The sequence below is a fragment of the Intestinibacillus massiliensis genome (assembly GCF_900155735.1).
In the GTDB taxonomy this organism is placed as follows: domain Bacteria; phylum Bacillota; class Clostridia; order Oscillospirales; family Butyricicoccaceae; genus Intestinibacillus; species Intestinibacillus massiliensis.
Genome location: NZ_LT707054.1, coordinates 1 through 53,447 on the forward strand (window position 1 = coordinate 1; position 53,447 = coordinate 53,447).

The 53,447-nt window shown below is 60.0% G+C and carries 50 protein-coding genes and 2 pseudogenes; 18 read left to right on the plus strand and 34 right to left on the minus strand.

Features of this window, described 5'->3' with window-relative positions; translation table 11 throughout:
• The 5 genes and pseudogenes from CZ203_RS03880 to CZ203_RS03900 all read left to right on the plus strand — a co-directional run.
• A pseudogene (locus CZ203_RS03880) lies at positions 1-752 on the plus strand (iron-containing alcohol dehydrogenase); the annotation flags it as partial.
• An 18-nt stretch (positions 753-770) separates the two neighbouring features.
• Complete coding sequence (locus tag CZ203_RS03885; protein WP_087064866.1) at positions 771-1,325, plus strand: DapH/DapD/GlmU-related protein; 555 nt, start codon at positions 771-773, stop codon at positions 1,323-1,325.
• Positions 1,322-1,864: a flavodoxin family protein gene (locus CZ203_RS03890; protein WP_087064867.1), complete on the plus strand. Its 543-nt coding sequence runs from the start codon at positions 1,322-1,324 to the stop codon at positions 1,862-1,864. Before CZ203_RS03885 ends, CZ203_RS03890 begins: the two co-directional genes overlap by 4 nt.
• A gap of 14 nt (positions 1,865-1,878) precedes the next feature.
• The gene (locus tag CZ203_RS15340; protein WP_159456352.1) at positions 1,879-3,657 is read left to right on the plus strand and encodes a flavodoxin; all 1,779 of its coding nucleotides are present in this window, start codon (positions 1,879-1,881) and stop codon (positions 3,655-3,657) included.
• 218 nt (positions 3,658-3,875) lie between these two features.
• Positions 3,876-4,499 carry a recombinase family protein gene (locus CZ203_RS03900; RefSeq protein ID WP_087064869.1) on the plus strand — a complete coding sequence of 208 codons (624 nt, stop codon included), beginning with the start codon at positions 3,876-3,878 and terminating at the stop codon, positions 4,497-4,499.
• 34 nt (positions 4,500-4,533) lie between these two features.
• Here CZ203_RS03900 and CZ203_RS03905 read toward each other — a convergent pair whose 3' ends face one another.
• Positions 4,534-5,856 carry an ATP-binding protein gene (locus CZ203_RS03905; protein ID WP_207651260.1) on the minus strand — a complete coding sequence of 441 codons (1,323 nt, stop codon included), beginning with the start codon at positions 5,854-5,856 and terminating at the stop codon, positions 4,534-4,536.
• 174 nt (positions 5,857-6,030) lie between these two features.
• On the minus strand, positions 6,031-6,195 hold the full coding sequence (locus CZ203_RS14520) for a hypothetical protein (protein ID WP_159456353.1): 165 nt from the start codon (positions 6,193-6,195) through the stop codon (positions 6,031-6,033).
• 349 nt (positions 6,196-6,544) lie between these two features.
• Between CZ203_RS14520 and CZ203_RS03910 the strand changes: the two genes are divergently transcribed.
• The 9 genes and pseudogenes from CZ203_RS03910 to CZ203_RS14870 all read left to right on the plus strand — a co-directional run bounded on the left by CZ203_RS03910 (position 6,545) and on the right by CZ203_RS14870 (position 19,939).
• Positions 6,545-6,781, plus strand: a complete 237-nt coding sequence (locus tag CZ203_RS03910) for a hypothetical protein (protein WP_087064871.1) — start codon at positions 6,545-6,547, stop codon at positions 6,779-6,781.
• 5,048 nt (positions 6,782-11,829) lie between these two features.
• Positions 11,830-14,061, plus strand: coding sequence for an S-layer homology domain-containing protein (locus tag CZ203_RS14980; protein ID WP_207651261.1), 2,232 nt, complete (start codon positions 11,830-11,832; stop codon positions 14,059-14,061).
• A 485-nt stretch (positions 14,062-14,546) separates the two neighbouring features.
• Entirely contained in the window at positions 14,547-15,512 is a 966-nt protein-coding gene (locus CZ203_RS03925; protein ID WP_087064873.1) for a stalk domain-containing protein, read from the plus strand.
• A 256-nt stretch (positions 15,513-15,768) separates the two neighbouring features.
• On the plus strand, positions 15,769-16,068 hold the full coding sequence (locus CZ203_RS03930; RefSeq protein ID WP_087064874.1) for a hypothetical protein: 300 nt from the start codon (positions 15,769-15,771) through the stop codon (positions 16,066-16,068).
• Between the two features lie 455 nt (positions 16,069-16,523).
• Positions 16,524-16,841, plus strand: coding sequence for an ArsR/SmtB family transcription factor (locus CZ203_RS03935; protein WP_087064875.1), 318 nt, complete (start codon positions 16,524-16,526; stop codon positions 16,839-16,841).
• A gap of 76 nt (positions 16,842-16,917) precedes the next feature.
• Positions 16,918-17,919 (plus strand): permease, encoded by a 1,002-nt coding sequence (locus CZ203_RS03940; RefSeq protein ID WP_087064876.1) that lies wholly within the window; start codon positions 16,918-16,920, stop codon positions 17,917-17,919.
• 31 nt (positions 17,920-17,950) lie between these two features.
• Positions 17,951-18,301: a thioredoxin family protein gene (locus tag CZ203_RS03945; protein ID WP_087064877.1), complete on the plus strand. Its 351-nt coding sequence runs from the start codon at positions 17,951-17,953 to the stop codon at positions 18,299-18,301.
• 4 nt (positions 18,302-18,305) lie between these two features.
• Positions 18,306-18,718: pseudogene (locus tag CZ203_RS03950) on the plus strand (arsenate reductase ArsC).
• A gap of 1,047 nt (positions 18,719-19,765) precedes the next feature.
• Positions 19,766-19,939 carry a hypothetical protein gene (locus CZ203_RS14870; RefSeq protein ID WP_200809424.1) on the plus strand — a complete coding sequence of 58 codons (174 nt, stop codon included), beginning with the start codon at positions 19,766-19,768 and terminating at the stop codon, positions 19,937-19,939.
• Positions 19,940-19,961: 22 nt separating this feature from the next.
• Here the strand turns inward: CZ203_RS14870 and CZ203_RS03955 are convergent, their stop codons facing one another.
• Both CZ203_RS03955 and CZ203_RS03960 read right to left on the minus strand, forming a co-directional pair.
• Entirely contained in the window at positions 19,962-20,876 is a 915-nt protein-coding gene (locus CZ203_RS03955) for an NAD(P)/FAD-dependent oxidoreductase (protein WP_087064878.1), read from the minus strand.
• 1 nt (position 20,877) lies between these two features.
• Positions 20,878-21,504 (minus strand): formate/nitrite transporter family protein, encoded by a 627-nt coding sequence (locus tag CZ203_RS03960; protein WP_087064879.1) that lies wholly within the window; start codon positions 21,502-21,504, stop codon positions 20,878-20,880.
• 116 nt (positions 21,505-21,620) lie between these two features.
• Here CZ203_RS03960 and CZ203_RS03965 point away from each other — a divergent pair, with 116 nt between their 5' ends.
• Entirely contained in the window at positions 21,621-22,673 is a 1,053-nt protein-coding gene (locus tag CZ203_RS03965) for a DUF4397 domain-containing protein (protein ID WP_087064880.1), read from the plus strand.
• A 50-nt stretch (positions 22,674-22,723) separates the two neighbouring features.
• Here the strand turns inward: CZ203_RS03965 and CZ203_RS03970 are convergent, their stop codons facing one another.
• The 10 genes from CZ203_RS03970 to spoIVB form a co-directional block, all read right to left on the minus strand.
• Positions 22,724-23,371, minus strand: a complete 648-nt coding sequence (locus tag CZ203_RS03970) for a redox-sensing transcriptional repressor Rex (protein ID WP_087064881.1) — start codon at positions 23,369-23,371, stop codon at positions 22,724-22,726.
• A 41-nt stretch (positions 23,372-23,412) separates the two neighbouring features.
• Positions 23,413-24,573 carry an isocitrate/isopropylmalate family dehydrogenase gene (locus CZ203_RS03975; protein WP_087064882.1) on the minus strand — a complete coding sequence of 387 codons (1,161 nt, stop codon included), beginning with the start codon at positions 24,571-24,573 and terminating at the stop codon, positions 23,413-23,415.
• Between the two features lie 93 nt (positions 24,574-24,666).
• The gene (locus CZ203_RS03980) at positions 24,667-26,589 is read right to left on the minus strand and encodes an aconitate hydratase (RefSeq protein ID WP_087064883.1); all 1,923 of its coding nucleotides are present in this window, start codon (positions 26,587-26,589) and stop codon (positions 24,667-24,669) included.
• Between the two features lie 177 nt (positions 26,590-26,766).
• Entirely contained in the window at positions 26,767-27,819 is a 1,053-nt protein-coding gene (gene tsaD, locus CZ203_RS03985) for a tRNA (adenosine(37)-N6)-threonylcarbamoyltransferase complex transferase subunit TsaD (protein WP_087064884.1), read from the minus strand.
• Between the two features lie 83 nt (positions 27,820-27,902).
• Entirely contained in the window at positions 27,903-28,373 is a 471-nt protein-coding gene (locus tag CZ203_RS03990) for a GNAT family N-acetyltransferase (protein ID WP_087064885.1), read from the minus strand.
• 3 nt (positions 28,374-28,376) lie between these two features.
• The gene (gene rimI / locus CZ203_RS03995) at positions 28,377-28,823 is read right to left on the minus strand and encodes a ribosomal protein S18-alanine N-acetyltransferase (protein ID WP_087064886.1); all 447 of its coding nucleotides are present in this window, start codon (positions 28,821-28,823) and stop codon (positions 28,377-28,379) included.
• The gene (locus CZ203_RS04000; protein WP_087064887.1) at positions 28,820-29,257 is read right to left on the minus strand and encodes a low molecular weight protein arginine phosphatase; all 438 of its coding nucleotides are present in this window, start codon (positions 29,255-29,257) and stop codon (positions 28,820-28,822) included. The genes rimI and CZ203_RS04000 overlap by 4 nt, the downstream gene beginning before the upstream one ends.
• Positions 29,258-29,381: 124 nt before the next feature.
• On the minus strand, positions 29,382-32,018 hold the full coding sequence (polA, locus tag CZ203_RS04005; RefSeq protein ID WP_087064888.1) for a DNA polymerase I: 2,637 nt from the start codon (positions 32,016-32,018) through the stop codon (positions 29,382-29,384).
• Positions 32,019-32,154: 136 nt separating this feature from the next.
• Positions 32,155-32,928: a sporulation transcription factor Spo0A gene (gene spo0A, locus CZ203_RS04010; protein ID WP_087064889.1), complete on the minus strand. Its 774-nt coding sequence runs from the start codon at positions 32,926-32,928 to the stop codon at positions 32,155-32,157.
• Positions 32,929-33,119: 191 nt separating this feature from the next.
• A complete protein-coding gene (spoIVB, locus tag CZ203_RS04015) occupies positions 33,120-34,154 on the minus strand; it encodes a SpoIVB peptidase (protein ID WP_143436119.1) in 1,035 nt (344 codons plus the stop codon).
• Between the two features lie 276 nt (positions 34,155-34,430).
• Between spoIVB and CZ203_RS04020 the strand changes: the two genes are divergently transcribed.
• Positions 34,431-34,790, plus strand: coding sequence for an SLOG family protein (locus CZ203_RS04020; protein ID WP_087064891.1), 360 nt, complete (start codon positions 34,431-34,433; stop codon positions 34,788-34,790).
• A 68-nt stretch (positions 34,791-34,858) separates the two neighbouring features.
• Here the strand turns inward: CZ203_RS04020 and fba are convergent, their stop codons facing one another.
• Positions 34,859-35,791 carry a class II fructose-1,6-bisphosphate aldolase gene (fba, locus tag CZ203_RS04025; protein ID WP_087064892.1) on the minus strand — a complete coding sequence of 311 codons (933 nt, stop codon included), beginning with the start codon at positions 35,789-35,791 and terminating at the stop codon, positions 34,859-34,861.
• Between the two features lie 247 nt (positions 35,792-36,038).
• On the opposite strand from fba, the gene CZ203_RS04030 reads away from it, so the two are divergent.
• Positions 36,039-37,280: a 6-phosphofructokinase gene (locus CZ203_RS04030; RefSeq protein WP_087064893.1), complete on the plus strand. Its 1,242-nt coding sequence runs from the start codon at positions 36,039-36,041 to the stop codon at positions 37,278-37,280.
• A gap of 178 nt (positions 37,281-37,458) precedes the next feature.
• On the opposite strand, the gene CZ203_RS04035 is transcribed toward CZ203_RS04030, so the two are convergent.
• The 12 genes from CZ203_RS04035 to CZ203_RS04090 all read right to left on the minus strand — a co-directional run bounded on the left by CZ203_RS04035 (position 37,459) and on the right by CZ203_RS04090 (position 45,438).
• Entirely contained in the window at positions 37,459-37,935 is a 477-nt protein-coding gene (locus CZ203_RS04035) for an NAD(P)-binding domain-containing protein (protein WP_159456355.1), read from the minus strand.
• Between the two features lie 109 nt (positions 37,936-38,044).
• Positions 38,045-39,418: a thioether cross-link-forming SCIFF peptide maturase gene (gene scfB / locus CZ203_RS04040; protein WP_087064895.1), complete on the minus strand. Its 1,374-nt coding sequence runs from the start codon at positions 39,416-39,418 to the stop codon at positions 38,045-38,047.
• A 104-nt stretch (positions 39,419-39,522) separates the two neighbouring features.
• Complete coding sequence (gene scfA, locus CZ203_RS04045) at positions 39,523-39,666, minus strand: six-cysteine ranthipeptide SCIFF (protein WP_087064896.1); 144 nt, start codon at positions 39,664-39,666, stop codon at positions 39,523-39,525.
• 17 nt (positions 39,667-39,683) lie between these two features.
• The gene (locus CZ203_RS04050) at positions 39,684-40,088 is read right to left on the minus strand and encodes a TIGR04086 family membrane protein (RefSeq protein ID WP_087064897.1); all 405 of its coding nucleotides are present in this window, start codon (positions 40,086-40,088) and stop codon (positions 39,684-39,686) included.
• Between the two features lie 60 nt (positions 40,089-40,148).
• Positions 40,149-40,469 carry a preprotein translocase subunit YajC gene (gene yajC, locus CZ203_RS04055; protein WP_227107132.1) on the minus strand — a complete coding sequence of 107 codons (321 nt, stop codon included), beginning with the start codon at positions 40,467-40,469 and terminating at the stop codon, positions 40,149-40,151.
• A 113-nt stretch (positions 40,470-40,582) separates the two neighbouring features.
• Positions 40,583-41,647 (minus strand): type IV pilus twitching motility protein PilT, encoded by a 1,065-nt coding sequence (locus CZ203_RS04060; protein ID WP_087064898.1) that lies wholly within the window; start codon positions 41,645-41,647, stop codon positions 40,583-40,585.
• Between the two features lie 3 nt (positions 41,648-41,650).
• Positions 41,651-42,079 carry a hypothetical protein gene (locus CZ203_RS04065; RefSeq protein WP_087064899.1) on the minus strand — a complete coding sequence of 143 codons (429 nt, stop codon included), beginning with the start codon at positions 42,077-42,079 and terminating at the stop codon, positions 41,651-41,653.
• Positions 42,076-42,453, minus strand: coding sequence for a hypothetical protein (locus CZ203_RS04070; RefSeq protein ID WP_087064900.1), 378 nt, complete (start codon positions 42,451-42,453; stop codon positions 42,076-42,078). Before CZ203_RS04070 ends, CZ203_RS04065 begins: the two co-directional genes overlap by 4 nt.
• Positions 42,450-42,935 (minus strand): DUF4860 domain-containing protein, encoded by a 486-nt coding sequence (locus CZ203_RS04075; RefSeq protein ID WP_087064901.1) that lies wholly within the window; start codon positions 42,933-42,935, stop codon positions 42,450-42,452. Before CZ203_RS04075 ends, CZ203_RS04070 begins: the two co-directional genes overlap by 4 nt.
• Positions 42,936-43,259, minus strand: a complete 324-nt coding sequence (locus CZ203_RS04080; RefSeq protein WP_087064902.1) for a hypothetical protein — start codon at positions 43,257-43,259, stop codon at positions 42,936-42,938.
• Positions 43,260-43,272: 13 nt separating this feature from the next.
• Positions 43,273-44,319 (minus strand): type II secretion system F family protein, encoded by a 1,047-nt coding sequence (locus CZ203_RS04085; protein WP_087064903.1) that lies wholly within the window; start codon positions 44,317-44,319, stop codon positions 43,273-43,275.
• 129 nt (positions 44,320-44,448) lie between these two features.
• The gene (locus CZ203_RS04090; RefSeq protein WP_235847454.1) at positions 44,449-45,438 is read right to left on the minus strand and encodes a transglutaminase-like domain-containing protein; all 990 of its coding nucleotides are present in this window, start codon (positions 45,436-45,438) and stop codon (positions 44,449-44,451) included.
• A gap of 241 nt (positions 45,439-45,679) precedes the next feature.
• Here CZ203_RS04090 and CZ203_RS04095 point away from each other — a divergent pair, with 241 nt between their 5' ends.
• The gene (locus CZ203_RS04095; protein ID WP_087064904.1) at positions 45,680-46,927 is read left to right on the plus strand and encodes an AfsR/SARP family transcriptional regulator; all 1,248 of its coding nucleotides are present in this window, start codon (positions 45,680-45,682) and stop codon (positions 46,925-46,927) included.
• A 57-nt stretch (positions 46,928-46,984) separates the two neighbouring features.
• Here CZ203_RS04095 and CZ203_RS04100 read toward each other — a convergent pair whose 3' ends face one another.
• The 7 genes from CZ203_RS04100 to CZ203_RS04130 form a co-directional block, all read right to left on the minus strand.
• Positions 46,985-48,661 (minus strand): sensor histidine kinase, encoded by a 1,677-nt coding sequence (locus CZ203_RS04100; RefSeq protein WP_087064905.1) that lies wholly within the window; start codon positions 48,659-48,661, stop codon positions 46,985-46,987.
• On the minus strand, positions 48,658-49,338 hold the full coding sequence (locus CZ203_RS04105) for a winged helix-turn-helix domain-containing protein (RefSeq protein WP_087064906.1): 681 nt from the start codon (positions 49,336-49,338) through the stop codon (positions 48,658-48,660). Before CZ203_RS04105 ends, CZ203_RS04100 begins: the two co-directional genes overlap by 4 nt.
• Positions 49,339-49,345: 7 nt before the next feature.
• Positions 49,346-50,002, minus strand: a complete 657-nt coding sequence (gene phoU, locus CZ203_RS04110; protein ID WP_087064907.1) for a phosphate signaling complex protein PhoU — start codon at positions 50,000-50,002, stop codon at positions 49,346-49,348.
• A gap of 18 nt (positions 50,003-50,020) precedes the next feature.
• On the minus strand, positions 50,021-50,770 hold the full coding sequence (gene pstB, locus CZ203_RS04115) for a phosphate ABC transporter ATP-binding protein PstB (protein ID WP_087064908.1): 750 nt from the start codon (positions 50,768-50,770) through the stop codon (positions 50,021-50,023).
• A 17-nt stretch (positions 50,771-50,787) separates the two neighbouring features.
• Positions 50,788-51,669, minus strand: coding sequence for a phosphate ABC transporter permease PstA (pstA, locus tag CZ203_RS04120; protein WP_087064909.1), 882 nt, complete (start codon positions 51,667-51,669; stop codon positions 50,788-50,790).
• Positions 51,666-52,544, minus strand: coding sequence for a phosphate ABC transporter permease subunit PstC (pstC, locus tag CZ203_RS04125; protein ID WP_087064910.1), 879 nt, complete (start codon positions 52,542-52,544; stop codon positions 51,666-51,668). Before pstC ends, pstA begins: the two co-directional genes overlap by 4 nt.
• Before the next feature lie 68 nt (positions 52,545-52,612).
• The coding region (locus CZ203_RS04130; protein WP_087064911.1) for a substrate-binding domain-containing protein at positions 52,613-53,447 on the minus strand (835 nt) is incomplete at its 5' end.

Here is a 53,447-nt window from a genome sequence, read left to right on the forward strand (position 1 = left end):
CCCTGACCGCCGGTACCGGCTCGGAGATCAACTTCTGGGGCGTCATCTCCAACCCGGATACCCACGAAAAGATCGGCTTCGGCGGGCATCCCTCCCTAACCCCCGTGCTGGCCGTGGTGGATCCGGAACTGATGCGCACCGTACCGCCCAAATACACCGCATACCAGGGCTTTGACGCCTTGTTCCACAACACGGAAGTCATGATAAGCAAGGGCGTCAACCGCCTGAGCGAGACGCTGGCGCTCTCCGCCATCGAGAGCATCGCAGAGTATCTGCCTCGCGCCGTCCGTGACGGAAACGACCTGGAGGCCCGGGAGCATGTGGCCTACGGCAGCACCATCGCCGGCATGGCCATGCAGCTCACCAGCACCACCGCCCAGCATTCCATGGAGCATTCTATGAGCGCCTATCACCACGAGCTGCCCCACGGCGCCGGCCTCATCATGATTTCCAAAGCCTTTGCCGAGTTCTTCCTTGCGCGTCACGCCTGCGACGAACAGTTCGTCAAGATGGCGAAAGCCATGGGCGTCCCCAACGCCGGCCGGCCGGAGGACTTCATCACCGCCCTGGTGAAGCTCCAGGAGGGCTGCGGCGTGGCTGGTTTAAAGATGAGCGACTACGGCTTTACGCCGGAGGAGGCCATGACCCTGGCCAAGGGGGCCCGCTCCATGCAGGGCGGCCTGTTCGCCGCCAACCCTTGCGAGATGACCGACGAGGACTGCGCGGAAATCTTCCGGAAGTCCTACCGCTGATGCACGGGAGGATCTGCAATGAATCCCAATGATCAAATCCTGTCCGGCCTGAAAGATCCACAAGTTATGCGCGCTGCCAGCCAGCGGGCACTCCGTCTGACCATGGAACTGAATGGGGCTTACCACACCCCGGAGCGGGTGCGGGAGCTGTTTTCCCAGCTCATCGGGAAGCCGGTAGATGACAGCTTCTGCCTGTTCCCGCCCTTCTACACCGACTACGGGCGAAATATCACGGTGGGTAAGGACGTATTTATCAACACCGGCTGCCGCTTCCAGGATCAGGGCGATATCGTCCTGGGCGACGGCGCGCTGATCGGCCATAATGTGCTTCTGGCGACCCTGAACCACGACAAAAACCCGGCCAAGCGCCATATCCTCCACCCAGCGCCCATCACACTGGGCAAAAACGTCTGGATCGGGGCCAACGCCACCGTTGTCCCCGGCGTTACCATCGGGGATGGCGCCATCGTGGCTGCAGGAGCCGTCGTGACGAAGGATGTGCCGCCGTGCGTGATCGTGGGCGGCGTGCCCGCCCGCATCCTCAAACAAATCGGAACGGAGGAATCAGAATGAAAAAACAAGTCCTGGCCCTGTCCACCAGCCCCCGGCGGGGCGGCAATTCGGAACTGTTGGCCGATGCCTTTCTCCACGGGGCGGCCGCTGCGGGGCATGAAACGGAAAAAATCTGCCTCTACGATAAAAATATCCAGTTCTGCCGAGGGTGCCTGGCCTGCCAGAAAACACAACGCTGCGTCATCCACGACGATGTGGAGGGCATTCTGGAGAAGATGCGCCGTGCTGATGTGGTCGTCTTTGCCACCCCTATCTACTTTTACGAAATGAGCGGCCAGATGAAAACCCTGCTCGACCGCAGCAACCCCCTGTTCCCGGCGGAGTACGCTTTCCGGGACGTCTACCTGCTGGCGTCGGCGGCGGACGGGGATGAGAGCGCCATGAACGGCGCGGTGAAGGGCTTGGAAGGCTGGATTTCCTGCTTTGACCAGGCCAGGCTCACCGGTGTGATGCGGGGCGTGGGCGTGGACAGCCCCGGCGCGATCCGAGCCTGCCCCGCCATTCTGGAGCAAGCCGCCCAAATGGGGCGGAACGTATGAAAGGGAGGCTGCTTATGAGAACACGGTTTTTGTCCCTGGCGCTGGTATTCTGCACAATGGGCCTGCTGACGATGCCGGCCTGTGCCGCAGATCACCCGGCGCCCGCCGCCGCGCCGGATGCGGGGGCGTTTACCGACGTGCCCGAGGACGCCTGGTATGCAGAAGCGGTTCACTTTTGTACCGAACAAGGGATCATGGGCGGTACCACCGGTACGGCCTTTTCCCCCAACGGCTCCATGACCCGCTCCATGCTGGCCGCGGTGCTCTACCGCATGGCAGGAAGCCCCCCTGTGGCCGCTAACGTCAGCTTTGCAGACGCCGTCAGGGATGCGTGGTACCGTGACGCAGTCTCTTGGGCATCCGGCGCCGGCGTCTTGTCCGGCTATGGAAACGGCGTGTTCGGCGTGGAGGATCCGGTGACCCGGGAACAGATTGCGGCGGTCCTCTGGCGCTGCGCCGGGACGCCCGCGGCCGGCACGGCGGCGGTGGGCTTTGATGACGCGGCATTGCTCTCCGATTGGGCGCAGCCGGCCGTGGGCTGGGCGAAAGCCAGCGGTATCCTAAACGGGAAATCAGGCAACCGGTTTGATCCCCAGGCAGAGCTCACCCGCGGGGAGGCCGCCGTGCTCCTGTATCGCTATTTAAACCGCAACCAGGCGGATATGCCGCCTTCGAGCCGGCTTCTTACGATCTCCGTGGACGGCAAGGACTTCACGGCCGTGTTGGAAGAAAATGCCTTGGCCCGCGCCCTGGCGGAGCGGCTCCCCCTCACGGTAAGTATGGGCGAGTTAAACGGCAATGAGAAATATCACTACCTCCCGGAAAGCCTTCCCACCGACCCGGAGCGGCCGGGAACCATTCAGGCCGGCGACCTGATGCTGTATGGTTCGGACTGCCTGGTGCTGTTTTATAAGAGCTTCCCCAGTTCTTATTCCTATACCCGGCTGGGGCAGATTACCGACCCGGCCGGATTGGCCGAAGCCGTGGGCGGCGGGGCTGTGGAGGTGACCTTTCGGATGCAGGCACAGGGAAGCGTGCCAAATACCGATACGGGAAGCAAAATCCTGGTGGCCTATTTTTCCGCCACCGGCACGACCCGATCCGCGGCCGAATCCGCCGCCGATGCCCTAAACGCCGACCTCTATGAAATTGTTCCGGGAACCCCCTATACTGCCGATGATTTGGACTATAATAACAGTTCCAGCCGCGCCAACCGGGAACAATCCGATACTTTCGCCCGCCCTGCTATTTCCAGAGATGTGAATAAAATGGAGGGCTATGACGTTGTGTTCCTGGGCTATCCTATCTGGCACGGCCAGGCTCCCAGGATCATCTGCACGTTCTTGGAGCGTTACGATTTTACCGGCAAGACCATCGTGCCTTTCTGCACCTCCCACAGCAGCGGCATCGGCTCCAGCGATACCAACCTCCACGCCTTGGCGCCCGGCGCCGACTGGCGCGCCGGCAGACGGTTCCCCGGCGGAACCGGCCGGGAGGCTATCACAAGCTGGATCGGCGGCTTGGAGCTGCCACAGCCGCCCTCCGCTTCGACAGGCAACGGGAAATTCAACTTTGAGACAAAGGCCGTGCCCTTGACCGGAATGAAAAGCATGATTGGTATTAACGTGTGCACCGACCGATCATTTTTCCATAAGCAGGGCTGGAATGTAACACGGATAGGGCGTTGCTATGCTGACGGGATCTTTGTGAGCATAAACAGGCCAGGAAGCACCATATTTAACAGCCAGGACGTTCCAATGGAACGTCCTTTTTTATTTTACAGAGATAAATAAAATGGGCGACACCGTCAATGTTGCCCCCAAAAGCGAGGGCGGAATACTCCGCGAGGAGGTTCCGCCCTGCTGCACCTGTAGGTATTAACACGGGTATTGCCTGCGGCATTTGTTTTGGCAATTCCCCCGCCCGCTTTTCCCGGCGCTTCCCCTATTATCCTTTACAATAAGTTTAGGCGGCGAACGCCGTCGGATACTCATGGAAAGGAAGTAACCGAATGGAGCAATACGGTTATGTGCGCGTGTCAGGGAAAGACCAGAACCTTGACCGCCAAATCGACGCCATGCTGAAAGCAGGCGTCCCGCGCAGGCGGATCTGCACGGAGAAGAAAAGCGGGAAAGACTTTCAGCGCCCCACGTATCAGCGGCTGATCAAGCGCCTGAAACCCGGCGATCTGCTGATCATCAAATCCATTGACCGCCTGGGGCGTAACTATGACGAGATCATAGAACAGTGGCGGATGCTTACCAAGGAGCGCGGCGTGGATATACGGGTGCTGGATATGCCCCTACTGGACACCACCCACGCCAAGGATTTGCTGGGGACATTTATTGCGGATCTGGTGCTTCAAGTGCTCTCCTATTGCGCCCACGCCGAGCGCGAGAACATCCGCCAACGGCAGGCAGAGGGGATCGCCGCCGCCAAGGCGCGGGGCGTCCGTTTTGGCCGTGAGCGGAAAGAACTGCCCCCAGACTTCCCCGAGCTGTACGCCGCGTGGCGGCAGGGGGAGATCACAGGGGACGAGATCGCCGCCCGGTGCGGTATGGCTCTGGGCGTGCTGTACCGCAAGCTACGGGAGCTAGGCATACAGGTACAGGCCGCGCCCCGACCCAAGGGATAAAAAGCCGCATCCCCAGCATGTCGCCTTGAAACAGCTATGCATCGCCCGTCTCTTTCCCCGCCGTTTTGCCCGCGGGCAAATCCGCGCCGGCCAGCAGGTACAGCCGGAACATCCCGTCTTTCGCCTTGTAATGGAGGCTTGCCCCATGCTTGCGGGCATAGGCCGCGATACTGCGCGTGCCGAAGCCGTGCCCCGGCTGATCCGTCACCGGCAGGCCGTCCCGCCCGAAGCGCACCTGCCCGGAAAAAGTGTTGGCGATCTCGACAGCAAACTGCGGCTCCGTCACGGCGTTCAGCTCTATGCGGCGTGCCGCTCCCTCGGGCTGGCGGCGACAGGCAGTCAGTGCGTTTTCAATAGCGTTGGCAAACACCGTGGACAGCTCCACAATATCCACGGGCAAATCCTTCGGGATGTCCAGACGGGCGCTGACCGCGACCCCCTCCTGTTCCGCCTGTTCCAGATAGAGGCTCAAAATCGCGTCGAGGGTGGTGTTTTCACACCAGCGCCGCCGCCTGGTAGCCAGGATACTCTCGTCGTACTGCTGCACGAAGCGCAGGGCTTCCTCCGGCTTGCCATCTTGCAGCAGCGCGCCGATATTCTGCATATAAAAGCGGGTATCGTGCCGGATAGTGGCAAGCCGCGTCTCACCCGCGTGGATCGCCGTCGCCTGGCGCCGCAGGGCGTCCATCTGCGCTTCCAGCAGCCGCTGCTCCTCCCGCATGGCAGCTTCCCGTTTCGTTTTCTGAAACAGGACGAACACAACCCCATAGGCCGCCAACAGGATCACAAGAACGGCGGCGGTGAGCGCGATGCTCTCCAGATAATTCTTATGGGGGCGGAAAGTCAAGAGGTATAAGAATACCCCGTAGAACACCAATGGCATCAGGCACAGTAGCCCCCACCCCCGCCGCATCGAGGTAAGCGTGGCGAGGTAAGCCGGGCGGAAAAAGCGATACAGCACATAGAGCAGCGGCACAGTCAGAACAAGGCGGGAAATAATATCCGCCGATACCCCAAAGCCAAACACGCGCGTCAACAAAATTCCCGGAAGCGTGGCAACGCTGCAAGTGGTAATCGCCGTAAGCAGATTGAACAGCAGAGGTAGGCCTCGCTGCTTGGAAATCAGAAAAATCACCGCCAGCGCAAGGCCGTTCGTCGCCGCCGGGTAAAGGGTGACGAAAGCCTGAAAGCCGCACAGCCCGTAGACCAGCAGGTTAAGAAGAATGATCCCCAGCGTACCGAGGCTTAAAATGGTTAGGGACTTCTTCAGGCTGTATTTCAGATCTGTGAGCAGGAACATCATGCCAATCCCGGTAAAGGTCAGCAGGATATAGCGGAGCGCGTCTATCGCCGTCATATATACCTCCCTTTTTTTCATATCCATACCAAAAACCACAGGATGCACCGTGTTTTCTTGCCTGTGGCCGCCAGGGCACAGGCAAGAATCCGCACCGTGCCGGCCAGCATGAGAAAGCCGCCCCTGGCCAGCTTTTGCGAAAAGCTTATGCTGACGATATACGGACGTTGATCTTTACAACCCGCCCCGCTTCCGGATGCAGTCCATCAGGTCATAGGCCGACTGGAAGCGCCGCAGGGAGCCGTCCAGTTCCGGCCGCCCAGCGAGATACCCCGAGACCAGCCGCCCAATCCATTCCAGTTCCTGGATATTATTGTCGCACAGGGCAATCTGCACCATGCTTCCCCCTCCCCTTTTTCCACCGCTTTATGTAAAGTACGTGTTTTCAGCTACAAAGTACGTGTAACGTGCGCCGCTTCCCAAAATATGCGCTACAATACAGGCAGAACCTTTCATCCATTTTAACGAAACTTATACTCTTTGTCAAACGGTACAATCGGCATTTTGGACGAAAAAAAGAGCCTTTTACAAGGCTCCCATGCGGAAAAGATATTTTGACAAAAGGTATGCCTATTATCAAACAGGAGGTGCGAGACAGTAGAAATGACTGGAACACGGCGTAAGGCAAGCCCCAGCGCCCCCTTTCACGCAGCGGCGCGCAAGCCCAGGACACCAAGGAGGTGGTGTGGTGGAAAGGATCGACCTGCGCACGATTTACAAGGGGCAGCCGGAATACGAGCTGTTTTCCGCGCCAAAGCCCGGCGAGAGCGTATTGCCCCACCAGGGCTGCCCCTGCTGGACGGCGCGGCGGTACACGCTGCTGGCCACCCCCGACCATGAGTGCTGGTGCTGCGCCTTTGCGGACTTCCACCTGGGGCAGGACAAGGCGCTGGAGGTCGGCATCTGCCAGTACCCAAAAAAGTGAAACAACAAGGGATTACGATAAAGGAGGAAGAAACGAATGATAAAAAGCGTGGTTCAGGCCGCACGGCCATTTAGGCCGTCCCGGCAAAAGGTTCGCTGCACTGGGCGTCGGGTCCTGGCGGCAGCGCTGGCATATCTGCTGGCATTCCCCCTGCTGCCTGCTTCGGCCTTGGGCAATGAAGGCTGTAGCTATCCCTGCGGCCACGTCCATGATGAAACCTGCGGCTACACTGAGGGCGTAGAGGGCGCGGACTGCACCCACACCTGTCCGCTGTGCGCGCCCGCCGAACCCGGGGCGGAACCATGCCTCTGCGACCCGGTTATGGAGGGCGGGGGCGCGCACACCAACCCGGATTGCCCCTATTTTGTCGAGCCCCAAGAAACAGCCGTAGAACAGGCCGCGGCGCTTTTTGCCGCGCTCCCCGGTGCGGACAGCGTGACGGCGGACATGGACGCGGCTGAAAAAGCGGCGCTGGCCGCGCAGCTTACGGCGGCGCGCGACGCACTGCACGCCCTTCCGGAGGCGGAAATCGCGGCGTTTACTGAAACATATGCAGACCTGCTCGCAGCGGCGGACGCGCTGGAAACAGCGATCGCCGCGGTGGGGACGCAGGAGCCCGAAGCCCCGGCGCAGAACGGAACGCCTGCGGTACGGCGCAGCGCGGCACGGGCGGGGACGGCCATCCCCACGGTGAGCGACACCGGCAACGCGATCTATGCCAATGGCGTACCCATCAAAATCGTGACGGGTTCTGAGACGGGTAAAACGAACATCCTCTATGATCAGGACGGCAACGGCCAAATTGAATCAAACGAATACATGCAAATCGGCACCCCAGCGAGCGCTGCGGGCTACGACCTCTCCCAATACCTGATTTATGGCGGTAGCAAAGACGCCGCCGTCCCTTCCACCAGCATCACGATGGAAGGCGGCGAGGTGGGCTACCTTTATGGCGGCGGCTCTAGCGGGAATAGCCATGTCGACGGCAATATCGGGATCACGGTCAACGGCGGCACGGTAAAGCAATACGTTTACGGCGGCAGTGTTGGCGTCGTGGGCGGCAATACCAACATCACAATCACCGGCGGCACGTTAAAAAACACCGTTTACGGCGGCGATTTGGGTGAGATAAAAGGTAATACCAAGATCACGATCAGCGGCGGTACGGTAGGCTACGTCTGCGGTGGCGGCGCCAAAGACAACCCGGCGGATACCAGCCAGGCTGGCAGTACCGTTGCAGGCAGCACCGCGGTCATCATCAGCGGTGGTACGGTGAGCGGCGTCTATGGCGGCGGACGGGGTACGGTAGGCACCGCAGGCCAAAACACGAGCACCAATGTTACAATCAGCGGCGGCGAAGTACTGTACAACGTTTACGGCGGCAACAGCGGTGACCGGAGCGTGGTCAACGGCGACGCCAACATCACAATCACCGGCGGCACGGTAGGGGGCGACGTCGACGGCGGCGGCACCATCGGCAGCGGCAGCACCAGGATTACCGGCACATCCAACATCACGATCACCGGCGGCACGGTAGCGGGCAACGTCATCAGCAAAAGCATAGGCACCACGATCTCCGGCGGCGTGAACGTAACCGTCGGCGGGACGGCCAAGATCGGCAGCGCCAGCGCGGGCGTGCTCATCAACAGCGGCAGCGCGATCAACGGTGTGGACAATTTTACAATTGCCCCCGCTTTGGCAGAGGGCGCGGCGGTCTCCGTCAAACTGCCCACGGGCTACACCGACAGCACCATCGCCACCGAAGCGGTTGCGGATGACGTGGCCTATATCAAACTCGTCGGCAGGGCTGCAGAGGGCAAGGCCGCGTATTTTGACAGCGGCGCAATCAAGGTCAAAGACGTGCCCGCCGCCGTGGAGCTGATACGCGACGGCAACAAGCAAAGCGAACACGACACCCTCGCCGACGCGATCAGCAATGCAATCGACGGCGACACGCTGAAAATCGCCGCCGACATCGACCTCGGCACAACCGGCGTGACGATCAGCGGCATATCCCTCACGCTGGATCTGAACGGCAACACCATTACATACAGCGGCACCGACCCCAACAGCGGCGCAGTCACGTTGAACAGCAGTGCGTCGCTCACCGTAACGGACGGCAGCACCGGCAAGGGCGGCAAGCTGGAGGCCACCGGCGCATCGGGCAAATCCATCCGCAACGAGTCCACCGGCAAAATTCTGGTAAATAGCGGCACGGTGAAGACGGCCAATGGCGGCACGGCCATCGATAACGTCGGCACGTTCACCGGCGTCGCCGGCCCGGTCATCGTCAGCGGCGGCACGGTGGAAACGGCCAATGGCGGCAATGCCATTTCCTGCGGCGACAGCACGGTCACCGTCAGCGGTGGCACGGTGCAAGCGACCGGCTCGTCGGGCATGGCCATCTCCAGCAGAAACACGATCACGGTCACGGGCGGCACGGTGTCGTCGGCCAATGGCAACGCCATCTTCTGCGGCGGCGCGGTCAACATCAGCGGCAACAGCAAGGTATCCGCAGCGAACAGCCGTGCGATCTACAACACCTTCACCGGCAAAATCACCATCAGCGGCGACGCCGAGGTAACCAGCGCGTATGCGAATCCCGCTTACGGCACGATTTACCTGCAAAAAGTGCCAGCCGACGGCGACCTTGTTGTGCTGGACATTCGGGACAACGCCCAGGTGACGAACACGGCAGACGGCTATGCGGTGTACTTCGCGGCCAACGGCGTGACCTACGGCAACCTGAGTAGCTATTACACGGCGGCGTCCACCGCGCAGGTGGGCCGGGTCTATCCCAAACAGCCTGCCGTAGAGCAGCTCGACAGCAGCGGCGCCTTCCAAGGGGGCTACGCCACCCTCGACGACGCGATCAACAATGCAATAGACGGCGATACGCTGAAAATCAACCAAGACATCCCTTTGAACGGCGGGGTCGAAATCAGCGGCTCAAAAACCCTGACGCTTGACCTGAACGGCAAGGCCATTACAGGCAACTTAAGCGGCGTAATGAAGCTAACAGGCGGCGCGTCGCTCATTATAAAGGACGGCACGGGCAGCGGCAAGCTGACGTCTAGCAGCGACTGTACGATTCAAAATAATTCCACCGGCACGATCACCATACAGGGCGGCACGGTGGAGAACACCCACGAGATCGGTCTCACGCTCAGCAACAGCAGAGACGGCGCCATTGTGGTGAAGGGCGGCACGGTGTCGGCGACCGGCTCGTCAGGCGTGGCCATCTACAACACCTCCACAGGCAAAGTCACGGTCAGCGGCGACGCGGCCGTCACCAGCGCGAATGCGGATGACGCTTACGGCACGGTTTATCTGTACAAGGTATCGACCAGCAACCCGGAAGTCGTGCTGGACATTCAGGGCACTGCCCAGGTGACGAACACGGCAGACGGCTATGCGGTGTACTTCGCGGACAACACGGTAACCTCCGCCAACTTGAGCACCTACTACCAGGCGGCATCCGCCGCGCAGGTGGGCAAGGTTCATCCTGAACCACCGCCCATGCCCACGGTGGAGGTCGATTCCTATGGTAAGCACACCGTCTACGCCAACGGCACGGCGCTGATCATCGCGGGCACGAGCGCCACGAGCACCACCATCTATGTGGACATGGACAGGAACGGCGTGCTGGACACGAGCGTGGACAAATCCCTGAAAGAGTTGAGAATTGCAAACGCCCCGGCGGATGGAAGCAACCTCCGAAACTGCACGGTCTACGGCGGCAGCAAAGAGAACGCGCTGACCGGCGACCCGAAAATCACGATGACCGGCGGTGAGGTGGGCTACATCTTCGGCGGCGGCTATGGCACAGGCGGCACGGTCACGGGTAGCTCGAAAATCACGGTCACCGGCGGCAGTGTGGGCTCTGTCTACGGCGGCGGCGACAAAGCCGATCTGACCGGCAATCCTGAAATCACGATGACCGGCGGCGGTGCGACGACCGTCTACGGCGGCGGCAGAGCCGAAAACGGCAGCGGCGGCAACGTCACCGGCAACACCTCGGTCACCGTCGGGAACAGCGCTGAGGTGAGCGCTTCTGTCTACGGCGGCGGCAATGGCGGTACAGTCAGAGGCAAGGCCACTGTGCTCTTTGATAGCCCGAAGAGTGCCAGCGTAACGGTCTATGGCGGCGGCAGCGGTAGCATCAGCGGCAGCGGCAAAACCGCCACAGTAGGCAGCACCGAGGTCACCCTCGGCAGCAGCGGCACGGCCAGAAGCGTCAATGGCGGCGGCAGCGGCAGCAGCAAAGTCACCGGCACCGCCGACATCACCGTGCGGGGCGCCACGATGGATGTGTTCGGCGTCAGCGGCATTTCCGGCGGCACAATCGAAGGAAAAATCACCGTCACCGTCGATGGTGCGGCCAAGGTTCACGAGAACGATGACATTTGCGGTCTGCACATCAACGGCGGTAACCCGGAGCAAACAATGGGCGTGGCCAGCTTTGTCATCGGCGATCTGCAAGGGGACGCAAAGATTTACGTCGTCCTGCCTGCGGGCTACGGCACCGGCGTGATCGCGACCCAAGCGGTGGAAAGCGACCTCACAAAGCTCAAGCTCATGGGCAACGGCGCGAAGGGCAAGTCCCTGCAGTTTGACGCAGCAAAGGGGGAAATCTCTGTCGTCGATCCCCCCGCGGCGGCCTACACCGTAAACGGCGGGGCGGACTGGACATCATGCGACTCGCTCAGCAAGGCGCTCACAGCGATGGCGGGCGCGGACAACGCGGCAACGTATCGGGTGCGCCTGATGCAGGATGCGGCCATGGCGATGGAGATTCAAAGCGGCACCTTCACCCTTGACCTGAACGGCTTCACAAGCGCGGAGTGGCAGCTTTCCGGGACTGCCAAGCTCACCGTGACGGACTCCGCGGGCAGTGGTAAAATCATCGGCGCAAATGCCTCCGAAAACGCCGCCGCCACGCCCGCCGTCTCTGCGACGGGACAGGCGGTGCTCACCCTCGCCTCCGCGGACGGCAAGGCCTTCACCCTCCAGGGCGGCAAGGGGCTGGCGAGCGAGACGCCGGCCATATGCAACGGCGCGCCCGGCGTNCCGGCGGCGTCTTCACCGGCGGCCGGGGCGGCAACAGCGCCTCCGGCAGCGTCGGCGCAAGCGGCGGCGACGGGATTTCTCTCAACAGCGGCGGCGGAGCCGCCGTCCTCACCGGCCTGACCTGTACCGGCGGCGCAGGCGGCACGGGCATGATGGGAGGGACACAGGGTGAGGGCCTATCGGCCGACAGCGTGGATGTCACGATCAACGGCGGCGCCTTTACCGGGCTCGATGGGTGTTCTCTTATGAATGGCATTGATGATACCAAGGACTGCCGGTGGGTCATTACTGGCGGCAGTTTCACCGGCAGCAGTTGTGGGCTGTATACGCAGAAGATGGGAGCGAATCCCAGCCTGTCCGTGACCGGCGGCGTATTCTCTGGCGGCAACGCCGCTCTGTACGCCAACCTGGCGGGCGCACTCTCAGGCGGCACCTTCACCGGAAACGGGGCGGACGCTTATGCCGTATCCTATGGATACACCAGCGGCACGGCCGCCAGCCTGCTGGCTCCCGGCATGGCCTATTTCGGCACGGACGGACAGCCGGTCACCGAGGGGCTGGGCAGCGCCGCTCTCGGCAAAAACACCATCCTGCGGGTGGCCCCCGCCGGCAGCACCCCGGAGCCGCTGTACAGCATCTCGGGCACGGTGTCGGACGCTCACGCCGCCGACCTGAAGGGCGCCGTGCAGCTCGTGCAGCGGGGGCGGGTTTTGCAAACGGTCACTCTGGGGAGTAACCCCTGCGCCTTCACGTTCTCCGGCGTGGCGCCGGGGATCTATACCCTGGTGGCCACCAACACAGTGGGAGGCTACCACGGAAGCACATACATGACCGACACCCGGCAGGTCACCGTCTCCGGCGGGGACGTGACCGGCGTTGCGATGGGCTGGAGCGCGGAACACTATGTCAGCAGCGAGGTGGAGGTCAAGGGGGATACGACGCCCCCCGTGTCCGCGGGCGGGCTGGAACAGGTCGCCGCATCGGTGGATAACAATTCCGATGTCTGTACGGTCAGGCTGACGGTGGAGGCCGTGGACGCCCCCGCCGACAAGGCGGAGATCGACGCCCTGGCCGCCGGGAAGGCCATGGACCTGTATCTGGATCTGCGCCTGGTGCTGCTGAAAGACGGTTTGGTCAGCGAGAACCTGACAGACGCCAAGGGCAAGATTCTGGAAATCACGGTTCCCTACGACTTCACGGATAAGCAGGATGTGACGGTCTACCGCAAACACGGGAGCGAAGCCGCCCAGGCTTTGATGCAGAATGACAGCGGAGACGATGGCACCTTTTCCCTGGACAGAGAAAACGGGTGCATCCACATCTACGCCAGCAAATTCTCCACCTATGCCGTGGGCTACATCCCAGTGGTAACGCCGCCCGAGCCCAATCCCAGCCACTCCAGCAGCGGCAGCGGCGCAAGCAGTTCCACCATCACCGCCACGGCGGGGACGGGCGGGAGCATCTCCCCCAGCGGCAAGGTACGTGTCAGCCGCAACAGCAGCAAATCCTTCACTATCAAGCCTGCGGACGGCTATGTGGTGGACGACGTGCTGGTGGACGGCAAGAGTGTGGGCGCGGTGGAACGCTACACCTTTGAAAAAGTCACCAAGGCGCACACCATCGCCGCCAGCTTCCGGGAAGAAACGGGCAAGGCCGCGTGGAACCCCTTTACGGACGTGCGGGAAGGCGACTGGTTCTATGACAGCGTGAAGTACGCCTATGGGCATAGCCTCATGCTCGGTACATCCCCCTCTGCGTTCTCCCCCGAAGCAAGCACGGAGCGCGGCATGATCGTCACGGTTTTATGGCGCATGGAAGGCCAGCCGGAGGCTGCCGGCATCCACGCCTTCACCGACGTGGGCAGCGGGGCTTACTATGCCGATGCCGTGGCCTGGGCGGACGGCAATGGGATTGTCCTGGGCTATGGGGACGGCAAGTTCGGCCCCGAGGACACCATCACCCGGGAACAGCTTGCCGCCATCCTCTGGCGCTATGCCCAATATAAGGGCAAGGACGTGGGCGCAGGCGGGACGCTGGAGCGCTTCACCGACGCAGCGGCGGTTTCCGGCTACGCACAGGAAGCGATGCGCTGGGCAACCGGGCAAGGCATCCTTTCCGGCAAGGGCGACGGCATCCTCGACCCCATGGGCCAGGCCACCCGCGCGGAAACGGCGGCCATGCTCATGCGGTATCTGCAAGGCGGATCATAACAACGAAGCGGGGCGATCGATAGATCGCCCCGCTTTTCATGCAAGGGGATATTATGGATACCGGACAACCCGTACCCATCATTGCCACTAATTAGGGCGCCGTAAACAAACGAAATATATGCTGCGAAAGTACGGTGTGGCTGCCTACTCTACGTAGCCTGTGGCAGAGGGCATCGACTGCCCCTTACGTTTTGGACACCAACTAGTTATCCGGCTGCTCGCCTTTTCACAAGCGGCCATACGCCGACAAGCGTGAGAAGCAAGAACGCATATCTATGACGGATTCAAAAACACAGGCAGCTATGTCCCTTGACAATAGTGCAATGGAATGGCTTATTGCCTCTATAAGGGGAACCCATATTAAGATCGACCCTGCATCGCTCTAAAAGCTGATTCCAAGCCAGATTGAATATATAATAGGAATGTGCTATAGTAATAGTGCAAATTCATAATGCAGTTAAATTTACAAAGAAAGAGGGAACAACATGAAAGTAAAAAAATGGCGGGCTGCAATGGCAGGCGTGCTCTTTTCTGGACTTATTAGCACCATGGTACTCTCTGTATCCGCCGCTGCAACAAACAAAAGTATTGGTAATGGTGCGGTTACTTTTAGGGGGATTACTTCTGAAAGCACCGTCCAAGTAGCTTTATACGATGAACAAAGCAAACCTGTGACCGTCCCCCTTTATCAAATGGATAAGAGCGCAGTGGTTTCCCATGATAAAACCATCACGGACGGGGATATGTTCCTTCTATATGATGCCTATGAGTTCCGTGGTTCTGTTTTAGTGCCAGCGAGCCAGTATGAGGACACAGGCATCCATTATGAGGATCATTCCAAGGATGGCACGGACATAACGGAAAGGAAATTTACTTTTACGAAGGACGGTTACTTTCTAGCGGAATATGACCCTGCGCCTCTTCGCACTTCATATGAGATTGTACCCAGCGATGATGTCCAGTATTGCATCATTCAGATTGGCGGTGCTGCAAAGCCCACTGAGCCTGCCAAACCGACCTTGGTTGCGACGCCAAACCAGTCAGCGGTACTGGTAAATGGCGTGGCCACTCCATTTGAAGCTTATACCATCCAGGAAAATAATTATTTCAAACTTAGAGATATCGCAAGTGTTTTAAACGGCTCTAATAAGCAGTTTGAAGTAACTTGGGATGGCGAGAAAAACGCTATTAACTTGATAACCAACCAGCCTTATACCGTGGTAGGTGGTGAAATGACATCTTCTGGTATGCAAGCGACCGTGACTCCCACCCTAAACACTGCGACTATCCTCCTTAACGGGAAACCGATTTCTTTGACTGCCTATACTATTAACGACAACAACTATTTCAAGCTCCGCGACCTTGCTGCGCAAATTGATTTTGGCGTAACCTGGGACGGCGCAACGGGTACCATCGGCATCGATAGCAATACAGGCTACACAGCGGAGTAAAAGTATCTTGAACCGTAGAGCGTGTACCGGCGTGATCAAACATGTCGGTACACGCTTTTTTTGGTACGCTGTGCTATTGGATGTCAAGGACACAATGTTATATCCTTTCACAACACAAATGGGCCGCAATCTTATTGGCCAGCCCCAAACTATGGGTTATACCCATACAAACGCCAGTATACAGCACGGGAGTTTCCCCCCGCCACCGCTGGTGTGTTCGCTTTTACATTGTGTATTCCGCCCATAAAAGCTACAGATGCGCCTGCAATTCCACGCGGCTGAGCTGCTGCTGTTCCAGCCCGTACAGTCCCTGCCCGGCTTGGCTGATTTCCCGGTCGCACGCGGCGTTCATGGAAAGAAAATCACGGTCGCTGATCTGTCCGGAAGCATTGTAGCCGAGCAGCTTGCCCTTCTTCTTTTGGGCAAGCTCTATTTTTTGTGGAGCGCATCCAACTGCAACACGACGCCGTTATCGTCATTTCCCAGCGAGCGGTACAAGGCGATTATCCTGTTTGCGGTAACCGAAAATACAGGGAATGGTAAAGTATTCAAATAGATACTATAACCGCAGACACCATAAAAGGGCGTGATCTGCATGAGCAATCGGCTTATAAAATCAAATCATAAGGTATTTGGCTAAGATTCCACACGATGAATCCGACGCTTTACTCCCATGGTGTGAAGTATCGGTTGGAAACCACTAAAATGGTTATCACAACCGAATACAGTATCCGGACTACTATTAGTCTACCTGCTGCCTGTGACCATCCATCGCGTTTACAAAAGCAGGCGGGATCCAGCCTGGGTCGATGCACTGCAATATGCGGTCAGGACCGATCGGCGGCAGGACAAAGGCAGCCTGGCAGCGGGAGGGTGTGCCTTGGTTTGTTAAGATAGCCCTTTTGCCACAGCAAATCCCAGGATTCTTATGATTCTTAAAATCATATTGACAACGCCATTTTGATTTGATACACTGATCACATCAAGATATTTTGATGTGAGGTGATACCTATGGAAGCAGCCCATCAAAAAAACGCCCGGGTATTTAAGGCTCTATGTGACCCCAACCGGCTTGCGATATTGGAACTATTGCGCACCGGCGAAAAATGTGCCTGCGTTTTGCTGGAAAAGTTAGAAGTAACACAATCCGGCCTTTCTTATCATATGAAAATACTGTGTGAATCAGGCATTGTAGCTAGCCGGCAAGAGGGGAAATGGACGCACTATCGCTTAAATGAATCAGGCAGAGAGCATGCTATCAACCTTTTGCGTCAATTAACCACGCCGGAAACAGAACAACATGAGGGTTCCTGCTCTTGCGGAAAATAACGCCATCCAAACGATGGCGTCTCTTCCGGCACTACACATCAAAAAATCTTGATATTACGAACGAGAGGTGAACGGTATGAAAATTTGGGACTTCCTGCAAAATGAAGTTCTCGGTATGAAATGGCTAAACCGGCTGATTGGCTCATTGCTGGAACTCTGTGGGGTGGATATTGGTACACGGATGGGCGGCAGCCTTCAGTTTTTCTTATATGACACAATTAAAATCATGGTACTCCTTGGGTTCCTAATACTTCTAATTTCCTATATCCAAAGCTTCTTTCCACCAGAGCGTACGAAAAAGATATTGGGGCGATTCCACGGCATAGGTGCAAACTGCCTTGCCGCACTTCTTGGTACGGTAACACCATTCTGTTCCTGTTCCTCTATCCCCCTGTTTATTGGCTTTACCAGCGCCGGGCTGCCTCTGGGCGTGACTTTTTCGTTCCTAATTTCTTCCCCTATGGTTGACCTAGGCAGCCTGGTTTTGCTCATGAGTATCTTTGGCTGGAAGGTAGCTTTTTTATATGTACTGCTTGGGCTGATAATTGCAGTCGTCGGCGGCACATTGATTGAGAAACTACATTTTGAGAGCCAAGTGCATGAATTTATACGCAAAGCCAATGCCGCTGATATCCCGCAAGAAAAACTGTACTTTAAGGATAGGATAAAATATGCATGGGAGCAGGTTATATCCACGGCAAAAAAAGTATTCCCCTATGTACTAGTAGGCGTTGGCATCGGGGCGGTAATCCATAACTGGATTCCTGAAGGCTGGATTGAGGCGGCGCTCGGCAGTAATAATCCCTTTGGTGTCATCCTTGCCACACTGGTGGGTATCCCCATGTATGCCGATATTTTTGGCACCATTCCGGCTGCGGAAGCCCTGCTTTACAAGGGCGCACAGCTTGGCACGATCCTAGCCTTTATGATGGCTGTTACAACGCTCAGCCTACCGTCCATGGTCATGCTGAAAAAGGCCGTGAAACCAAAGCTGCTGGCGCTGTTCATCGGCATCTGCGCCGTCGGGATTATCCTTGTGGGATATTTCTTCAACGCAATCCAAGCGCTCCTGATATAAGTAAATTGATTTAGGACGGGAGGTATGAAAGATGGCTTTATTTGCAAAGAAAAAGAAAAAAGAAACTGCTTCCTGCTGTTGCCAAGGCAGCTGCACACCGGAAAATTTGGAAAAGGCGCGGGCTGCCAAAGTAGAGGGGGTCTCTGTTAAAATCCTTGGTTCCGGATGCGTAAAATGCAACCAGCTTGAAGCAGCGGTCCATGAGGCCCTTGCACAGCTTGGGATGGAGGACACCATTGAACATGTGACAGATTTTACACAGATTGCCGCCTTCGGTGTGATGACCACCCCCACACTGGTGGTAGACGGTAAGGTAGTGTCCTACGGGAAAGTCCTGAAAGCCGGAGAAGTGATGGAAATCCTGAAAAAGGCACGGGGCTGATCCGATGAACGAAAAACCTAAAGTGGCGTTTATCTGTGTCCACAACTCTTGCCGTAGCCAGATTGCAGAAGCTCTTGGCAAACACATTGCGGCTGATGTATTTGAAAGCTACTCTGCCGAAACAGAAACCAAGCCGCAAATTAATCAAGATGCTGTACGGCTGATGAAACAGCTCTATGGCATTGATATGGAGCACACACAGTACAGCAGCTGCTGGCGGAAATCCCTCCAGTGGATATTGTGGTAACAATGGGGTGTAATGTGCAGTGCCCCTCCTTGCCGTGCAAGCACACAGAGGATTGGGGGCTGGACGACCCAACTGGAAAACCCGATAATACTTTTATAGAAACAATTAAGCAAATTGAAAAAAACATTAAACTGCTTTGTCTATCCTTGTTGCCTGGCTCTATTCCGTAAGGTTAAAATAAAACGCCCATGCTAGCATTGCTATATCAGCACTTACTTTTTATGGTGCAAAAACCAGCCCCTCCGGCCATCACAGGCCAGAGGGGCTTTCCCACACCCATCTTTCCTGATACAGTGCGGTGCGTTAGAGAATTGCCAGCGCGGCATTATCTGTGCTTCCCTGCCGGATATGCCCAACATGCAGGCCTCTACGCCAATTCCGTCCGCATTGCGGCAGGCTTTGTGCGCATAGCTGCGTACGCCCACATGCCATGCAAGCCATCTAACAATTTTCGTGCTTGTTCACAAAATAGCGCACCGAAGCGTTTAACCCTGCTTGGCATGCAAAGTAACCCGCAGGGTTTTCGCCGTGTCGTTCCGGTTGCCTGTGTAGTATATCACAATAAGGCCAATGCCCGCCGCACTTCGGTTTGCAATTATATAGCTTGCTGTGCGAGCGGCCTTGGCTCAAATAATTATGATATAACCCCTCCCGTCATTGGAGACGTATCACCTAACTGCCCTGCCCGTTACCGGCTCCGGCCGCCCAGCTCAACCGCCTCATACTGTAATCCATATATTTGTTTCTCTAGCCGTTTTTTCATCTTTTGTCCACTCCTTCTGCCGTCAGCGTCTGCTTTTGCCGTGGGGCGCACGCGCCCAGCCGTCTTGCGCGCGCGGCGACTCCACTATTTTGCTGTATGCATTTTTCATCCGGGTCATCCCCGCTTGCCCGCGCGCCGTCTTTCCCATCTGATAAATTCCACATATTCTCCATTTTTGTTGCTTTATTCAGATTATATGTGGCTTTATTGCTTTATATATTATCACGATTGTTTTGTGACCGGTATACCGTGCTTGCTGCTTTCGCTTCTTTTTTTACCGCGTTTCACGAAAGCGATTTAGATATTTTGCTTTTGCCCAGTCCTCTGCATGGTTCCCAGTGCCGTCCGGCACCTGCATGTGTTGCGCCGATTGACTGCAATTGACAGCCCGGCATACCTGGCGGCGCGGTTTATTTCCGCCCCGTACGCACAAAATAAATGCGAGGTGATTAGTATGAACCAGTACGACGGCTTGGGCGAAATGCTCAAAAGCGATCCGGCGGCATTTGATTATTACACCAGCCTGCCCCAGTATGTGCGCAGCATGATTGCCCGGCGCAGCCAGAACGTCCACTCGATGGAGGAGCTTCGCAACTACGCGGACAACCTGCTTCGCGGGGACGGCTGACCGAAGCGGCGCAAGCCGCTTCTTACATACCGCTTTGTACTTCCTGCGACGCGGAAAACGCTGCGACCGCGCCGTCCGCCGCCGCGGTCACGATTTGGCGGAGCAGCTTGGTGCGGCAATCCCCCGCCGCAAAGACGCCCGGCAGGTTGGTTTTACAGTCCTCCCCGGCGATGAAATACCCGCCCCCATCGCAGTTTACGAACGCACGGAACAGCGCCGTGTCCGGCTCCTGCCCGACTGCGACGAATACGCCGTCCACGGCCAGCACTTCCTTGCGGTTCTTCAGCCGCACCGCCTCGACATGCTGCGCCCCTTCGATCTCCGCGACCTCTTCCTGCAGGATGGGCTGGATGTTCTGCTTTTTGTGCACCGCCTCCTCCAGGTATTTTTCACCGCGGAAGGCGTCCCGCCGGTGGATCAGGTACACCCGCTCGCACAGCGCGGACAGCGTCAGCGCGTCTTCGAGCGCGGTATTCCCCCCGCCGACCACCGCCACGGTTTTCCCTCTGAAAAACGCCCCGTCGCACGATGCGCAGTATGATACGCCGCTGCCGAGCAGACGTTCCTCCCCCGGGCATCCCAGCTTTCTGCGCTTTGCCCCCACGGCCAAAACCAGCTTTTCCCCCGTGTATTTGCTGCCGTCCGCCGTTTGCAGCGTCCTTTGCTGTGCGGACAAAGCCAATACGCCGGTCACCTCCGCCGAAATCAGTTTTGCGCCCAGGGACGCGGCCTGCTGGTACAGCGCGCTTGCAAACGTGTAGCCGTCCGTCAGCGGCAGCGCCGGATAATTTTCAATCATCGCGGTCTCCGCGATCTGCCCGCCGTAAGGCGCGCGTCCCAGGACGATCACGTCCATCCCCGCGCGCCGCGCGTAGAGCGCCGCCGTAAGGCCTGCCGCCCCCGCGCCGACTACCAAAAGCTGCGTCTTGTGTTCCATATCAGTCCAGCTCCTTTAAAATAAATTTCCTCATGACGGGCAGGAACAGGCCGCCCAGGGTATTGCCCAGCGTGATCAGCAGCAAATAGGCCCACTTTTTGGCCGTCCATGCGCCCGCCAGGCTGAAAAAATACATGTTTGCAATGCAGTGTTCAAAACCGATCCCCGCGAAGACCAGCACGGGCAGGAAAATGGCAAACACCTGCATGGCCGCGTTGGGCGCCACACGGTAGGTGTGCACGGCAAGGTACATCAGCATCCCGCAGAAGAACGCCAGGACAAGCAGGCTGCATGCCGAATCCGCCATCTTGACCCCGACCAGTTCCTGCGCCCGCGCCACCACGCCGGTCAGGCGCGTCAGCCGGATCAGCCGCGCCACGGCAAACGTGCCGAGCCAGTTCCCCACCCAGGTCACCAGGACCTCCAGCATAAACGCCCGCTTGCTCCCCAGCAGGTAGCCGACCTTGCCGGTATACAGGTGCAGCCGGTACATCAGGATAAAAAACAGCCCAAACGTGAACAGGAACGACCCGATGAAGGGCTGGTCGGTGGAAAACAGCGCGGTGCCGCCGATCCCGACCAGGATGCCGGACAGCCACGCCGAAACCAATTGCCGTACAAAGAGCATTTCGCCGCCCCCTTTCCCTTCTTACATTTCCCCGCGCGGGCACGCGCTATGCATGCACCACCGGCAACCGGGCGGCATAGGATAGGGCAAGACTGAGAAAGGAGCCCACTTTTCCAATGAACGACTTTTCTGCATATAACCGCGAACCGGAATACCGGACGGACATGCTGCTCCCGCAAACGCCGTCCACCCGCACCCCTTCCCACCAGGCAGACGTCAACCCCACCCGCTCGGAGGAGACCGAGCGCTTTATCCCCCGTATCCCCCTGGAGGATGCCGAAGACACAGAGGCTCAAAACGATATTATTGAGCCGTCCGAGCGCTTTTTCCCCGGCGGTCCCGGGCCTGTCATCATCCCCCCGGTTACCGGAGGCCCCGGCCCTGTGATCCCCGGCCAAACCCTGCCGGATTGCCCCGGCGGCGGGCCGGGTCCCGTCATCCCTGACCGGCCGAATTTCCCCGGCGTCATCCTGCCGCTGCCCCCGACCGGGACGGCGCAGGTGCGGTTCCTGCATGCCGCGACGGGCACCCTGCCGTATTCGGTTTCCGTCGGTACCCGCACGGTCGCCCCAGGCCTGCGTTATGCCGAAGCGACCGATTACGCCCGCGTGGCGGACGGCTTCCGCACTGTCACGATTATGAGCGCACGCTCCCCCCGCTCCATCCTGCTGCGTAAAAGCATCCCGTTCCGCGCAAACGGGCGTACCACCCTCGTCATCGTCAATGCCCGGAACGGTATTGACCTGCTGGAAGTACAGGACAACGGGTGCGTCAATATGCCGCGCAACGCGGCCTGCTTCCGTATGGTCAATACCTCCTATACGGATATGCCGCTCGACCTGCTGCTGTACGACGGCCGCATCGTCTTTTCCGACGTGCGCTTCCGGGAGGCCACGACCTTCCGCCGGGTGCGTCCCGGCGAATACGGTTTTTACCTGGCCGCGACGAACGCCTCCCCGTATTTCCCCTTTGCGCCCGACGTGGATATTGAGACCGTCGAAGACCTGCCTATCCCGGTCGGGGACAATTACATCCCGGATTACGGCGACCTGATGCCGCTCGCCTCCTTCTACGAGGCCTTCCGGCAGGGCATCCTGTACACCGCCTATGTGCTTGGCCTGGGTACGCCGGATTATCCCTATTTCGTCACAACACTCGAAACCCGCTGAACTTGCGGACATAAAAAGACGGGGCGCCCTCCAAGGGATGCCCCGTCTTTTTACGCCTTATTCTGTTCCGCTTCGTCGACCTGATAGCACAATGTCATTAGGCTGTCGGAAAAATGCACATTTTCCACCGGCACGCCGAGCCCCTCCAGGTGGAGGTCCTCGCCGGTAAAGTTCCACAGCCCCTTGATGCCGCGTGAGACCAGCTCCCGCGCCATATCCGGCGCAAGGCCGCGCGGCACGGTAAGCACGGCAATATCCGGCTTGTGCTGCGACACATAATCGTACAGCTCAGAGCTGTCGCGTACCGTGACCCCGCCCGGCTCGGTCCCGATAATGGTTTTGTCCGTATCAAACGCGCACAGCAGGCGGAACCCGGATTCCCCAAATCGGAAATTCTTGATCAGCGCGCGGCCGATGTTACCGACGCCGACCAGCACGGCTGTGCGGCTCAGGTTGAGCCCCAGGATATCGGCCAACTCCTCATGCAGCTTTTCCACGTTGTACCCGTATCCCTGCTGCCCAAAGCCGCCGAAACAGTTGAAATCCTGCCGGATCTGGGAGGCAGTCAACCCCATCCGCTCCGCCAGCGCGCGGGAGGAGATACGCTGTACGCCCTCTGCCTTCAGTTCGCTGATGTACCGGAAATAGCGCGGGATACGCTGGACAACCGCCCTTGAAACTTCCTTCTTCTTCTCCAAAATCAAGCCTCCTGTGGCGGGATGCGCCCGGTTTTGCCGCCTTACAGCGATTCGATCGTCTCGAGGACGTAATCCGTGAACTGCTCGGCGGTCGCGCCGGTGTCGCGCCCGGTAATGGTGAATTTCTTATCCTCGAACATGCAGTGATCCAGCGCGCGTTCGAGCTTCTGCGCCTTTCCGACCTGGCCGATGTGCTCGAGCAGCATGACCGCTGCGCGCAGCATCGAGGAGGGGTCGGCGTACTGGGCGCGGCCTTCCTGCACCATACGGGGCGCGGAGCCGTGGATCGCTTCAAACATCGCGTAGCGCTTGCCGATATTGGCGGAACCCGCCGTGCCGACGCCGCCCATCATCTCGGCGGCCTCGTCAGTGATGATATCGCCGTACAGGTTCGGCAGCACGACGACCTGGAAATCGCGGCGGCGCTTCTCGTCGATCAGCTTGGCTGTCATGATATCGATATACCAGTCGTCAAACGTGATATCCGGGTAACCTTCCGCGATCTCCTGGCAGGTCTTGAGGAACTTGCCGTCGGTCGTCTTGATGATGTTCGCCTTGGTTACGCAGGTCACGCGCTTCTTGCCCGTCTTGTGGGCGTAATCGAAAGCCAGGCGCGCGATGCGGTCGCAGCCCTGCGCGGTCGCGATCGTGAAGTCGATAAACAGGTCGTCGTTATACTGCACGCCCTGGGAGCCGACCGCGTAGCCGCCTTCCGTGTTCTCACGGAAGAAGCGCCAGTCGATGCCCTCTTCCGGGATCTTGACCGGGCGGACGTTGGCGAACAGGTCGAGCTCCTTACGCATTGCGACGTTGGCAGACTCCACGTTCGGCCACGGGTCGCCCGCGCGCGGGGTCGTGGTCGGCCCCTTGAGGATGACGTGGCAGGACTTGAGCTCCTCCAGTGTGTCGGGCGGGATCGCGCAGCCAAGCTCCGCGCGGCGCTCGATCGTCAGGCCGTCGATGTGCCTGAACTCGACCTTGCCCGCGGCCAGCTCGTCCTTCAGCATGGCGCGCAGCGCCTTTTCCGCCATCGCGGTGATCATCGGGCCGATGCCGTCGCCGCCGCACACGCCGATAATCAGCTTGTCTAGCTTCTCATACTCTACAAAATCGCCCTGCTCCTTCATGCGCTGCACGCGCTCGAGCTGGCTGCGGATGATCTTTTCGTACTGCGCAATTGCGCTCTGGGAAATAGCTTCCATGGATGGTCCCTCCGTAAAACTGGTGTGGTTGCGGCAGGAAAACCTGCCTAGGCGGGACGGCGCGGGGATGCCCCGGCCGCCCCGGTACGATCTTTACTTTGCCTGCGCCTTCGCGTAGTTGAGCGTGCCGCCCGCGAGCAGCGCCGCACGCTGGCGGTCGGAAATATCGCAGTCTGCCTTGAACGTGCGCCCGCCGGCGGTCACGGTGACCTGGCCGCCGTTCCGGATTTCCTCCAGCACGTGCGGCAGGGAAATCACGTCGTTCAGGCTGACCTTGTCGTAGTCCGCCGGGTCTGCAAAGGTCAGCGGCAGGATGCCGGAATTGACCAGGTTGGCCTTGTGGATACGCGCGAAGGACTTCGCCAGCACGGCCTTGACCCCCAGGTAAAGCGGCACCAGCGCCGCGTGCTCACGGGAGGAACCCTGGCCGTAGTTTGCGCCACCGATGATCACGCCGCCGCCGTTTTCGCGGCAGCGCTCCGGGAACTTCGGGTCGACGTTGATAAAGCAATAGTTCGAATAGTGCGGGATATTGGAGCGGTACGGCAGCAGCTTTGCGCCCGCGGGCAGGATATGGTCGGTCGTGATATTGTCCTCGGTCTTGAGCACGACCTTGCCCGTGTAGGAAGCGGCCAGCGCCTCGCCCAGTGGGAAGGGCTTGATATTCGGGCCGCGGACGACCTCGACTTCGGCCGGGTTTGCCGCCGGCTTGATGATCATATCGTCGTTGACGTCGAAGTGCGCCGGCATCTCGATTTCCGGCATGCCGCCCAGGGTGCACGGGTCGGTCAGCACGCCTGCAATGGCGGACGCCGCCGCGGTCTCCGGGGAAACCAGGTAAATCTTCGCGTCCTGCGTGCCGCTGCGGCCCTCAAAGTTGCGGTTGAAGGTACGCAGGGAAACGCCCGCGGATTCCGGGGACTGGCCCATGCCGATGCAGGGGCCGCAGGCGCACTCCAGGATACGCGCGCCCGCCGAGATGATATCGGACAGCGCGCCGTTCTTGGCGAGCATGTTAAACACCTGCATGGAGCCGGGGCTGATCGTCAGGGAAACGTCCGGATGGACGCGCTTGCCCTTGAGGATCGCCGCGACCTTCATCATGTCGTAATAGGACGAGTTGGTGCAGGAGCCGATGCAGACCTGGTTGACCTTGATGCCGCCGATGGAGGCGACCGCCTCGACATTATCCGGCATGTGCGGCTTGGCCGCGAGCGGCTGCAGCGCGTCGAGGTCGACGGACAGCTCCTCATCGTAGGCGGCGTCCGGGTCGCTCGCAAGCGGTACCCATACGTCGCCGCGCCCCTGCGCCTCGAGGAACGCCTTGGTCACTTCGTCGGACGGGAAGACCGAGGTCGTCGCGCCGAGCTCCGCGCCCATGTTGGTGATGGTCGCGCGCTCGGGCACGGACAGCGTCGCCACGCCCTCGCCGGCGTACTCGATGATCTTGCCCACGCCGCCCTTGACGGTCATCTGGCGCAGCACTTCGAGGATAATATCCTTCGCGGATACCCAGGGCTTGAGCTTGCCCTTGAGGTTTACGCGCACCATCTTCGGCATGGGGATGTAATACGCGCCGCCGCCCATGGCGACCGCAACGTCCAGGCCGCCCGCGCCGAACGCCAGCATACCGATGCCGCCGCCCGTCGGGGTGTGGCTGTCGGAACCGATCAGCGTCTTGCCCGGCGCGCCGAAGCGCTCCAGGTGCACCTGGTGGCAGATGCCGTTGCCGGCCTTGGAATAGTAGATGCCGTGCTTCTTGGCTACCGTGCCGATGTACTTATGGTCGTCCGCGTTCTCAAAACCGGACTGCAGGGTGTTGTGGTCGATGTAGGCGACCGAGCGCTCGGTCTTGACCTGGTCGACGCCCATCGCCTCAAACTGTAAGTACGCCATCGTGCCCGTAGCGTCCTGCGTCAGCGTCTGGTCGATGCGCAGGCCGATTTCCTGGCCGGGAGCCATCTCCCCGTCTACCAAATGTGCCGCGAGGATTTTCTCCGCAATCGTTTTACCCATTCTTCTCTATCGCTCCTTGTGTTTCTACCGTCATGCAGCCTTGCGGCGCTGCATGCTGCATGCTGCTGGGATGCAGTTTCTATGGCGGCTTCCACAGCCTTCTCCACGGCGAAAACCCGCCGTGCCCGTTCAATAATAAACAAAAGAGGTCGTAAAACCTCTTTTATTTTACTCCATTTACGGCTTTTTGACCAGAGGTTTTCGCTCGCTTTTTGTACAAATATTTTCGCCGATATCCGCAGTGGCAAAAGCATTCTGCAAGGTTGTTCCAACATTCCCTGCAAGATACTCAAAATAAGCCTGGCTGCCGATCATCGCGGCGTTGTCGCCGCACAGGGACAGCGGCGGGAGGTACAGGTTAGCCCCCGTGCGCGCCGCCATCTGTCCCAGCGCTGTGCGCAGCACGGAGTTCGCCGCAACGCCGCCGGCGCAGGAAACGTCGCGCAGGCCGCTCTCCCGCACCACGGTTTCCAGCCGCGGCACGAGCGTTTCGGTCACCGCACGGCAGAACGAGGCCGCAAGCCCCGCCCGGTCGAGCGTTTCGCCCTTCTGCTCCGCATTGTGCGCGAGGTTGATCACCGCGGTCTTGAGGCCGGAGAACGAAAAATCGAGCGGCGCGTCCTTGATATGCGAGGACGGCAGCTTATACGCCCCGGGGTCGCCTCCCTGCGCGAGTTTGTCGATTTTCGGCCCGCCCGGATACCCTACGCCGAGCACGCGCGCAACCTTGTCAAAGGCCTCGCCCGCCGCGTCGTCCCGCGTGCCGCCCAGCACGGAGAACGAGGTGTAATCGTCCACGCGCACGATCATCGAGTGCCCGCCCGAGGCGACCAGCGTGATAAACGGCGGCTTCAGCGCCGGGAACGCGAGGTAATTCGCCGCGATATGCCCGCGGATATGGTGCACCGGGATAAACGGCTTGCCCAGCCCATAGGCCAGCGCCTTGCCAAAATTCGCGCCGACCAGCAGCGCGCCGATCAGCCCGGGCGCGCAAGTCGCGGCGACCGCGTCGAGCGCCCCCTGCCCCATCCCGGCCTCGGCCAGGGCTTGCCTTGTCACGCGGCAGACCGCCTCCATATGCCCGCGCGACGCGATCTCCGGCACCACGCCGCCGTACAGCGCGTGCGTTTCGACCTGGCTGTCCACGATATTCGATAAAATTTTCCGACCGTCCTCGATGACCGCCGCCGCGGTTTCGTCGCAGGACGATTCGATTGCCAATATTCTCATGTTTTTCCTTGCCCCTTCATTCTGCCGCTCGGGTTTGCAGCGTCTTTTCAAAGCATATGCGGCCGCGCCGCCGCGCGGCCATATCAGCGCATGGTGCCGTCCGAAATCTCCTTTGCCATGCAAACGCAGATTTTATCGTCCACGAACGCGCCGTAATTGGCCACCATACGGTACCCCTGCTTTTCGTAAAAGGTGATCGCGTCCGGTATCTCCGCGCCGGTTTCCAGCACGGCCCTATGGCACCCGCTCGCGGCGGCGTGCTGCTCAAGCGCACGGATGACCTGTGCCGCGACATGCTCCCGCCGGTAATCCGGCAGCACAAACATACGCTTGATCTCCGCCGTCACCGCGTCGTAGGGCTTCCAGCAGCCGCAGCCCACGGGTTTTCCGTCGGCATATGCCACGACGGCGCAGGACATCGCGGCAAGGTCGTGGTGCGGCGCGTAGCTTTTCGCCACATCGCCCCAGCTCGCCTGGAAATAAGCGTCCAGCATATCGACCAGCAGCTTCAGGTCTTCATTCCCAATATCCACAAATTTTAATGTCACTTGCATTCCTTACGCCTCTTTTATGTAACAAGTCATGAGCAGCGCATCCTCCTTGGGCGCCGAATAGTAATTCTTGCGCGTGCCGACCGGCCGGAACCCCGCCTTTTCATAAAGCGCGATCGCGGGCGCGTTGGAGACGCGCACCTCGAGCGTCAGGAAGGCCAGCCCCGCCTGTACCGCGCGCGCCGTAAGCGCATCCACCAGCAGCCGCCCGACCCCGCGGCGGCGGCGCGCCGGGGAAACCGCGACGTTTGCAATATACCCCTCGTCCAGCACGGTCTGGCAGCCGATATAGCCGCATACCGCACCGTCCGCATCTTCCGCCACCAAAAAGAGGGCGTTGGGGTTTTCCAGTTCCTCGCGCAGGGCGTTTTCGCTCCACGGTGCGGAAAAGCAGGCCGCTTCAAGCGCGGCGAGCGCGGGCAGGTGGCGCGCCTCCATCCGGACGGCCTTCATACGCGCTTTTCCAGCCCTTCGATCAGCCGGCCGACCGCCTCGTCGATCTGTTCGGCGGCATGGCGGTATACCGTCAGGCTGCCGCCGAACGGGTCGCTCACATCCGTGGGCGCGAGCGTAAACACCTTATCCGCAAACTGCGGGTACTGCTCCGTCAGGCGGTCGTACTGCGCGCCCGTCATACAGACAAGGTACTTTGCGCCGGCGGCCAGTTCCGGCGTGAGCTGGCGGGAGGCGTGGCCGGAAAGGTCCGCGCCGCGTTCCCGCGCCGCAATCACCGCGTTTTCCGACGCCGGGATGCCGTCAGACGTGAACAGCCCGGCGGATTCCGCCTCCAGCCCCAGCCGCGCTTCCCCGCCGCGCGCCTTGAAAAAGCCCACGCACATGGGGCTGCGGCAGGTGTTGCCCGTACACAAGAATATAATTTTGTCCATTGTACTTCACCCAATCCAGCATGTCAAAATGGTTATCATCCCTCACGCCGCCGCGTGCGCTTTCCCGGAAATTGCCCGCGGCAGGCGCGCGGCGGGATCGGACGGGGGATGCTCCTCCGCGCCCTTAGTGCGCCGTATACCAGTCGTGCCCCGCCTTCGCCTCGGCGACGAGCGGCGCGTCCATTTGCAGCGCGCCCTCCATCTCCTCGCGCAGCAGCGCGGTGACGGCCTCCTGTTCCCCCACCGGCGCTTCGATGATCAGTTCGTCATGCACCTGCAGGATGAGGCGCGCGCGGCGGTTTTCCGCGCGCAGGCGCTTCCAGATCCGCACCATGGCGATCTTGATGATGTCCGCCGCGGTGCCCTGGATCGGCATGTTCATCGCCACGCGCTCGCCAAAGGAGCGGATGTTAAAGTTCTTGCTCTGCAGCTCCGGCAGGTAGCGGCGGCGCCCAAACAGCGTTTCCACATAGCCCTTTTCCTTGGCGTGCTGCTTCGTTTCCTCCATATACCGCTTGACGCCGCTGTAGGTGTCGAGGTATTTGGCGATATACTCGCCCGCCTCCCGGCGGGAAACGCCGATATCCTGCGCCAACGAAAAGTCGGAAATCCCGTAGACGATGCCGAAGTTCACCGCCTTGCAGGAGGAACGCATCTGCGGCGTGACCTCCTCCAGCGGCACGTGGAACACCTGCGACGCGGTCGTCGCGTGGATGTCCCTGCCCTCCCGGAACGCCTGGATCATCACCGGGTCCTGCGCGATATGCGCGAGCACGCGCAGCTCGATCTGGGAATAGTCCGCGTCGACCAGCACGGTATCCGCATCCTCGGCGACGAACATGCGGCGCAACTCGCGTCCCAGCTCTGTGCGTACCGGGATATTTTGCAGGTTGGGGTCGACCGAGGACAGGCGGCCGGTTGCCGTGACCGTCTGCTGGAAATGCGAGTGGATGCGGCCGTCCGCAGGGTCAATGACCTTGAGCAGGCCGTCCACATATGTGCTCTTGAGCTTGGTGAGCTGGCGGTACTCCAGGATATTCCCGATGATCGGGTGGTAGCCGCGCAGCGCCTCCAGCACGTCCGCGTTCGTCGAATAGCCGGTCTTGGTCTTTTTGAGCGCGGGCAGCCCGAGCTTGTCGAACAGGATGCCGCCGAGCACCTTGGTGGAGTTGATGTTGAACTCCTCGCCCGCGTCCTCATAAATCTGCGTGGTCAGCTCGGCCACGCGCTCGTCGAGCGCCTCGCCAAACCGCCGGAGCTGCTCCGGGTCCGCCTTGCAGCCGATGCGCTGCATATCCGCGAGCACCGTCATCAGCGGCAGTTCCACGTCATAATACAGGCCCTTCATGCCCTGCGCTTCGATTTTGGGCGCGATATCCTGATAAAGCGCTTCGACCGCCTCCGCATGGCGCACGATGGCGGCCACCGCGTCCTCCCTGCCGCCAAGCGGGGAAAACGCCGCCTCGTCCTCAAACGAGGCGGGCGAGAGCTGCGTGTTCAGGTAGGACAGCGCAACGCGCTCCAGGTCGTAACTGCCTTCCGCCGGGTTGAGCAAATACGCGCCGAGGCAGGTATCGAATACGACGCCCTCCGGCGACAGCCCCATGCCCATCAGGGCGGCCAGCAGCTCCTTCGCGTCGTGCATCACCAGCGGGACGGCGCCCGAAAACAGGCGGCGCAGGATTTCGCGCCACTCGTCCGCGCTGAAGTCCGGCGACGCGAACACCGCCGCCTTGCCGCCGCACAGCAGGCAGGCCGACGCGCAAGAAACCGGGACGACCGCGGCGGCCGGGCCGCCGTCCTGCAGGCTGCCAAGCAGCTCGAAAACCGCATCCGCCGAATCTAGGGGGAGCACCTGCCGCTGCACTTGCGCGGCGGCAGGCGAAGCGCTCTCCTCCAGCCCCATTTTTTTAATAAAGCTCTTAAATTCCAGCCGCGTCAGCAGGGCATAGAGCCGCTCCGCATCGGCGAACGCCTCCGGCAGCGCCGAAACGTCAAGCGGCAGCGGCACATCCCGGTCGATCGTGGCGAGCATATAACTCATGCGCGCGGACTCCTCGCCCGCCTCCAGCTTGGCGCGCACGCCCTTTTTGACCGCAGGGTCGTCCAGGTGCGCATAGACCCCGTCCAGCGTGCCGAAGCTGTGCAGGAGCGCCATCGCGGTTTTTTCACCCACGCCCGGCACGCCCGGGATGTTGTCGGACGCGTCGCCCATCAGGCTCTTGAGGTCGATCAGGCGGGGCGGCGCAAAACCGTATTCCTCCTCAAACAGTGCGGTATCATAATTCTTATAGGTGGTCTGCCCCATCCTGGTCGAAACCAGGCGCACGGTCGTGCCGCCGCCGATCAGCTGCAGGCTGTCCCGGTCGCCGGTCACGACGACGCACTCGTCGCCCTGTTCCCCGGCCTTGCGGCTGATCGTGCCGATCAGGTCGTCCGCCTCGTAGCCCGCCAGCTCGCAGCGGGTCACGCCCATCGCGTCCAGCACGTCCTTGAGCACCGGCATCTGCACGGCAAGTTCGTCCGGCATGCCCTTGCGCTGCGCCTTATAGCCCTCGTATTGCTTGTGGCGGAACGTCTTTTCCCGTACGTCGAAGCAAACCACGGTGCGGTCGGGCTTCTCGTCCTCCTGCAGCTTAAAATACGTGGAAAGGAAACCGTAAATGGCGTTTGTAAACAGGCCATCGTGGTTTGTCAGCATCCGGACGCCATAGAAGGCGCGGTTCAGGATGCTGTTGCCGTCGATCACCATAATTTTCATCGGTTAGACCCTCATAAATTCAAAAATTTTATCTCAGAATATAGTATACTCCATTTGCGGACAAATTTCCATCCTATTTCATGGTTCAGGCCTCCCAGGGCAAAAAAAGAGCGGAGCTTTCGCTCCGCAAAAACCCTTATGACCCGATTTTGATCTGCAGGCGCAGACGGTCGGCGATCATAGAGATAAATTCGCTGTTGGTGGGCTTGCCCTTTGCATTGGACACGGTATAGCCGAAGAAACTTTGCAGGGTCTCCAGGTCGCCGCGATCCCAGGCGACCTCGATCGCATGGCGGATCGCGCGCTCGACGCGGGAGGAAGTCGTACGGTATTTCTTTGCGATGGAAGGATACAGGATTTTGGTGATCGCGCCGACGGATTCCATATCGCCCACGGCCATAATGATCGCATCGCGCAGGTACTGATAGCCCTTGATGTGCGCCGGGACGCCGATCTGGTGGATCACGTCGGTCACCATGACCTCGAGCGCCAGCGCGCCGTCCAGCCGGCCGGCGTCGGTGTGCAGGAAGGTCTTCTTGGTCGAGCCCCACTGCTGGACGCGGGATATCAGCATTTCCGGTTCCAGCGGCTTGTGCAGAAAGTAATTGACGCCAAGTTCGGAGCATTCAGCCGTGATTTCCTGATTGCAGAAAGCGGACATCACGAACACGCCCGGGCGCTTCTCCATGGATTGCAACCGGCGTACGACTGTCAGACCATCGATCTCAGGCAAAATCAGTTCGGTGATCAGCAGGTCGGGCGCGAATTCCTGGGTCATCTGCAGCGCCTGTTTGCCGTCGCTTGCAGCCCCCACTACTTCAATGCCCTCCGCTTGCTCGAGCGTTTCGCTCAGCATGAGGCGAAAATCCTTATCATTATCTGCAATCAGTACGCGAATTCTGTGATCCATGATGTCTTTCACTTTCCTTCCAAAAAATTATGAATTGCCGGGCGAACCGACTTCATAAATTTACCATATACTTCCATAAATAGCAATAGTTTCACGGAAAATTTTTATTTTTAATTTTGCTACCCTTCGACAGGATGATATTAATTTTACCATATTTCCAATTCAAATGACAAGTCAATCGCTTGAAACTTTTATTTTGCCATCTCTTCTAACATCTTTTCGACAAAAATCGCGTAACCCCTCGTGGGATCATTTACCAGAACATGGGTCACCGCGCCTACCAATTTGCCATTTTGGATCAGCGGGCTGCCGCTCATGCCCTGGACGATGCCGCCCGTCTTGTCCAGTAACTTCGGGTCGGTCACATGCAACATCATGCAGCGCCCCAGGTCGTCGTTTTCGTCATAGATCTTGACGATCTCCACATCGTAAAGGGCGGTTTCCTCCCCTTCGATGTTGGACAGGATCTGCGCAGGCCCCGCTTTGACCTCTGATGCCGCCGCTACCTGCATTTTCCCAAGCGCCTTATAATAGCTGTCGTCCGTCAAGGTGCCAAAAACGCCGCTGTCCGTGTTCTTCACAACCGAACCCATGTCCTGCTGCAAATTAAACTCGCCCTTGAGTTCGCCCGGCTTGCCGGCTTCGCCTTTTTGCACGCCGCTCACCGCGGACTCCATAACGCTGCCCTTGCCAAGCGGCAGCAGCACGCCGGTGTCCATGTCACAGATGCCGTGCCCGAGCGAGCCGTACGCGCCGGTATCCGGGTCGACATACGTGATGGTGCCGATGCCCGCCATGCTGTCACGTACCATTACGCCGATCTTGTATTGCCCTGTGGTATCCATGACCGGTATTACCTTGACTTCCATTGCTTGCCCGTCCCTGCGCACCTGTAGGGCAACCGCCTTTTCGCCAGCGGCCGCCACCGTTTTTTGCAGGCTTTCATTGGACGTCACCTGCTTGCCGTCCGCTGAAACGATCTGGTCGCCCTCATGCAAGCCCGCCTGTTTCGCCGGGTACACCTCGCCGATTGCCGTCTGCACGCCGCTCAGGCGCACCACCATTACCCCTTCCGCCGACATCTTGATGCCCGCGGTCCGCCCGATCGGGATGACTTCCGCCGGTGCCGCCGCATACGCAGTTAAGCCGCTGCCCGCCAATATGGCCGCCGCCAGCAACGAACTGCCCAGCCGCCGCACCCAATCCCACTGTTTTCCTTTTTGCACGCGCAATTCACCTCCCTTTTTACTATGCCACAGNCGCCAGCAACGAACTGCCCAGCCGCCGCACCCAATCCCACTGTTTTCCTTTTTGCACGCGCAATTCACCTCCCTTTTTACTATGCCACAGAAGGTTTGCGCTTATCGCAGAAAGTGTTTGTCTAACCGGCGAAGATTTGGGCGCTTTCTCAATACAGGAAATCCCTATTGCAGCGCCTGCGCCGCCGCGTTATACTGGGGGAAACAGGAAATCAAATTTTTTTGACGGGAGGCGGTGGCCGCATGCGGGTGGCGATTATCGGGTCGCGCAGCGTTACCGATGCGTTTTATGGCAAGCTGTGCGAAAAAGTACCGGTCGGCGCAAGCGAAATCATTTCCGGCGGGGCAAAGGGCGCGGATGCGCTCGCCCGGCGTTACGCCGAGGAAAACCGGCTGCCGCTGACGACAATCCGGCCGGATTACGGCACATATGGCCGTGCCGCGCCGCTGAAACGCAACGAACAGATCGTTTTGCGCGCAGATTATGTACTCGCGCTGTGGGACGGCCGCTCGCGCGGCACGGCTTATGTCATCGACGCATGCATCCGCGCCTATACACCTGTACGCGTCATTTTATGCAAAAACCAGACAGCATATACATGATTTATTTTTTTATTGCAGCAAAAAAGCGTCCCGCACATGCGGGACGCTTTTGTTTGCAAATAAATTGCTTACGCCTTGCCGTTGCAGCCCAGGACGTCAACCAGCTTATGGCTGACCATGTCCTTGACAGCCTGACGGGCAGGCTTCAGGTACTGGCGGGGATCGAAGTCCGCCGGATGCAGCGCAAAGTGCTCGCGGACCGCCGCGGTGATCGCCAGACGGATGTCGGAGTCGATGTTGATCTTGCAGACCGCGCCCTTGGCAGCCTCACGCAGCATCTCTTCCGGGATACCGATGGCGTCCGGCATCGCGCCGCCGTACTTGTTGACCTTGGCGACCATGTCCTGCGGGACGGAAGAGGAGCCGTGCAGTACGATCGGGAACTCCGGCAGGCGGCGGGAAACCTCTTCCAGGATGTCGAAGCGCAGCTGCGGCTTCTGGCCGGGCTTGAACTTGTAAGCGCCGTGGGAGGTGCCGATTGCAATCGCCAGGGAGTCTACGCCGGTCTTCTCGACGAAGTCCTGCACGACCGCCGGGTCGGTGTAGGAATGCTCCTCTGCGCAGACGTCGTCTTCCACGCCCGCCAGCTGGCCAAGCTCCGCCTCGACGACAACGCCGTGCGCATGCGCATAGTCGGCGACCATCTTCGCGATCTTGACGTTCTCTTCGTACGGCATTGCGGAGCCGTCGAACATAACGGAGGAGAAGCCGCCGTCGATGCAGTCCTTGCACAGCTCGAAGCTGTTGCCGTGGTCAAGGTGCAGGGCGATCGGGATATCCGGGCACTCGATTACGGCAGCCTCAACCATCTTGATGAGGTAGGTGTGGTTGGCATAAGCGCGCGCGCCCTTGGAAACCTGCAGGATGACGGGAGCCTTCTGCTCCTGGCAAGCCTCGGTAATCCCCTGGACAATTTCCATGTTGTTCACGTTGAAAGCGCCGACCGCGTAACCGCCGTGGTAAGCCTTCTTGAACATCTCGGTAGTAGATACTAATGGCATAATCTATCTTCCCTTTCAAAATAAAAATTTATCGGGTTTCAATCCCTTTCAGGACTAGCTATTGCTATTTTACCAGCGCCCCGCGTTAAAATCAAGCATTATGTTGCAAAATTGTAAAACTTGGTTTATTTTTAGATAACCACAAGAAAATAAATTGATTTTGCACCCAAACTATGTTATCATTTTGTAATGAAAGTGAACGCCAAAAAACAGGCTGTTTAACGAGATATTAGGAGGTTTTCTTATTATGAGTGAACTCAAAGGCGCATGCGTCATCGGCCAGTCGGGCGGCCCGACTTCGGTCATCAACACTTCCGTGCTGGGCGCGCTGGAAACTGCGCTGGACAACCCGTCCATCACCCGCGTTTTCGGTATGGCGCACGGCATCAAGGGCCTGCTGAACGACGAGCTGTATGACATCGACAAGGAGGACCGTGACGAGCTGGCCCTGCTGCGTTACACCCCTTCCTCCGCGCTGGGTTCCTGCCGCTACAAGCTGGCTGATCCGGATGTCGACGACACCGATTACAAGCGCATCCTTGAGATCTTCAAGAAGTACGATATCCGCTACTTCTTCTACAACGGCGGCAACGACTCCATGGACACCTGCAACAAGGTTTCCAAGTTCATGATGAAGTCCGGCTACGAGTGCCGCGTCATGGGCATCCCGAAGACGATCGATAACGACCTGTTCGGCACCGACCACTGCCCGGGCTTCTCCTCCGCAGCCAAGTATATCGCGACTTCCTGCATGGAAATTTACCAGGACGCCCGCGTATATGACACCGGCATGGTCTGCATCGTCGAGATCATGGGTCGCCACGCTGGCTGGCTGACCGCGGCCGCCGGCCTGGCTACCGCACAGGGCGCAGGCCCCGACCTCATTTACCTCCCCGAGACCGACTTCGACATGAAGAAGTTCCTGGCGGACGTCAAGAAGGTTTACGACGCAAAGGGCAATTGCCTGGTCGCCGTTTCCGAGGGCATCCACTATGCGGACGGCTCTTTCGTTTCCGAGGCCAAGACCTCCGCGACCGACGGCTTCGGCCATGCGCAGCTCGGCGGCCTCGCCGTGATGCTGGCGGACACCGTCAAGAACGAGCTGGGCTGCAAGGTCCGCGGCATCGAGCTGTCCCTGCTGCAGCGCTGCGCGGCGCACTGCGCTTCCAAGACCGACGTCGACGAGTCCTATATGGCTGGTAAGGCTGCGGTTGAAAACGCTGTCGCCGGCAAGACCGACTTTATGCCGGGCTTCAAGTGTACCCGCGACGCAAACGGCTACAAGTGCGAAATCGAGCTGTTGCCGCTTTCCGAAGTTGCAAACACCGAGAAGAAGGTTCCGCGCGAGTGGATCAACGAGGAAGGCAACGGCGTAACCGAGCAGTTTGTCGAATACGCAATGCCGCTCATCAACGGCGAGAACAACGGCCCGAAGGAAAACGGCCTGCCGCGCTTCGCAAAGCTCAAGAAGGTCAAGGCCGAGGCGTAAGTTCCGGCTATCCTAGTGTAACAGCAAACAGGCTGCGGTATGCAAACCGCAGCCTGTTTTTGTTTGCGCGGATGTGCGCATAGCGACAAACCGCTATGGGAAACGGGGGAGGCTGCCGCGATGCGGCGCCTCCCCCGTTTTATCGCCCTGCGTTTGCGCACAGGTTTTTTTCATAGCCTTATTGGCCTGGTTTGCAGATGCTGCCCACGATATCAATACAGGCGGCCTTCATATATTCCGGGAAGCCCGCGGAATACTCCAACGATGTTTCCCATTTGCCCGCGTCGTTCTGGTGCGGTGCGGCCGATACGACATAGGTGCCCTTGGTGACTCGGTCGAGCACAAAGTTACAGTCGATGCCTTCGGTCATTGCGACGATGATCTTGCCGCGCGTCAGCGCGCAGATCGGCGCGAGCACCGTGCCGAACTCGCGGCGCGGCGCCGTGATGATCACCAGTTCGGCCTTGATAAGGGTCGTCATATCGTCCTTGAAGACCGAGATTGCGCGCCCTTCATATTGTGCGCAGCTCGACGGGCTGGCATCGGATACATATATATTTTTTTCGGGGATGACCCCCTTGTCGATTATGGCCTGGATCAGCTCGTGGGCAAAGTCATTCACGCCAAGAAATCCAACATGGATGCTATGTGGCATATTTTTCACCCTTTCTGTTTTAGAAACCAACATTCTGCAACTTTAGTATACAGCAAGAGCGCCAAAAATAGCAACCATTTTTTGTGAAAACCTCACGATTTATATGGTTTTACGAATCGCTCTCGTCCATCTCCGCGGCTTTCAGGTAAATTGCACATTCCAGGCGTTTGCGCTCCATTTCACAGCCCAGCGCATAAGGCTCGTTCAGGTTATGGTTCATCTCGTCGTTTGCCGCGCTGCAGCCGCCGGAACAGTAGAACTTCGCCCAGCAGTCGCGGCACTTTTCGCGGGTATAGATATTTTGCGCCGCGAATTTTTTGGAGATTTCCATATCGAAGCTGCCGTCCATGACGCTTCCCTGCCGGTAGCCCTCGCGCCCGACAAACTGGTGGCACGGGTAAATGTCGCCCTCCGGCGTAACGGCCACATACTCGTAGCCCGCGCCGCAGCCGCGCAGGCGCTTGATCACGCACGGCCCCTGGTCGAGGTCGACCATGAAGTGGAAGAACGAAAAGCCCTCGCCCTTCCTGCGCTTTTCCAGCATGATATCGACCAGCCGGTCATACTCTGCAAAGATTTTGGGCAGGTCCGCTTCCGTCAGATCGTAGCCGCTGCCCGGCTCGCTCGCCACCGGCTCGACGGAGAGGCGGTCAAAGCCTTCGTTGGCGATATGCAAGACGTCGTTGGCAAAGTCCAGGTTTTTGGCGGTAAAGGTGCCGCGCGCATAGTAGTCGCGCGCCGGGTCGCGCGCTTCAATCAGCTTTTTGAACTTGGGCACGATCACGTCGTAGCTGCCCTGGCCGTTGACCGTCTTGCGCATCCCGTCGTTGACCTCGGGGCGGCCGTCGATGGAAAGGACGACGTTGTCCATATTTTCATTGATGTAGCGGCGCGCGTCCTCGTCCAGCAGCACGCCGTTCGTCGTGATGGTGAATCGGAACTTCTTGCCGTGCGCCCCTTCGATGGAGCGCGCGTATTCCACGGTCTTTTTCACCGTATCGAACGCCATCAGCGGCTCGCCGCCGAAGAAGTCCACCTCGATATTGCGGCGCGCGCCCGAGCGCTCGATGACAAAGTCAATGGCTTTCTTGGCGACCTCGAACGGCATGATCTTGCGGCCGGTGCCGAAGTCGCCGGTTGACGCGAAGCAGTATTTACAGCGCAGGTTGCAGTCGTGCGCGACGTGCAGGCACAGCGCCTTGACGGGCGCGCCCACCGGCACATATTTGCTGACGTCGATATAGTCGTCGTCCGCAAACAGCTGCCCCGCCTGCTTGAGCGCGTAGAGCTCCGCATAGGCGTCCGCGACCTCTTCGCGCGCATACTGCGGCAGCGCCGCAAAAATTGCCTCCGGGCAGCCCTCCCCCATCTCCGGCATCAGGAATTCCGACACCGCGTAGGAGATATCGTCCAGCACATGCACCGCGCCGCTGTTGACGTCCAGGACGAAGTTGAGGCCTTTCATTGAATATCGATGGATCATAGTAATTTTTCTCCGTCTTCCCGTTGATTTTTTATCGTAGCAAAACGGCGGGGCGCGCCGTCAAACCAGCACGCCCCGCAGCTTTTTCATTTTGTCAGCAAGGATTACTTGCTGTGCTCGCACTTCTGGTTCGCAACGGTGCAGGAAGTCTTGCAAGCGGACTGGCAAGAGGTCTGGCACTCGCCGCAGCCGCCATGGGCCGCAGTCTGCTTCAAGGTTGCGGAAGTCAGGGTCTTAATGTGCTTCATTCGGGTTTCCTCCCTTGCTATTTTTTCTTACGCTTGGATTTTTTGAGGCTTGCGCCAGTAATACTGCCCGCGCAGGCCGCAACTAATGTCACGCCGAACACCAGCAGGACGCGTGGGAGCCGCACCGGTTCCCCGATCCACACCAGGCTCAGCAGCAACAGACAAAGGAAAAGGATGCCGCCGGCCGCAAGCCCCCAGAGGAGCCTGCTCCTGCCTGCGCGGCGGGCTGCAAGCAGCGCCGCGACAAAGCCCCCTACCCCGAGCGCCGCCAGGGACGCCTGCGGGATCAGGTCGCCGCTGACCTTCCCCCCATACACCGCCAGCGCGCCGGCCAGCATGAGTAGCAGGGTCAGCACCAGGCCGGCCAATATGGGAAACCCCAGGACCGCGCTAATGGGCGCTGCGTTTTCAGCCTTTTTCATAATTTCCTCCTCCTGCCCGAATGATCTTTGGTTCCAATCTATTCGGCCACGGGGAAATTATTACGAATTCTCCAGCTTTTCCGCCGGCGCTTCGGCCTGTTCCTTGCCGCGGATCGCCCAACGGTACATCTTGATCTTGGAACGGTCGCCGCTGGTCTCCAGGACGAACACATCCTCCTTGATCGTGACGACGCGGCCGATAATACCGCCGATGGTAGAAATCTCATCACCAACCGAAATGGAATTACGCATTTCCTTTTCCGCCCTGTCGCGCTTCTTCTGCGGACGGATCAGCAGGAAATAGAATACGACGATGAGCAGGACGATCGGCAGAAACTGCATCAGGATCTTGCCGTACTCACCCGCCTGTGGCATTTGCATGTTTGATAACCTCCTAGTTATGCTTTATCGCATGAATACTTTTATTATAATGGACAAATATACAAAATACAAGTCTTTTATTGCAACGTGCCCCGCACTTTTGGGTATGGGCGTCACCATTGCCGCAGGCGGCGCTCCATCTGCTCCTGGTTGACGGCGTACCGCACCGCCATCTGCGGGGCGATCTTGCCCTCCCGGCACAGGCTGAGCAGGGAGTTGTCCAGGCTGACCATGCCCTCCGCCGCAGAGGTCTGGATGACCGTATCGATCTGGTGCACCTTGGAATCGCGGATCATGTTCCGGATCGCGTTGTTGACGTGCATGATCTCGAATGCGGGCGTCAGGCCGCCGTTCACCGTCGGGATCAGCTGCTGCGTGATGACCGATTGCAGCACCATGGAGAGCTGCACGCGGATCTGCTGCTGCTGTTCCGGCGGGAAAACGTCGATAATACGGTCCACCGAATTTGCCGCGCCGATCGTATGCAGCGTGGCCAGCACCAAATGGCCGGTCTCCGCCGCAGTCATGGCCGTCTTGATGGTTTCGAGGTCACGCATCTCGCCGAGCAGGATGACGTCCGGCGCCTGGCGCAGCGAGGCGCGCAGCGCGGTGACATAGCTCTCGGTGTCCGTGCGCACCTCGCGCTGGCTGATGACGCTCTTGTCGTTGCGGTGCAGGTATTCGATCGGATCCTCGATCGTGATGATATGCGCGGAACGGGTGTGGTTGATCTCATTTGTAATGGTGGCGAGCGTCGTGGACTTGCCGCTGCCCGCAGGCCCCGTGACGAGCACCATGCCCTGCGTTTTGCGGGCGACCTTGATCACCTCGTCCGGCAGGCCGAGCGCGTGCCGGTCGGGCAGGCCGAACGCGATCGTTCGGATGACCGCGGCCATGGATCCGCGCTGCCGGTAGGCGCATACACGGAAGCGCGAAAGACCCTTGACGGACAGCGAATAGTCGTCGTCGCCGGTCTCCAGGAAATGCGAAATGTCGCGCCCCGCAAGCTCATACAGCTCGCGCACCAGCATGTTCGCCTTGTCCGGCATGATTTTCTCCTCGCCGACCGGGTGGATTTCACCCTCCGCCTTAAAGGAAACCGGAAGCCCGGAAATAATAAATATATCGGACGCGCCGCCTTCGACCGCGGCGCTCAAAAACTGCCCGATTTCGCCCATGTTTTATTCTCCTTCCCCGTCCCAGACCTGGATCGTCGTATCCGCCTGCCACGCTTCGTCGGCGGCCGCCTGCCACGCGCGCACCGTGGTAGCGCCGTCCGGCGACAGTGCCAGCGTAACGCGGAGCGCCATCCCTTCGCCCATCGGGCAGGCATAGCGCACCTCGCCGCCCGCGGCTTCGAGCGAGACCCCGTCGATTTCGGATGGAAGCGCCCCCGCCCGCGCGGCCTGCTCCACCGCTTTGCGGATATGGGCGGCCTGGGTGTCGGCCGCATAATACGACTGCACCGAATCCGCCGTGCGCTGCGCAAGCGCACGGTCGTTCCGCGCGGTCATCAGCGTGAGCAGCGAAAAGACCGTCAGGCTTAAAACGGCAAAAATCACGACCAGGGAAGCCGTCCCCATGCCGATACGCGGCGTCCTTCTGCTCATGGCTCCCCCTCCCCCTTGACGGCCGTAACACGGTAAAGCTCGTTGCCGGCCGCGTCCGTCACCGCGACCTGTACCTCGGCCAGGCCGTCGCTGCACGGCGTTTCCGACAGGGTTACGCGGTATGCCGCGTCGCCGTCCGTCGGCATGCCCTGCGCGTCGTAGCCCGCCTGGGGCGCTTCATGCCCGGCGCGCACGGCCTCCGCCGTGTTCCGGGCGATTGTGACCGCATGGCTGAGCGCGGTGGTCTGCGCTGATATCTGATAAGCGCCCGCAAAAATGCGGATGCAAATTGCGGCGGCCACCGCGAAGACCAATAGCCCGAGCAGCAGCTCGATCAGGAACAGGCTCGCGCCGGAGCGTTTTGTCTGCTTCATGCCGCACCTCCGCTGCGCAAAAAGGTTTCCATGGAAGCGGAATGCCCCTGCGCGTCCGTCACCACGGCGCGCACGGTATCCCCCTCGAGTGAAAAGGCCAGCGCGCCCATTTCGAGCAGCTTCTCCCCGTCGTCCGGTGCGAGTTCCACGCCGTCCTGGCAGTAAAGCTCATAGAGCCAGCCGTCCGCCGCGTAAAGGATCGTATAATACCGCTCGCCGTCCGCTTCTTCCGCCAAATACAGGGCGCTGAGGCCGTCAAAATCGCCGACCGAGACCGTGCCCGCCAGATCGTAGGCGTGGATCTTCGTGGAGATATAGGACAGGCCGACACGGCTGTTGTACCCCGATTCCGTGCGGTCCTCGACACTGCGGTAAATCCGCGCGCCGAACGCCAGCGCCAGCAGCACGCTGGCCGCAAATACGCAGCAGACCAGCAGCACCACAACGCCGCCCACGGAATGGCTGTTTTGCTTTGCACCCACTTACGTCCCCGTCCTTTCCAAAACGGTGATATCCGGCATCAGATTGGATGCGAACACCTCATAATGCACAGCGTAGCGCCCCTCGTCCACCTGTACGCCGTAATGCGTCCGGATATACGCATAGCTGGGCGGGTATCGCCCCTCCGCCGCATAGCAGCTTACCGCGGCGCGGCGGATGCTTTGCTCGGCGATCCGCAGCCCCTCTTCGTCCGCCACGCGGCCGGCGTCTTGCACGCCCGCGTGCATAAACACAAGCACAAGCGCAAACAGCGCGGCCATGACGCCAAGCAGCGCGGCGTCCTTCCTGTTTTTCCTGCGTTTCATGCGCTTCCCTTTCTCAGCCGATGGAGGACATGATACTGAGCAGCGGCAGCATGACCGATAGCAGCACCACGCCGACGACAAGCGCCGTCAGGATGACGAGCGCCGGCTCGATCCAGCCGATGATACGGTCCAGTTCGTCGTCGACCGCCTGCTCGCTGCGGCGCGCCACCTCGGCAAAAATATCCGCCTGGGAGCCGGTGCGCTCGCCCAGCCCCACCATGCGGCAGATGCGCGGCGGCAGCAGGCCGCTGCGGCGCAGCGCGTCCGATACATGCGTCCCCTGGGCGAGCAGTTCCATGCACTGCGCGGTCTTCCGGTCGGTGCGGGCGTCGCCGCCGCACACTTCCGCCGCGGCATGGGTTGCCTCCTCGATATCCAGGCCGCTTTTTGTCGCCATGGCCATGGCCGCCGCAAATTTAGCGGATGCGATGCGGCCGAGCACGCCCCGGCCGCCAAACAGGGCGGAGCCCGCCGCCTGTACGCGGCTGCGCAGCGGGGGCGCAAGCCAAACCGCGAGCGCCAGCACGACGATCGCGGCCAGCACCACCCCAATCGCCGCCGACGCGCCCGAAAGCGCCTGCCCGAGATGCATCAGGCTGACCGCAAGGCCGGACATGCGCGTGCCAAGCTGCTCGAACACGCCGTTAAAGATCGGCAGCACCTTGGTGACCAGCACCCCGACCACGAGCAGCATGATGACCACGAGCAGCGCCGGGTACAGCACCGCGCTGCGCACGCTGTTTGCCAGCCGGTCGCGCCGCTCGTAATACTCGGACAGCGCGAGCAGCGCCTCTTCCTGCCGCCCCGTGCGGTCGGCAAGCGTCAAAAGGTTCACCATATATGCCGGGAACGCGCCCGTCTGCTGCAGCGCCGCGGACAGCGAAACGCCGTGGTCCGCCGCATCGCAAAGCGCTTCCATCCAGGGGCGGCTGTCGTGGCCGTCCTCCCTGTCGCAAAGGCTGCGCACGCCATCCGCCAGCGGCAGCCCGGCGTGCCAGATTTCATGCAGTTCCAGGCAGAACGCCGAAAGCTCTGCGTCCTGCATCCGTTTTCCTTTCATATGCAACCCCCTGATCCCGTCCCTGCGGACGCAGCCTGCCAAAAAACCGGCAGCAAAAATAATAGGCCTGCATTCTTAAATGCAGACCTATTATAACATACCAAAAAATCCTTTTCAACGACGCGGCGCTCAATACAGGTACTTAGCCTGATAATTCGAACCGTTGCCGATGTACTTCATGATTTCGCTGCTCTGCTTGGAGGAGGACGCAAACGTCGGATCCATCAGCTTCCACTGCTTGCCGTCAAAGCTGATCACGCCGTCAATCCAGCCCTTTTCCTTGGAATAGACGTTGATCCAGGCGTGGTACACGTTGCCCGTATAGCCGACGACCAGTTTGGTCGGCACGTTCTGGCTGCGCAGCATCGCAGTCATGATCGCGGCATAGTCGAAGCAGATGCCCTTTTTCTTGGCCAGCACCGCGTCCACATTGGGCAGGTAGCCGCTCTGGACGGTGGCCGCCAGGTCCTTGTCGTACGAAATATTGGTGACGACGAAGTTGTAGACCGCGGCGACCTTCTCCAGCTCGTCGGACTTGCCCGCGGTCAGTTCCGCGGCCTTTGCGACCGTCTTGCTGTCCTTCGTGAAGTTTACATACTGGTTCGGGCGCAGGAACGGGGCAAATTCGTCCGCCAGCTTGACGTCGACCTTGACCGACTGTATTACGGCGTACTTGTTGCCCGAGGTGTTGCGCAGGACGGTGACCTTGTAGCTGCCATTGCCATCCGACAGCGGGAACGTCTCATATGTGCCCGCCGTGTTCAGGTCGTAGGTATAGGTGGTGCCGCTCGGCCCCGTGACCTGCACCTTGATCTTAGTGGTGCCGCCGCCAAGCCAGCGCGCCATCACGTAGCCGTCCTTGGTGTTGGAATAATCGATGTCAGACTGCGTCACTGCCGCGACCAAAGCCCCCGAAGCCACAGGCGACAGCACCGTGGACAGCGCGGGCGTATCCGCCAGCGGGGTCATATCCAGTTCCATATCATCGAGCGTAACGACCTGACCCGTCCCTTCCGGCTGCGCCTGCGCCGCTGCATCCGATGCGGAACAGCCGGCGAGCGCGCCTGAAAGCATGACGCCGGCCAGCAGGAGCGCCAGGCCCCTCTGCATATGCATCATACCAATCACACCTTTCTGTATGCTAAAAGCTCATTTACTAATACTTCTCCAGTTTCATAGATTATACTTCATTTTTCTCTGAAAGTAAATATGTAACCTTACCAAATCAGTAAATTTTCCCTGCCCCGTTTTGTAATCCCCTGCCAAACGCATTGACCTTGTAAATACTTTGTGTCATAATATATATAGCTAATTATGCGTGTGCGGTTACCCGTTCACGATTTGGAAAGGAGTGTAGCCCGTGGCCACAAAAAAGCGGTGTCAGGAGCTTTTGCACCTCGCCCTGCGGGACGATCCCGGAAAGCTGCACATTAACATGCTTGGCGGATGCAGCCTGTCAAATGGGCAGCAGTCCATCAGCGACCAGGTCATCCGCTCCAAAAAGCCCTGGCTGCTTCTCGAATTCCTGATCGCGTTCCGCGACCGCGAGCTGTCGCAAAACGAACTGATCGAGGCGGTCTATCCGGAGGGCAAAAGCGAGAACCCCGTCAACGCCCTCAAAACGCTGGTACACCGCATCCGCGCTATGCTGGACGAGCTGCACTTCTCCGACAGCAAGAACATGATCCTGCAAACGCGCGGTACATACATGTGGAACAACCAGCTCAATTTCGATGTGGACACCGAGCTGTTCGACCAGCTCTATACCGCCGCGCTGGAGTCCGACACCGAAGACGGCGACCGGATGGAGTGCCTGCTCGCGGCGGCGCACCTTTACAGCGGCGACCTGCTCCCGAAGTCGGCCATGGAGTCCTGGGTTATCCGGCTGAGCGCCTACTACCACTCCCGCTACCTCGACGCGGTCTCGCGCCTGTGCGACCTTCTGCGCCGCCAATCTCGCTTTGAGGACATCGTTACGGTCTGCCGCCACGCGGTCGATATCGACCCCTACGAGGAGTCGCTGTACTACCACCTGCTGTGCGCGCTCGTCGACCTCGGCCGGCACCAGACCGCGCTCACGGTTTACAAGGACATGACCGACCTGTTCTACCGGGAATTCGGCGTCACCCCATCGGACAACCTGACCTCGCTCTACCGCGAGATCATCAAGTCCATCCACACCGTGGAGACAGACCTCGGGGTCATCAAGGAAAAGCTGCGCGAGGATACGGCGGAAAACGGCGCTTTCCTCTGCGAATTTGAAGTGTTTAAGGACATTTACCGGCTCGAGGTCCGGGCAGCGGCGCGCACCGGCGAATCCGTCTTCCTCTGCCTCATCACGCTGTCCAGCGCGGAAGGCGTGGACGTGCCGGTCAAGGCGCTGAACACCAATATGGACAGGCTCTCCTCCAGCATCAAGTATTCGCTGCGCCGCGGCGACGTTTACGCCAAGTACAGCGTGGCGCAATATTTGCTGATGCTGCCGACGATCACCTATGAAAACTGCGAGATGGTGCTGTCCCGCATCATCCGCCGCTTCCGCAAGGACGCGCCCAACTGCCCCCTGCAGCCTACCTTTTCGATACAGCCTATCGACATGGTGCTATAATCCCCCTAAAACAACAGACGGGAAACCGCTTAACCAGTGGTTTCCCGTCTTTTTTATTCAGTTCGGTGGGAATTTAACCCGGATGCAGGTGCCTACCTGCTCCTTGCTCTCGATCGAAACCTGCGCGCCGTGGATCTGTGCGATGTGCTTGACGATCGACAGGCCGAGGCCGGTGCCGCCCGTGTCCTTGGAGCGGCTTTTGTCGACGCGGTAAAAACGCTCAAACACCCGCTCGGTCAGCCCATGCGGGATGCCGATGCCGGTGTCCCGCACGGCCAGGCACGCGCCGTCCCGCGCCGGCCTGGCCGATACGGTGACGCTGCCGCCAGCCTTGTTGTACTTGACCGCGTTGTCGCACAGGTTGAACATCAGCTCATCGAGCATCGCGGGTGCGCCGAGCACCACAGTAGGCTCCCCTTCGACCGTCACGGCGACCTGCCGCTCCGCCGCGGGTAGCGCGAGCCGTTCCACAACCTGCTTCGCTACTTCGTACAGGTCGACCGGCTCGGCCTGTTCCTGCGCCGTGCCCTCGTCCAGGCGGGACAGCTTGATGATATCCTGGATGAGCGCCAGCAGGCGGCCAGCCTCGCTGTAAATCCGCCCTGCGAACATCTTGATGTCCCCATCCCGCACCATGCCGCCGGCCAGCATTTCCGCATAGCCGGAAATGGAGGTCAGCGGCGTCTTTAGCTCATGCGACACGTTCGCGGAAAACTCACGGCGCATCTGTTCCGCCTGCTGGCGTTCCGTCACGTCGAGGAACAGCAGCAGCGCGCCGCGGATCGTCTCGTCCGCCGTGACCGGGCTCGCGATGACCTGGTATTGCCGCCCGCGGAAGGGCAGCGTATCTTCCGCCCGGTCTCCCCCGAGCGCCTTCTCAATCAGCTTTTGCAGCTGCAAATCGCGCGAAAGCTGTAAAAAATGCTGGGACGCATAGTCGCGGTCGGCGTCGCCGCCCAGCAGCGCCTGCGCGCTGTTGTTGATGGTCAGGATCGCCGCGTTCCGGTCAAGCAGCAGCAGCCCTTCGCTCATATTCTCCGACAGCAGGCGGAATTCCTCCTGCCGCGCGGTAAGCTGGCGCATCTGCCGCCCGATCGAACGGTTTTGCTGTGCGATCCGGCTGAGCAGCGGGGACAGCTCCTCATATGCGCCGTCGCGTTCCGGATGCTCCAGGTCGAGCGCGTTGAGCGGGCCGATGATGAGGTTCGCCATGCGCCGTGCCAGCAGCAGCGTGAGCAGCAGCACGACCACGGCGATAAACACCATCAGCGGCGCGACCGAAAGCACCGCGCCGAAGGCGCTGCGCATGGTGGACGCCAGGCGCAGCACCGTGCCGTCCGCCAGCGCCAGCGCATAATAGTAGGTCTTGGTATCCATGGTTTCGGAGCGGCGCACCGCCTCTCCGCTCCACTGGCCGGACAGCACCGCCTGTACCTCCGGCCGGGACAGGTGGTTTTCCATCCTGCCCGGTTCGGCGTCGCTGTCAAACAGCACCATGCCGTCGCGCCGGATGCGCGTGATGCGGAAATCGTCGCCGTAATCGATCTGCAGCGCGCCGAGGTAATCCTCCCCGCCGTGCGACAGCCCGACGGAGATCAGGGCGGCCTCGCGCTGCACCTGGGTCTTCATTTCGGTAAAGCTGCGGGCATAGACCATGGCGGACACCAGGACGCTCGTCAGGATGACCGCCGTCAGCGCCAGCAGGCACATGCTGCGGAAAATACGTTTCCTCACTTGCCGCCTCCGATACGGTACCCCACGCCGCGCACGGTCTCGATCATGGAGCCATATTCGCCGAGCTTCTGCCGCAGCGTGCCGACGTGTACGTCGACCGTGCGCGTCTCGCCCTCAAAACCGTAGCCCCACACCGTGGACAGGATGCCGTCCCGGGTGAGCGCCTGGCCGCGGTGCTCCATCAGGTAGCGCAGCAGCTCAAATTCCTTGAGCGTCAGCGGCAGCTCGCGCCCGCCGGCGGTCACGATATGGCGCGCCGCGTCGAGCGTCACCCCGCCGACCACCAGCGCGTCGGACTGCACGGCGCCGCCCGCGCGGCGCAGCACGGCCTTGACGCGGGACAGCATTTCCAGCACGCCGAACGGCTTTGCAATATAGTCGTCCGCGCCGCTGTCCAGGCCGACGACCTTGTCGTATTCCGTCGATTTTGCCGTGAGCAGGATGACCGGCAGCGACTGGGTGCGCGTGTTCTCCCGCAGGCGGCGCAGGATGGAAAGCCCGTCCTGCCCCGGCAGCATGATATCGAGCAGCACCAAATCGGGCAGGCCGCCGTCCAGCGCGTTCAAAAACGCCTCTCCGTTGCCGAACCCGCTTACTGCAAACCCCTCGCCCCGCAGCGCGTAGGCGATCAGTTCATTGATCGCGCTGTCATCCTCCACAACAAAAATCGTCTTCATAGTCCCCTCACTCTGTTTCGTCCTTATGCTGGCCGGTGATGGAAAATTCCACCCACTCCGCGATATTAGTCGCATGGTCGCCGATGCGCTCGAAGTATTTGGCGACCATCAGGAAGTCGATCGCCTGCTCGCCGCACGCGCTGTTTTGCGCGATGAAGCGGATCAGGTCGTTTTTCACCTCGTCAAACAGGTCGTCGACCACGTCGTCGTACCGGACGACCGCGCGCGTCAGCTCGAGGTCCTTTTTTACAAAGGCGTCCACGCTGTCGCTGACCATGCGGATGGTCGCGCGCGCCATGTCGCCGATGTGCGCGCTGCCCAGCAGCGGTTCGCCGCGCCCGGCCAGCATGACCGCAATTTCCGCAATATCCGCGGCCTGGTCGCCGATGCGCTCCATATCCGTGATCATTTTGAGCGCGGCGGAAATCTGCCGCAGGTCGCGCGCCACCGGCTGCTGCTGCAGCAGGAGCTTCAGGCACAGGCGCTCGATATCGCGCTCCTTCTGGTCGATCCCATCGTCCAGCCCGGCCACCTCGTGCGCCTTTTCCGCGTCACACTCCAGCAGCGCTTTGGCCGCGCCCGCGATCGCGTGCTCGATCATCGCGCCGAGCTGGATCAGCTCGCAATCGAGCTGGCGCAGCTGCATATCAAAACGGTTTCTCATTCTGTTTCCCCTTCTCCCTCAGCCGAACCGGCCGGTAATGTAATCCTCGGTACGTTTGTCGGACGGCACGGAAAACAGCGTTTCCGTGTCGTTATATTCGACGATTTCGCCGAGCAGGAAGAAGGCCGTCTTATCCGATACGCGGGTGGCCTGCTGCATATTGTGCGTCACCATGACAATAGTATAATCTTTTTTCAGTTCCAGCACAAGGTCTTCGATCTTTGCGGTCGAGATCGGGTCGAGCGCCGAGGTCGGCTCGTCCATCAGCAGCACGTCGGGCTCCGCGGCGAGCGCGCGCGCAATGCAAAGGCGCTGCTGCTGGCCGCCGGACATGGACAGCGCGGACTTTTTCAGGCAGTCCTTGGCCTCTTCCCAGATCGCGGCCTGGCGGAGGCTGCGCTCCACGATGCCGTCCAGCCGCGCGCGCGATTTGACGCCGTGCGTGCGCGGGCCGTAAGCGATATTATCGTAAATCGACATCGGGAACGGGTTCGGCTTCTGGAACACCATGCCCACGCGTTTGCGCAACAGGTTGACGTCGCAGCCCTTGTAGATATCCTCGCCGTCCAGCAGGATATCCCCCGTGATCTTGCAGCCCTCCACCAGGTCGTTCATGCGGTTGAGGGAGCGCAGCAGCGTCGACTTGCCGCAGCCGGAGGGGCCGATAAAGGCCGTGATCTGCTTTTCCTGAATGCCCAGGTTGATATCGTGCAGGGCGTGGAAATCGCCGTAATGCAGGTTCATATTCTCTATTTGTATTTTATCCATGCGAAAGGCATCCTTTCTCACTGTTTGGTAAGACGGCGCGCAACCAAGGCGCTGAGCAAGTTCATCAGCAGCACCACGACGAGCAGCACCACCGCCGTCGCGTACGCCTCGTTCATGTGCAGCCCCTCGCCGGACAGCACATACATATGGATCGCCAGCGTGCGGCCGGACTGCAGCAGCCCCGGGATTTGCGCCATGGTGCCGGCGGTGAAGATCAGCGCCGCGGTTTCGCCCACGATGCGCCCGATGCCCAGGATGACGCCCGACAGGATGCCCGGCATCGCGGCCGGCAGCACGATGCGGAAAACGGTGCGCAGCCGCCCCGCGCCCAGGCCGAAGGAGCCTTCCCGGAAGGTATCCGGCACCGCCATCAGCGCCTCTTCCGCAGTGCGCATCACAAGCGGCAGGATCATGATGGCGAGCGTCACCGCGCCCGACAGCATGGAGTAGCCCCAGTGCAGCGCAGTTACAAAGAACAGCATGCCGAACAGGCCGTACACGATCGACGGGATGCCGGACAGCGTTTCCGTCGTGATCCGGATGATATTCACGAGCCGGTTGCCGCGCGTCGCGTATTCGTTCAGGTAGATGGCCGTCGACAGGCCGAGCGGCACCGCGATCAGGAGCGCGAGGAAGGTCATTTCCACCGTCGTGATGATCGCGGGCACCATGGACACATTTTCCGAGGTATAGGTCCACGAAAAGAGCGACGGCTTCAGCTGCGGGATGCCGTTGACCAGGATATAGGCGACCAGGAACAGCAGGACGGCAAAGGTGATGGCGGCCGCGCCGTAAACCAGCCCTTTTTGCAGCCGCGACTTGAGATGTCCGTGCAGCCGGCGTCCGTTTTCCGTGCGCGCAGCAGGCCGTGCCACGCGCAGCGCCGTATTTTCCGTCATGTGTTTTTCCTCCTTTTCAGCACCGAGAAGGACAGGTTGATCAACAGAATAAAGACAAAGAGCACAACGCCCGTGGCGATCAGCGCCTCGCGGTGCAGGTCCGTGGCGTAGCCCATCTCCATGACGATATTCGCGGTCATGGTGCGGATGCCCTTGAGGATGTTGCCGGTCAGGCGCGCCTGGTTGCCCGCAACCATGATGACCGCCATGGTCTCGCCGATCGCGCGCCCGATGCCAAGCACGACTGCGGCCAGCACGCCGGACTTTGCCGCGGGCAGCATCACGGCGAACACCGCGCGTTCATGGCTCGCGCCCAGCGCCACCGCGCCCTCGTAATAGCTGCCGGGCACCGCCCGCAGCGCGGCCTCGGACACGCCGATGATCGTCGGCAGGATCATGATGCCGAGCAGGATCGACGCCGCGAGGATGCTCGAGCCTGAGCCGCCCAGCCCGGTCACGTCCCGCGAACCGAACCAGCGGATGAGCGGCACGATTACCACCATGCCGAAGAAACCGTAAACGATCGACGGGATGCCCGCGAGCAGCTCGGTGCACGGCTTCAGCACGCCGTACATGCGCTTCGGACAGTAAAACGCCATAAAGATTGCGGTCAGCAGCCCGATCGGCACGCCGACCAGGATCGCGCCCGCCGTGATATACACGCTGCCGAGGATCATCGGCAAAATGCCGAAGGACGGCGGCACGTTGGTCGGCGACCACTTTGTGCCGAGCAGGAAGTCGAGCAGTCCGATTTCCCGCATGGCGGGCACGCCGTTTGCAAACAGGAACACACAAATGAGCGCTACCGCCAGGATCGAAGCCAGCGCACAGGCAAAGAATACGCCATGCATCAGCTTTTCCCGAAGTTCTTTCATTTCTTCACCCCATGTACGGGTACGGGGGCGAAACCCGTTCCGCCCCCGTACTGTGTCGTTATTCGCGCTTATGCGGCCACGTCCGCCCAATCGGTGATTTCACCGGTATAGATGCCCTTGATCTGGTCGGCCGTAACGCCGTCCAGCGTGTTTTCCGGGTTGACGATCACCGCGATGCCGTCCAGCGCAATCGCCGTGCCGGTCAGTTCGGCGGTCTCGGAATCCTTAAGCTCGCGGGACGCCATGCCGATGTCAAAGGTGCCGTCCATCGCGCCGGTCATGCCCGCGGTGGAGTCGGAGGACTGCAGCTCAACCGTTGCGTTCGGGTTGGCGGCCTTGTACGCTTCTACAAGCTTTTCCATGACCGGGTATACCGAGGAGGAGCCGCCCACAGAAATCGTGCCGGAGGAGCCGTCCGAAGTGAAAGCTGCCGCCCCGTCGTCTACTGCAATGTACTTATTGTCCACAATGACCTGCTGGCCTTCCGCGGACAGGATAAAGGCGATGAAGTCCTTGGCAACGCCGGTAGGCTCGCCCTTGGTCGCAATGTTGAACGGGCGCGCCAGCGTATAGGCGCCGGACTTGACGTTATCGGTGGTCGCCTCCACGCCGTCTACCGTCAGCGCCTTGACCGTGTTATTGAGCGAACCGAGGGAAATGTAGCCGATCGCCGCCGGGTCGCCGGAAACGCTCGTCAGCACCACGTCGGTCTTGTTCGCGATCTGTGCGTCCGGGGTTGTGTTGTCGGCCTTGTTGCCGTCCGCGTCCTTTTCCTCCACGCCGGTCAGCTCGACAAACGCGCCGCGCGTACCCGAACCCTCTTCGCGGGAAATCACCGTGATCGGGCCTTCCATGGCGGCCGCCGTGCCGGCGCCGCTGTCCGTCTGCGCAGGCTCCTGCGTG

Excerpts from the sequence above, each read along its gene's own strand:
- CZ203_RS04105 (WP_087064906.1), bottom strand. The coding sequence starts at position 49,338 with ATGAAGACGATTTTTGTTGTGGAGGATGACAGCGCGATCAATGAACTG.
- CZ203_RS03890 (WP_087064867.1), top strand. The coding sequence starts at position 1,322 with ATGAAAAAACAAGTCCTGGCCCTGTCCACCAGCCCCCGGCGGGGCGGC.
- CZ203_RS04000 (WP_087064887.1), bottom strand. The coding sequence starts at position 29,257 with ATGGACAAAATTATATTCTTGTGTACGGGCAACACCTGCCGCAGCCCC.
- pstB (WP_087064908.1), bottom strand. The coding sequence starts at position 50,770 with ATGGATAAAATACAAATAGAGAATATGAACCTGCATTACGGCGATTTC.
- CZ203_RS14520 (WP_159456353.1), bottom strand. The coding sequence starts at position 6,195 with ATGGTGCAGATTGCCCTGTGCGACAATAATATCCAGGAACTGGAATGG.
- CZ203_RS04035 (WP_159456355.1), bottom strand. The coding sequence starts at position 37,935 with ATGCCACATAGCATCCATGTTGGATTTCTTGGCGTGAATGACTTTGCC.
- CZ203_RS03955 (WP_087064878.1), bottom strand. The coding sequence starts at position 20,876 with ATGGAACACAAGACGCAGCTTTTGGTAGTCGGCGCGGGGGCGGCAGGC.
- CZ203_RS03925 (WP_087064873.1), top strand. The coding sequence starts at position 14,547 with ATGAAAGTAAAAAAATGGCGGGCTGCAATGGCAGGCGTGCTCTTTTCT.
- CZ203_RS04030 (WP_087064893.1), top strand. The coding sequence starts at position 36,039 with ATGAGTGAACTCAAAGGCGCATGCGTCATCGGCCAGTCGGGCGGCCCG.
- CZ203_RS03885 (WP_087064866.1), top strand. The coding sequence starts at position 771 with ATGAATCCCAATGATCAAATCCTGTCCGGCCTGAAAGATCCACAAGTT.
- CZ203_RS03945 (WP_087064877.1), top strand. The coding sequence starts at position 17,951 with ATGGCTTTATTTGCAAAGAAAAAGAAAAAAGAAACTGCTTCCTGCTGT.
- CZ203_RS04070 (WP_087064900.1), bottom strand. The coding sequence starts at position 42,453 with ATGAAGCAGACAAAACGCTCCGGCGCGAGCCTGTTCCTGATCGAGCTG.
- CZ203_RS04060 (WP_087064898.1), bottom strand. The coding sequence starts at position 41,647 with ATGGGCGAAATCGGGCAGTTTTTGAGCGCCGCGGTCGAAGGCGGCGCG.
- scfB (WP_087064895.1), bottom strand. The coding sequence starts at position 39,418 with ATGATCCATCGATATTCAATGAAAGGCCTCAACTTCGTCCTGGACGTC.
- phoU (WP_087064907.1), bottom strand. The coding sequence starts at position 50,002 with ATGAGAAACCGTTTTGATATGCAGCTGCGCCAGCTCGATTGCGAGCTG.
- CZ203_RS03990 (WP_087064885.1), bottom strand. The coding sequence starts at position 28,373 with ATGCAAGTGACATTAAAATTTGTGGATATTGGGAATGAAGACCTGAAG.
- CZ203_RS04090 (WP_235847454.1), bottom strand. The coding sequence starts at position 45,438 with ATGATGCATATGCAGAGGGGCCTGGCGCTCCTGCTGGCCGGCGTCATG.
- CZ203_RS03905 (WP_207651260.1), bottom strand. The coding sequence starts at position 5,856 with ATGACGGCGATAGACGCGCTCCGCTATATCCTGCTGACCTTTACCGGG.
- CZ203_RS03975 (WP_087064882.1), bottom strand. The coding sequence starts at position 24,573 with ATGGAAGCTATTTCCCAGAGCGCAATTGCGCAGTACGAAAAGATCATC.
- CZ203_RS03930 (WP_087064874.1), top strand. The coding sequence starts at position 15,769 with ATGCGCCTGCAATTCCACGCGGCTGAGCTGCTGCTGTTCCAGCCCGTA.
- rimI (WP_087064886.1), bottom strand. The coding sequence starts at position 28,823 with ATGAAGGCCGTCCGGATGGAGGCGCGCCACCTGCCCGCGCTCGCCGCG.
- CZ203_RS04050 (WP_087064897.1), bottom strand. The coding sequence starts at position 40,088 with ATGAAAAAGGCTGAAAACGCAGCGCCCATTAGCGCGGTCCTGGGGTTT.
- CZ203_RS04085 (WP_087064903.1), bottom strand. The coding sequence starts at position 44,319 with ATGAAAGGAAAACGGATGCAGGACGCAGAGCTTTCGGCGTTCTGCCTG.
- tsaD (WP_087064884.1), bottom strand. The coding sequence starts at position 27,819 with ATGAGAATATTGGCAATCGAATCGTCCTGCGACGAAACCGCGGCGGCG.
- yajC (WP_227107132.1), bottom strand. The coding sequence starts at position 40,469 with ATGCAAATGCCACAGGCGGGTGAGTACGGCAAGATCCTGATGCAGTTT.
- CZ203_RS04020 (WP_087064891.1), top strand. The coding sequence starts at position 34,431 with ATGCGGGTGGCGATTATCGGGTCGCGCAGCGTTACCGATGCGTTTTAT.
- CZ203_RS15340 (WP_159456352.1), top strand. The coding sequence starts at position 1,879 with ATGAGAACACGGTTTTTGTCCCTGGCGCTGGTATTCTGCACAATGGGC.
- pstC (WP_087064910.1), bottom strand. The coding sequence starts at position 52,544 with ATGAAAGAACTTCGGGAAAAGCTGATGCATGGCGTATTCTTTGCCTGT.
- CZ203_RS03935 (WP_087064875.1), top strand. The coding sequence starts at position 16,524 with ATGGAAGCAGCCCATCAAAAAAACGCCCGGGTATTTAAGGCTCTATGT.
- polA (WP_087064888.1), bottom strand. The coding sequence starts at position 32,018 with ATGAAAATTATGGTGATCGACGGCAACAGCATCCTGAACCGCGCCTTC.
- CZ203_RS03960 (WP_087064879.1), bottom strand. The coding sequence starts at position 21,504 with ATGCTCTTTGTACGGCAATTGGTTTCGGCGTGGCTGTCCGGCATCCTG.
- CZ203_RS04080 (WP_087064902.1), bottom strand. The coding sequence starts at position 43,259 with ATGAAACGCAGGAAAAACAGGAAGGACGCCGCGCTGCTTGGCGTCATG.
- CZ203_RS03965 (WP_087064880.1), top strand. The coding sequence starts at position 21,621 with ATGAACGACTTTTCTGCATATAACCGCGAACCGGAATACCGGACGGAC.
- CZ203_RS03980 (WP_087064883.1), bottom strand. The coding sequence starts at position 26,589 with ATGGGTAAAACGATTGCGGAGAAAATCCTCGCGGCACATTTGGTAGAC.
- spo0A (WP_087064889.1), bottom strand. The coding sequence starts at position 32,928 with ATGGATCACAGAATTCGCGTACTGATTGCAGATAATGATAAGGATTTT.
- CZ203_RS04065 (WP_087064899.1), bottom strand. The coding sequence starts at position 42,079 with ATGAGCAGAAGGACGCCGCGTATCGGCATGGGGACGGCTTCCCTGGTC.
- CZ203_RS03940 (WP_087064876.1), top strand. The coding sequence starts at position 16,918 with ATGAAAATTTGGGACTTCCTGCAAAATGAAGTTCTCGGTATGAAATGG.
- CZ203_RS14870 (WP_200809424.1), top strand. The coding sequence starts at position 19,766 with ATGAACCAGTACGACGGCTTGGGCGAAATGCTCAAAAGCGATCCGGCG.
- scfA (WP_087064896.1), bottom strand. The coding sequence starts at position 39,666 with ATGAAGCACATTAAGACCCTGACTTCCGCAACCTTGAAGCAGACTGCG.
- CZ203_RS03900 (WP_087064869.1), top strand. The coding sequence starts at position 3,876 with ATGGAGCAATACGGTTATGTGCGCGTGTCAGGGAAAGACCAGAACCTT.
- fba (WP_087064892.1), bottom strand. The coding sequence starts at position 35,791 with ATGCCATTAGTATCTACTACCGAGATGTTCAAGAAGGCTTACCACGGC.
- pstA (WP_087064909.1), bottom strand. The coding sequence starts at position 51,669 with ATGACGGAAAATACGGCGCTGCGCGTGGCACGGCCTGCTGCGCGCACG.